This is a genomic window from Azospirillum sp. TSH20, from assembly GCF_003115935.1.
GTDB lineage: Bacteria > Pseudomonadota > Alphaproteobacteria > Azospirillales > Azospirillaceae > Azospirillum.
Window position 1 is genome coordinate 1 of the sequence record NZ_LGQU01000025.1, and the last position, 57,671, is coordinate 57,671.

At 68.6% G+C, this 57,671-nt stretch carries 40 protein-coding genes (1 of these 40 running past the window's edge); 26 read left to right on the forward strand and 14 right to left on the reverse strand.

Annotated elements, in window-relative coordinates:
- Positions 1-51: 51 nt before the first annotated feature.
- Genes TSH20_RS07990 through uxuA form a run of 3 tightly spaced genes read left to right on the forward strand, consistent with a single transcriptional unit; the run spans position 52 to position 3,069 of the window.
- The gene (locus TSH20_RS07990) at positions 52-555 is read left to right on the forward strand and encodes a TRAP transporter small permease subunit (protein WP_109074232.1); all 504 of its coding nucleotides are present in this window, start codon (positions 52-54) and stop codon (positions 553-555) included.
- Positions 555-1,829 (forward strand): TRAP transporter large permease, encoded by a 1,275-nt coding sequence (locus tag TSH20_RS07995; protein WP_109074233.1) that lies wholly within the window; start codon positions 555-557, stop codon positions 1,827-1,829. The genes TSH20_RS07990 and TSH20_RS07995 overlap by 1 nt, the downstream gene beginning before the upstream one ends.
- Positions 1,830-1,872: 43 nt before the next feature.
- A complete protein-coding gene (uxuA, locus tag TSH20_RS08000) occupies positions 1,873-3,069 on the forward strand; it encodes a mannonate dehydratase (protein ID WP_109074234.1) in 1,197 nt (398 codons plus the stop codon).
- A 16-nt stretch (positions 3,070-3,085) separates the two neighbouring features.
- Here the strand turns inward: uxuA and TSH20_RS08005 are convergent, their stop codons facing one another.
- Entirely contained in the window at positions 3,086-4,603 is a 1,518-nt protein-coding gene (locus TSH20_RS08005; RefSeq protein WP_109074235.1) for a sigma 54-interacting transcriptional regulator, read from the reverse strand.
- 224 nt (positions 4,604-4,827) lie between these two features.
- On the opposite strand from TSH20_RS08005, the gene TSH20_RS08010 reads away from it, so the two are divergent.
- The 3 genes from TSH20_RS08010 to TSH20_RS08020 all read left to right on the forward strand — a co-directional run bounded on the left by TSH20_RS08010 (position 4,828) and on the right by TSH20_RS08020 (position 8,577).
- Positions 4,828-6,678 carry a histidine kinase N-terminal 7TM domain-containing protein gene (locus tag TSH20_RS08010; RefSeq protein WP_109074236.1) on the forward strand — a complete coding sequence of 617 codons (1,851 nt, stop codon included), beginning with the start codon at positions 4,828-4,830 and terminating at the stop codon, positions 6,676-6,678.
- A 79-nt stretch (positions 6,679-6,757) separates the two neighbouring features.
- A complete protein-coding gene (locus tag TSH20_RS08015) occupies positions 6,758-7,297 on the forward strand; it encodes a TRAP transporter small permease (protein ID WP_109074237.1) in 540 nt (179 codons plus the stop codon).
- Entirely contained in the window at positions 7,294-8,577 is a 1,284-nt protein-coding gene (locus TSH20_RS08020; RefSeq protein ID WP_109074238.1) for a TRAP transporter large permease, read from the forward strand. The genes TSH20_RS08015 and TSH20_RS08020 overlap by 4 nt, the downstream gene beginning before the upstream one ends.
- On the opposite strand, the gene TSH20_RS08025 is transcribed toward TSH20_RS08020, so the two are convergent.
- Positions 8,574-8,840 carry a hypothetical protein gene (locus tag TSH20_RS08025; protein ID WP_109074239.1) on the reverse strand — a complete coding sequence of 89 codons (267 nt, stop codon included), beginning with the start codon at positions 8,838-8,840 and terminating at the stop codon, positions 8,574-8,576. The genes TSH20_RS08020 and TSH20_RS08025 overlap by 4 nt on opposite strands.
- Entirely contained in the window at positions 8,837-10,462 is a 1,626-nt protein-coding gene (gene norR / locus TSH20_RS08030) for a nitric oxide reductase transcriptional regulator NorR (protein ID WP_109074240.1), read from the reverse strand. The genes TSH20_RS08025 and norR overlap by 4 nt, the downstream gene beginning before the upstream one ends.
- Before the next feature lie 134 nt (positions 10,463-10,596).
- Here norR and hmpA point away from each other — a divergent pair, with 134 nt between their 5' ends.
- The 4 genes from hmpA (at position 10,597) to TSH20_RS08050 (ending at position 16,247) form a co-directional block, all read left to right on the forward strand.
- Positions 10,597-11,772, forward strand: coding sequence for an NO-inducible flavohemoprotein (gene hmpA, locus TSH20_RS08035; protein ID WP_109074241.1), 1,176 nt, complete (start codon positions 10,597-10,599; stop codon positions 11,770-11,772).
- Between the two features lie 489 nt (positions 11,773-12,261).
- Positions 12,262-14,439 (forward strand): methyl-accepting chemotaxis protein, encoded by a 2,178-nt coding sequence (locus tag TSH20_RS08040; RefSeq protein ID WP_247871424.1) that lies wholly within the window; start codon positions 12,262-12,264, stop codon positions 14,437-14,439.
- A 228-nt stretch (positions 14,440-14,667) separates the two neighbouring features.
- The gene (locus tag TSH20_RS08045; RefSeq protein WP_109074242.1) at positions 14,668-15,594 is read left to right on the forward strand and encodes an SIS domain-containing protein; all 927 of its coding nucleotides are present in this window, start codon (positions 14,668-14,670) and stop codon (positions 15,592-15,594) included.
- Positions 15,594-16,247, forward strand: a complete 654-nt coding sequence (locus TSH20_RS08050; RefSeq protein ID WP_109074243.1) for a bifunctional 4-hydroxy-2-oxoglutarate aldolase/2-dehydro-3-deoxy-phosphogluconate aldolase — start codon at positions 15,594-15,596, stop codon at positions 16,245-16,247. Before TSH20_RS08045 ends, TSH20_RS08050 begins: the two co-directional genes overlap by 1 nt.
- Positions 16,248-16,283: 36 nt before the next feature.
- Here TSH20_RS08050 and TSH20_RS08055 read toward each other — a convergent pair whose 3' ends face one another.
- Entirely contained in the window at positions 16,284-19,781 is a 3,498-nt protein-coding gene (locus TSH20_RS08055; protein ID WP_109074244.1) for a PAS domain-containing hybrid sensor histidine kinase/response regulator, read from the reverse strand.
- An 87-nt stretch (positions 19,782-19,868) separates the two neighbouring features.
- Here TSH20_RS08055 and TSH20_RS08060 point away from each other — a divergent pair, with 87 nt between their 5' ends.
- Positions 19,869-20,951 (forward strand): transporter substrate-binding domain-containing protein, encoded by a 1,083-nt coding sequence (locus tag TSH20_RS08060; protein ID WP_109074245.1) that lies wholly within the window; start codon positions 19,869-19,871, stop codon positions 20,949-20,951.
- A gap of 226 nt (positions 20,952-21,177) precedes the next feature.
- The gene (locus tag TSH20_RS08065; protein WP_109074246.1) at positions 21,178-22,893 is read left to right on the forward strand and encodes an MFS transporter; all 1,716 of its coding nucleotides are present in this window, start codon (positions 21,178-21,180) and stop codon (positions 22,891-22,893) included.
- A gap of 103 nt (positions 22,894-22,996) precedes the next feature.
- Here the strand turns inward: TSH20_RS08065 and TSH20_RS08070 are convergent, their stop codons facing one another.
- Positions 22,997-24,172 carry a hypothetical protein gene (locus TSH20_RS08070; protein ID WP_109074247.1) on the reverse strand — a complete coding sequence of 392 codons (1,176 nt, stop codon included), beginning with the start codon at positions 24,170-24,172 and terminating at the stop codon, positions 22,997-22,999.
- Positions 24,173-24,427: 255 nt separating this feature from the next.
- Between TSH20_RS08070 and TSH20_RS08075 the strand changes: the two genes are divergently transcribed.
- Positions 24,428-27,925, forward strand: coding sequence for a NahK/ErcS family hybrid sensor histidine kinase/response regulator (locus TSH20_RS08075; RefSeq protein ID WP_109074248.1), 3,498 nt, complete (start codon positions 24,428-24,430; stop codon positions 27,923-27,925).
- Between the two features lie 120 nt (positions 27,926-28,045).
- Here TSH20_RS08075 and TSH20_RS08080 read toward each other — a convergent pair whose 3' ends face one another.
- The 3 genes from TSH20_RS08080 to gltA all read right to left on the reverse strand — a co-directional run bounded on the left by TSH20_RS08080 (position 28,046) and on the right by gltA (position 31,216).
- The gene (locus TSH20_RS08080) at positions 28,046-28,696 is read right to left on the reverse strand and encodes a response regulator transcription factor (protein WP_109074249.1); all 651 of its coding nucleotides are present in this window, start codon (positions 28,694-28,696) and stop codon (positions 28,046-28,048) included.
- A gap of 128 nt (positions 28,697-28,824) precedes the next feature.
- Entirely contained in the window at positions 28,825-29,838 is a 1,014-nt protein-coding gene (locus TSH20_RS08085; protein ID WP_109074250.1) for a hypothetical protein, read from the reverse strand.
- A gap of 46 nt (positions 29,839-29,884) precedes the next feature.
- Positions 29,885-31,216, reverse strand: a complete 1,332-nt coding sequence (gene gltA / locus TSH20_RS08090) for a citrate synthase (RefSeq protein WP_109074251.1) — start codon at positions 31,214-31,216, stop codon at positions 29,885-29,887.
- A gap of 231 nt (positions 31,217-31,447) precedes the next feature.
- On the opposite strand from gltA, the gene TSH20_RS08095 reads away from it, so the two are divergent.
- Positions 31,448-31,696: a hypothetical protein gene (locus TSH20_RS08095; protein WP_109074252.1), complete on the forward strand. Its 249-nt coding sequence runs from the start codon at positions 31,448-31,450 to the stop codon at positions 31,694-31,696.
- A gap of 27 nt (positions 31,697-31,723) precedes the next feature.
- Here the strand turns inward: TSH20_RS08095 and TSH20_RS08100 are convergent, their stop codons facing one another.
- From TSH20_RS08100 to TSH20_RS08110, 3 genes are all read right to left on the reverse strand, one after another.
- Complete coding sequence (locus TSH20_RS08100) at positions 31,724-35,494, reverse strand: response regulator (RefSeq protein ID WP_247871423.1); 3,771 nt, start codon at positions 35,492-35,494, stop codon at positions 31,724-31,726.
- Positions 35,491-36,927: a sigma-54 dependent transcriptional regulator gene (locus TSH20_RS08105; RefSeq protein WP_109074254.1), complete on the reverse strand. Its 1,437-nt coding sequence runs from the start codon at positions 36,925-36,927 to the stop codon at positions 35,491-35,493. The genes TSH20_RS08100 and TSH20_RS08105 overlap by 4 nt, the downstream gene beginning before the upstream one ends.
- A 151-nt stretch (positions 36,928-37,078) precedes the next feature.
- A complete protein-coding gene (locus tag TSH20_RS08110; protein WP_109074255.1) occupies positions 37,079-37,849 on the reverse strand; it encodes an FCD domain-containing protein in 771 nt (256 codons plus the stop codon).
- A gap of 480 nt (positions 37,850-38,329) precedes the next feature.
- On the opposite strand from TSH20_RS08110, the gene TSH20_RS08115 reads away from it, so the two are divergent.
- From TSH20_RS08115 to TSH20_RS08140, 6 genes are all read left to right on the forward strand, one after another.
- On the forward strand, positions 38,330-40,006 hold the full coding sequence (locus tag TSH20_RS08115) for an L-lactate permease (protein WP_109074256.1): 1,677 nt from the start codon (positions 38,330-38,332) through the stop codon (positions 40,004-40,006).
- Positions 40,007-40,055: 49 nt separating this feature from the next.
- Positions 40,056-42,926 (forward strand): FAD-binding and (Fe-S)-binding domain-containing protein, encoded by a 2,871-nt coding sequence (locus tag TSH20_RS08120; protein ID WP_109074257.1) that lies wholly within the window; start codon positions 40,056-40,058, stop codon positions 42,924-42,926.
- Between the two features lie 148 nt (positions 42,927-43,074).
- On the forward strand, positions 43,075-43,833 hold the full coding sequence (locus TSH20_RS08125; protein ID WP_109074258.1) for a (Fe-S)-binding protein: 759 nt from the start codon (positions 43,075-43,077) through the stop codon (positions 43,831-43,833).
- On the forward strand, positions 43,823-45,247 hold the full coding sequence (locus TSH20_RS08130) for a LutB/LldF family L-lactate oxidation iron-sulfur protein (protein ID WP_109074259.1): 1,425 nt from the start codon (positions 43,823-43,825) through the stop codon (positions 45,245-45,247). Before TSH20_RS08125 ends, TSH20_RS08130 begins: the two co-directional genes overlap by 11 nt.
- Positions 45,240-46,028, forward strand: coding sequence for a lactate utilization protein (locus TSH20_RS08135; protein WP_109074260.1), 789 nt, complete (start codon positions 45,240-45,242; stop codon positions 46,026-46,028). The genes TSH20_RS08130 and TSH20_RS08135 overlap by 8 nt, the downstream gene beginning before the upstream one ends.
- The gene (locus TSH20_RS08140; RefSeq protein WP_109074261.1) at positions 46,025-46,282 is read left to right on the forward strand and encodes a hypothetical protein; all 258 of its coding nucleotides are present in this window, start codon (positions 46,025-46,027) and stop codon (positions 46,280-46,282) included. The genes TSH20_RS08135 and TSH20_RS08140 overlap by 4 nt, the downstream gene beginning before the upstream one ends.
- On the opposite strand, the gene TSH20_RS08145 is transcribed toward TSH20_RS08140, so the two are convergent.
- A complete protein-coding gene (locus tag TSH20_RS08145; RefSeq protein WP_109074262.1) occupies positions 46,225-47,526 on the reverse strand; it encodes a D-amino acid dehydrogenase in 1,302 nt (433 codons plus the stop codon). The genes TSH20_RS08140 and TSH20_RS08145 overlap by 58 nt on opposite strands.
- A gap of 265 nt (positions 47,527-47,791) precedes the next feature.
- On the opposite strand from TSH20_RS08145, the gene TSH20_RS08150 reads away from it, so the two are divergent.
- Positions 47,792-49,321, forward strand: a complete 1,530-nt coding sequence (locus tag TSH20_RS08150) for a sigma-54-dependent transcriptional regulator (RefSeq protein ID WP_109074263.1) — start codon at positions 47,792-47,794, stop codon at positions 49,319-49,321.
- 21 nt (positions 49,322-49,342) lie between these two features.
- Here TSH20_RS08150 and TSH20_RS08155 read toward each other — a convergent pair whose 3' ends face one another.
- Positions 49,343-50,155 carry a zinc-ribbon domain-containing protein gene (locus tag TSH20_RS08155; RefSeq protein WP_109074264.1) on the reverse strand — a complete coding sequence of 271 codons (813 nt, stop codon included), beginning with the start codon at positions 50,153-50,155 and terminating at the stop codon, positions 49,343-49,345.
- Between the two features lie 134 nt (positions 50,156-50,289).
- The gene (locus TSH20_RS08160; RefSeq protein WP_109074265.1) at positions 50,290-51,939 is read right to left on the reverse strand and encodes an electron transfer flavoprotein-ubiquinone oxidoreductase; all 1,650 of its coding nucleotides are present in this window, start codon (positions 51,937-51,939) and stop codon (positions 50,290-50,292) included.
- Between the two features lie 151 nt (positions 51,940-52,090).
- On the opposite strand from TSH20_RS08160, the gene TSH20_RS08165 reads away from it, so the two are divergent.
- The 5 genes from TSH20_RS08165 to TSH20_RS08185 form a co-directional block, all read left to right on the forward strand.
- Complete coding sequence (locus TSH20_RS08165; protein WP_109074266.1) at positions 52,091-52,984, forward strand: uracil-DNA glycosylase; 894 nt, start codon at positions 52,091-52,093, stop codon at positions 52,982-52,984.
- A 414-nt stretch (positions 52,985-53,398) separates the two neighbouring features.
- On the forward strand, positions 53,399-55,381 hold the full coding sequence (locus tag TSH20_RS08170) for a lytic transglycosylase domain-containing protein (RefSeq protein WP_247871712.1): 1,983 nt from the start codon (positions 53,399-53,401) through the stop codon (positions 55,379-55,381).
- 54 nt (positions 55,382-55,435) lie between these two features.
- Positions 55,436-55,972 (forward strand): molybdenum cofactor biosynthesis protein B, encoded by a 537-nt coding sequence (gene moaB, locus TSH20_RS08175; RefSeq protein WP_109074268.1) that lies wholly within the window; start codon positions 55,436-55,438, stop codon positions 55,970-55,972.
- An 11-nt stretch (positions 55,973-55,983) separates the two neighbouring features.
- Positions 55,984-57,000: an aminoglycoside phosphotransferase family protein gene (locus TSH20_RS08180; protein WP_109074269.1), complete on the forward strand. Its 1,017-nt coding sequence runs from the start codon at positions 55,984-55,986 to the stop codon at positions 56,998-57,000.
- A gap of 92 nt (positions 57,001-57,092) precedes the next feature.
- Positions 57,093-57,671 carry the beginning of a tetratricopeptide repeat protein gene (locus TSH20_RS08185; protein ID WP_109074270.1) on the forward strand. 1,140 nt of this gene lie beyond the right edge of the window, so 579 of the gene's 1,719 nt are visible here — the first part of the coding sequence; the start codon lies at positions 57,093-57,095; the stop codon falls past the right edge of the window.

The window sequence follows — 57,671 nt, forward strand, 5'->3', positions numbered from 1 at the left end:
GAGGGGGATACGGAGTTGTGTCCCCCTCCCCCAACCGCAAGAGCCCTTCCAATGCGCAACGCCTTTGCCGCCGCGGTGTCGGCCGTCTCCGCCCTTTGCCGCTGGGGAACCCTGGCGGCCATCGGCGTCCTCATCGTTGTCGTGACCATCCAGGTGCTGGGCCGCATTCCCGGTTTCCCCTCGCCGCCCTGGACGGAGGAGGTGGCCCGCTTCGCGCTGGTCCATCTCGTCGCCTTCTCCTGCGGGCTGGCGCTGCTGCGCGGCGAGCTGGTGAACGTCGACATGTTCATCCTGCTGCTGCCCAAGCCCCTGCAGACGGCGGTCGCACGGCTGGTCGATCTGGCGATCCTGGTCTTTGCCATCGCCATCATCCCCGGCGCCTGGGATTACGTCGTCGGCAGCATTGGTGAGCGGGCGCGCTCCATCAACGTGCCGATGATCTGGGTCTATGTGGTGACGCTGATCATCCCGGTGTCGCTCGCCTTCTTCTCGATCGCCCGGCTGGCCGGGCTCGGGCGCGATTCCGCGCCGCCCAGCCATGGGGAAACCGTCTGATGGTCACCGCACTGTTCGTCACCTTCGCCGTCCTGCTGATCCTGGGCGCGCCGGTGGGCATCGCGCTGGGCGGCGCGTCGGCGGTCTATCTGGTCGGCAGCGACATCGACCTCGCCGTTGTTCCGCAATTCATGTATGCGGGCATGGACAGCTTCGTCCTGCTCTGCATCCCCGGCTTCGTGCTGGCCGGCAACCTGATGAACGGCGGCGGCATCACCGACCAGATCGTGCTGTTCAGCAACCGGCTGGTCGGCCATATCCGCGGCGGCCTCGGGCTTGCCAACGTGACGGGGTCGATGGTGTTCGCCGGCATCTCCGGCACCGCGGTGGCGGAGACCGCCTCCATCGGCGCGGTGATGATCCCGGCGATGCGCAAGTCCGGCTATGACGCGCCCTTCGCCGCCGCGGTGACCGCCGCCGCCTCCACCGTCGGGCCGATCATCCCGCCCAGCGTGCCGATGATCATCGTCGGCACCCTGACCGGCCTGTCGGTCGGCAAGATGTTCATGGCCGGCGCCGTCCCGGGCCTGCTGCTGGGCGTCGGCATGATGCTGACGGTCTGGATCCTGGCGCGGGTGCGCAATTATCCCCGGGAGCCTTGGCAGGGCTTCGGCGCGCTGCTGCGTGCCAGCCGAGGCGCCTTCTGGGCGCTGCTGATGACGGCGATCATCCTGTTCGGCATCGTCGGCGGCTATTTCACCCCGACCGAGGCCTCCATCGTCGCGGCGCTCTACGCCTTCGTCATCGGGCTGTTCGTCTACAAGGGCTTCAAGCTGCGCCAGCTGCCCGGCATCCTGCTGGAAAGCGCCATCGGGGCGGGCGGGCTGATCCTGCTGGTGGGGCTTGCCAACGTCTTCGGCTGGATCCTGACCAGCGAGCAGATCCCGCAGGCCATCGCCGCCTCGATGCTGGCGCTGACCACCAACAAGTATCTGATCATCCTGCTGATCAACATCCTGCTGCTGATCGTCGGCACCTTCATGGAAACGATCGCGGCGCTGATCATCCTGTTCCCGCCGCTGCTGGCGGTGGCAACGCAGGTCGGCATCGACCCGATCCATTTCGCCACCTTCGCCGTGCTGAACCTGATGATCGGCCTGACCACCCCGCCGGTCGGCGTCTGCCTGTTCGTCGCAGCGAACATCGCGAAGATCTCGCTGGGCGCGATCACCAAGGCGATCTGGCCCTTCCTGCTCTGCAACATCGTGATCCTGTTCCTGGTCTCCTACATCCCGGCCCTGTCGCTGTGGCTGCCGAGCCTGCTTTTCCGCTGACACCCAAATCCAAAGCCCCTCTCTTTCCAAGGAGTTCGAAGCCATGGAACAATCCTGGCGCTGGTTCGGCCCCGAAGACGCCATCAAGCTGAACCACATCCGCCAAGCCGGCGCCACCGGCGTGGTCACCGCCCTGCACCACATCCCCTACGGCGTCGTCTGGTCGGTCGAGGAAATCCAGAAACGCAAGGCGATGATCGAGTCCGACAAGGAACTCGGCCTCAGCTGGACCGTCACCGAAAGCCTGCCGGTGCACGAGGCGATCAAGATCGGCGAAGGCGACCTGACGGAGCTGTTCGACAATTACCGCCAGTCGATGCGCAACCTCGCCGCCTGCGGCGTGACCACCATCTGCTACAACTTCATGCCGGTTCTGGATTGGACGCGGACGGAGCTGGCGGCGGCGCTGCCGGGCGGCGGCACCTCGCTGCGCTTCAACGCCCATGAGCATGCCGCCTTCGACGTCTACATGCTGGAACGTCCGGGCGCCGAGGAGGACCATTCGCCGGAGGTCCTCGCCAAGGCCAAGGAGTGGTTCGACCGCTCTTCCGAAAGCGACCGGGCGAAGCTGCTGTCGAACATCATGGCCGGCTTGCCGGGCGCCTATGACCGCTACGACATCCCCGGCCTGCGCAAGATGATCGCGCGCTTCAACGGCATGTCCGCCGACGGCCTGCGCGAGACGCTGGCCCGCTTCCTGCGCGAGGTGATCCCGACGGCGGAGGAGGTCGGCATCCGCATGGCGATCCATCCCGACGACCCGCCCCGCCCGCTGTTCGGCCTGCCCCGCATCGTCAGCACCGAGGACGACCTCGCCCACCTGATCAATGCGGTGAAGTCGCCGAACAACGGCCTGACCTTCTGCACCGGCTCGCTCGGCGCGGGCCAGACCAACAACGTGCCGGCGATGGCCAAGCGCTTCGCCGAGGACATCCACTTCGTCCACCTGCGCAACGTCGCCAAGGAGCCGGACGGCTCCTTCGAGGAAGCCGACCATCTCGGCGGCGACGTGGATATGGTTTCGGTCGTCACCACCCTGCTGGAGGAGCAGAAGCGCCGCCAGGACGCCGGCAACGACAACTGGCGCCTGCCCTTCCGTCCCGACCATGGCCATGAGCTGCTGGACGATGTGGGCAAACCGACCCACCCCGGCTATCCGATGATCGGCCGTCTGCGTGGTCTGGCGGAAATCCGCGGCGTGATGACCGCCGTCGCGGCGGTGAAGCAGCTGCCGATGTGACGAGAACGCGCCGGCCTCACCCGCCGGCGCGCATCCCCAGCCGGGCGAGCTTCTTGTAGAAGGCGGCGCGGGAGATGCCGAGCGCCCGTGCCGCCTCCGTCGCCCGGCCGCCGCTGGCCGCGAGCGCACGGCCGAGTAGCCCGCGCTCGAACTCGTCGAAAGCCTCGTCATAGCCCGGCAGGGGTTGTGGTTCCACATGGACCAGCGACGACGCCGGTGTCGGACGCGTCACCTCTGCCGGTTCTGCATCCGCCAAATCCGGCAATGCCTCGGCGAGGTCGGCGGCGGTCAGGCGGCGGTTGTCGGTCAGCAGGCAGGTGCGCTCCAGCACATTGCGCAGCTCGCGCACATTGCCGGGCCAGCGGTGGCGGCTCAGCGCCTCGACCGCTTCCGGGGTCAGGCCGCGCAGGGGAAGGCCGCTGCGGGCGGCGATCTCCTGCAGGATGGATTCTGCGATGGCCTCCAGCCCGCCGCCCATCTCCGCCAGGGCCGGCAGTCGGATCGGCAGCACGTTCAGCCGGTAATAGAGGTCGGAGCGGAAACGGCCGTCGCGGATCCGCTGCTCCAGATCGACATTCGTCGCCGCGATCACCCGCACATCGACCTTCACCGGACGGTCGGAGCCCAGCGGTTCGATCTCCTGCTCCTGCAGGGCCCGCAGCAGCTTGGCCTGCAGCCCAAGCGGCATGTCGCCGATCTCGTCCAGGAACAGGGTGCCGCCATCGGCGGTCTTGAAGCGGCCTTCCCGGCCCCGGCGGTCCATCCCGGTATAGGCGCCGGGCACCGCGCCGAAGAACTCCGCCTCCAGCAGCGTTTCCGGGATCGCCGCGACGTTGACGCCGACGAAGGACCGGCCGCTACGCGCCGACAGGCCATGGATGGCCTGGGCGATCAGCTCCTTGCCGGTGCCGGTCTCGCCCAGCAGAAGGATCGGCGCGTCGCTGCGGGCGGCGAGGCGGGCCTTGCGCTTGACCTCCAGGCAGACCGGGCTGTCGCCGACATAGCTTTGCAGCGTGTAGCGCGGCTGCCGCCCCTCGTCGAGCCGGCGCCGGGTCGCCGCCAGTTCGGCCTCCAGCCGCGACAGCTCGGCCAGCAGAGGTTTCAGGCGGTGCAGGCTGTCATAGAGGACGAAGCCGACGGCGCCGATCACCGTGCCCGCGTCGTCGGTCAGCGGAAAGCGCGTCACCACCAGCCGCTGGGTGCCGAACAGCATCAGGTCGAGCAGGATCGGCTGGCCGGTCGCCAGAACCTGACGCATCTGCGAATGGGGGATGATCTCCTCCACCTCGCGGCCGATGGCCTCGGCGGGGTCGGAGATGCCGAGCATGCGGGCGTATTTCTCGTTGATCCACACCACCCGCGCGTCGCGGTCGACCGCCACCGTGCCCTCGGACTGGGTTTCCAGCGCCTCGAACAGCGACGGGATGGCGCGGCTGCGCAGCAACGCGGCATTCCCGGCAAAGGCATCGCCTTCAAGGGGAACCGCCGCCCTGTCCGCTCCGCCCCGCCGTCCGCCGTCCGCTCGTTCCGTCACCCTGGCCGCTCCTCATGATCGTCGCATCCAGGTGTTATCGGGACCGCGCCCGGATTCCGCAATGCTAGAGCGACCCTCGGGGCAAGGCCGATCACAGTGCCGCAGGCTCTTGCAGAGTTGCGGCCGGCCGGTCCATGCTGCGGTGCCGTAGCGCTTTCCCGCTCCATTGCGGAGCGGCCGCGCCACTCCTCCGGAGCCATCTTGCCCGTTCCGTCCGTTCCGCCATGCTGACCCTGCCGGCCCTTCTCCTGCTTGCCGCGGTGCTGGCGACCTTGTGGACGGCATGGCGCAGCTGGGCTCTGCCCCCCTTTCCTGGACGCTTCAACTTCGTGGCGATGCAGCTGTCCGCCTGCTGGTGGACGACGGCTGCCGCCATCGAAACCATCGTCCCGGCCCCGGCGGACAAGCTGTTCTGGGCCGAAATGGCGTGGTTCGGCATCGTCTGCACCCCCAGCTTCTGGGCACTGTTCCTGTGGTCCTACACGCAGGAGGAATTGGCGGCGCGCTGGCGGCTGGTGCCGGTCGTGGTGGGCGCGCTGACCTGGGCGGCGGCGCTGACCAACGACGCCCATCGGCTGATCTACACGGCGGTCCAACCGATCAGCGACGCGCCGGGCGCCGCGCTGGACTACAGCCACGGCCTGTTGTTCTTCGTCGTCACCATCTATCTCTATGCCTTCATGGTGATGAGCATCGTCGTCACCGCCAGCGGCATCCACCGGGCCACGCCGGCCTACCGCACCCATTACCTGGGCTTCCTGGTGGCGATGGCGGTGCCGTGGGTGGCGAATGTCGGCTACGTCACCGGCAACCTGACGCTGTTCGACTTCGACCCCACTCCCTTCAGCTTCCTGCTGATGGGCGCGGTGTTCTACTGGCTGATCACCCGGCGGCGCCTGTTCGTCCTGCTGCCGGTCGCCCGCGACGCCCTGCTGGACGCCGTACCCGACCCCGTTCTGGTTCTCGATGCCGACGGCACGGTGGTGGAGGCGAACCCGGCGGCCCTGGCGCTGGTGCCCGACGGCACGCCGCTCGGCCGCCGGCTGGCCGACCTCCCCGGCCTGTCGGCGCTGTCGCCGCGGGACATCACCCTTCCGGCGCCGCTGACGCTGGAGAGTGACGGCACAGTGCGCAGCTTCGAGGCGACCCGCGTCCCGCTCACCTCCGGCAGCGCCGGCGGGCGTGCTGCGGCGCGCGAGGTCGGCTGCCTGCTGATGCTGCGCGACGTCACCCATCGCCGCCGGGCCGAAATGCGGCTGGAGGACATGGTGCGGCGCCTCGACCTCGCCCGGCTGGAGGCGGAGGAGCGGCTGGTGGCGGAGCAGGAGGCCAAGCGGGCGCTGAACGGCTTCCTGTCGATGGCGGCCCACGAGTTCAAGACGCCGCTCGCCATCATCGACGGCGCGGCCCAGCTTCTGCTGATGGACGCGGAGGTGAAGGCCCCCGGCATGCTGCCGCGGCTGGAGAAGATCCGCCGTGCGGTACGCCGGCAGGTCAACATCCTGGATACCTGCCTTGCCGACGACCGACTGAGCGACCCGGCTTTCGCGTTGCGCCGCGATCCGCTGGAACTGCCGGCTTTGCTGCGCGCTGCCGCTTCGGCCCAGGGCGACGCCGCCCCCGGCCGGCGGATTGAGCTGGAGCTGGACGGTTGTCCGGCCCGGATGACCGGCGACGGCCCGATGCTGGAGCTGTGCGTCCACAACTTGCTGAACAACGCGCTGAAATACTCGCCTCCCGGCACGCCGGTCCGGCTGCGCGCCTGGAGCGAGGACGGGGGCGAGGAAGGGCCGGACGGGCAATCGCAACTGGCGTTGTCGGTGGCCGACCAGGGCATCGGCATCCCGGACAGCGAACGGGAGCGGGTGTTCGACCGGTTCTTCCGCGCCTCCAACACCGGAACGGCGGCGGGCAGCGGTGTCGGGCTGAACATGGTCCGCCGCATCGCGGCGCTGCATGGTGGAACGGTGACGGTCGACAGCCGATTGGGCGGGGGCAGCGTCTTCACGCTACGGATCCCGCTCGGTGAAGACGCGCTCTGCGAAGACGGGATGGCCGGCATGTCGGCGGATTAATCCGTCGGAGAGATCGTTTCTTGCATTGATTGACAGGTGAAGGGAATAATCCCGCTCCCTCCATCTGGACCCTGGCAATATGAGCGATCACGACCCCACCGTCGTCCGGCCGGTGCCGAAACCCCGCGTCCCTCTGGGCATCGAAGAGGTGCTGGTCGCCATCACCATGGCGGTGGTGGCGCTGATCACCTTCGCCAACGTCGTGGTGCGCTACCTCACCGACGTCTCCTTCGCCTTCACCGAGGAATATTCGATCGCGCTGATGGTGATCCTGACCTTCCTCGGCGCCTCGGCCGCGGTTGTGAAGGACCGGCACATCCGCATCACCTTCGTCACCGACAAGCTGTCGCCGGCCAACCGCCGTCGGGCGGAACAGTTCGCCATGGCCTGCGTCGCGCTGATGTACGGGCTGCTGGTGGTTTACGGCACCTGGACGACCTGGGACGATTACCGGTTCGAGGTGACCTCGCCGGCGCTGGGGCTGCCGCAGTGGATCTACACGATCTGGCTGCCGGTGCTGTCGCTGGTGGTGCTGGCCCGCACCATCGGCCGCATGATCCGCATCCACCGCGGCACCGAACCGCTGGAAACCGGACATATCCCGGAGGGCGAACCGTGATCACCAGCCTGCTCTTCGGGTCCTTCCTGATCATGATGCTGGCGGGCGTGCCGATTGCCGCCGCCCTTGGCCTGGCCGGCACCGCCGCCATCGCCTTTGCCCATCTCGGCGTCCTTTCGGTCCCGACCAGCGTCTATACCGGCATCGCCAAATATCCGCTGCTGACCATCCCGATGTTCGTGCTGGCCGGCACCATCTTCGACCGGTCGGGCGTGGCGCAGAAGCTGGTGCGCTTCGCCACCGCCATCGTCGGCCAGGGCAAGGGTGCGCTGGCGATCATCGCGGTGGTGGTGGCGATGATGATGGGTGGCATCTCCGGTTCCGGCCCCGCCATCGCCGCGGCGGTCTGCGGCGTGATGGCGCCCAGCATGATCCGCGCCGGCTATCCCCGCCCCTACATCGCCAGCGTCATCGCCGCGGCGGCGGCCACCGACATCCTGATCCCGCCGTCGGTCGCCCTCATCATCTACAGCGTCCTGGTGCCGGCCGCCCCGACCACCTCGATGTTCGCCGCCGGCATCATTCCCGGCACGCTGGCCGGCCTCGCCCTCATCATCCCGGTCTTCTGGCTGGCGCGGAAACACAATCTCGGCGCCAAGCTGTCGCACGAGCCGCGCCCGCCCTTCTGGCGCAGCCTGTGGGACGCATCGCTCGGCCTGTTCGCCAAGGTCATCATCCTGGGCGGCCTGCGTCTCGGCATCTTCACCCCGACCGAGGCGGCGGTGATCGCGGTGGCCTACGGCCTGCTGCTCGGCATGGTGGTCTACCGCACCATCCGCCTCCGCGACCTCTATTCCATGCTGGTGGAGGCGGCGGAGATCTCCGCCATCATCCTGACGGTGATCGCGCTGGCCAGCGTGTTCGGCTGGGCGCTGAGCACCCTGTCGGTGATCGACCCCATCGCCGACGCCATCATCCACTCCGGCCTTGGCGAATATGGCGTGATGGCGCTGCTGGTGGTGATGCTAACCATCATCGGCACCTTCCTGGACGGCATCTCGATCTTCATCATCCTGCTGCCTCTGCTGATCCCCATCGCCACCGCCTACAAATGGGACCTGACCTGGTTCGGCGTCATCCTGACCCTGATGATCGCCGTCGGCCAGTTCACCCCGCCGATGGCCGTCAACCTGATGGTGGCCTGCCGCATGACCGGCTGTTCGATGGAAAGCACCCTACGCTGGGTGATGTGGCCGCTGGTCACCATGCTGCTGGTGGTGGTCGCGGTGATCATCTGGCCGGATCTGGCGCTGTGGATGCCGCGGCAGATGGGATTCTAGAGGAAGCGTTCGATGTCGCGGCTGGTCAGATGCAGGCTGGCCGCGGCACCGTAGCCGCGCCCTGATATCTTGCCGGCCGCCGCGGCCTCGAACGCGGTGCGGTGGGCGGCGGCGTAGGCGAGGCAGTCCTCCGGCGTCGGGGCTCGCCGGCCGAGCAGGGCGCGGAAGGCCAGACGGTGGACGGCGCACCAGCCGCCGTGACCGGCCGGGCGGAAGACCAGCGCGTCGATGTCCGCGCGCCAGGACAGCCCCTCCCCGCTCATTCCCGCAATCCCAGCCGCCGGGCGAGGCGGAACAGGTTGCTGCGGTCAAGGCCGAGCGACCGCGCCGTCTGCGCCCAGTTGCCGTCGTGGCGGGCCAGATGCTCGCGGATCATCCGGCGTTCGAGATCCTCCACCGCGTCGCGCAACGGCAGTTCAGGCAGGTCCGGCGGTTCCGGCAGGCGGGAGCGCTGCGCCGGCATCGCCGCCGTCACGGCACTCCCCTCCTCCTGCCCCGGATCGGCCAAGCCCAAATCCTCCAAGCCCAAATCCACCGGGGTCAGGGTCAGCACGCCGCCGTCCGGCGGACGGGCGACGCGGGCGCGGATGGCGCCTCGGCCGATGGCGTGCTCCAGCTCGCGCACGTTGCCGGGCCAGGGGTAGGCCAGCATGCGCCGCTCCGCCGCCGCCGACAGACGAAGGTTGCGCAAGCCCAGCCGCGCCCGGTTGCGTTCCAGGAACAGGCCGGCCAGCCGCAGGATGTCGGTGCCGCGGTCGCGCAGCGGCGGCACCCGCAACGGATAGACGCTGAGCCGGTGATAGACGTCGGCCCGGAAGCGGCCTTCCCGCACCTCTGCCGCGAGGTCGCGGTTGGTGGCGGCGATCACCCGGACGTCGACGGTGATGTGGCGGTCGGAGCCGACGCGTTGGATCTCGCCGTTCTGCAGCGCCCGCAGCATCTTGGCCTGCACCGCCAGCGGCAGTTCGCCGACCTCGTCCAGGAACAGGGTGCCGCCGTCGGCCAGTTCGAACTTGCCGCGCCGGTCGGCCACCGCACCGGAGAAGGCGCCGCGCACATGGCCGAACAGCTCGCTTTCCACCAGCGCGTCCGGCAGGGCCGCGCAATTGACGTGGACCAGCGGCCCGGCGGCGCGGGGGGAGTGGGCGTGCAGCCGGCGGGCCACCAGTTCCTTCCCCACCCCGGTCTCGCCCAGCACCAGCACGACGAGGTCGCTGGCCGCCACGGTATCGACCTCCGTCAGCAGAGCGGCCATCGCCGGGCTGCTGCCGACGGGGTCGAAATCGAGCCCCTGCGGCGGATCGTCGAGGATGCGCAGGGGCGTTCCGCCATCCGCTGCCACGGCTGCGTCCTGTGCCGCCCGCCGCTCCACCGCGGTCGCGAGGTCTGCAGTCAATTTCGCCCAGGCGGCAATCGCCCCGTCCCAGCCGTCGAAACGCCCTTCGTTCAGCGCGTCCAGCGTCAGCACGCCCCAGGGCCGCCCGTCGACGCTCAGCGGCGCTCCGACGCAGTCATGCACATGCAACCGCTCGCGCAGGTCGGGGATCAGCCCGTCATAGGGGTCGGGCAACTCGCAGCCGGCGGGGAAGCGCAGCGGCCCGTCCTCCGCCTCGGCAATCGCCTGCAGGCGGGGATGCTCGCCCAGTTCGAAACGCCGGCCGAGCGTGTCGGGACTGAGCCCGCGCGTGGCCAGCGGAACCAGCAGCCCCTCCTCCCCCGGCCGGCTGTCGTGACGCAGCAGCGCACAGGCATCGCAGGGCAGATGGCGCGCCATCAGGTCGAGCAGCAGCGGCCACAGTTGCGCCGGATCGTCCATCGCCAGCAAAAGCGCCCCTGCCTCGGCGAGCGGCAGCACCGTTGTCGAAATGACCACATCGTTGTTCATTCGACATCATAGCGTCCGCGGTCGCTTTGACAACGCTCCCCTCTGTGCAGTGCGGAATCGCTGGCTGCGTCGCTTTGGCACAGGGTTTGCCATCCGGTTGCGACAACGTGACGCGTAAAAGGATTGCCCTCTTCATGCTGACGCCTGCACAGATCGCCGTCATCAAGGCCACGGCTCCCGCCGTCGCCGCCAATGCCAACGAGATCACCGGCACCTTCTATCCGCTGATGTTCGAGCGCTTCCCCGAGGTGCGCGCCGTCTTCAACCAGAGCCACCAGCGCAGCAGCGCCCAGCCGGAAGCGCTGGCCAACGCCATCATCGCCTACGCCTCCAACATCGACCGGCTGGAGGTTCTGGGCCCGGCGGTGGAGGCCATCGTGCAGAAGCACGTTTCGCTCAACATCACCCCCGACCAGTACAAGATCGTCGGCACCTGCCTGATGGAAGCCATCGGCAAGGTGCTGGGCGATGCGGTGACGGCCGAGGTCGCCGACGCTTGGGGCGCGGCCTACTGGCAACTGGCCGACCTGCTGATCGCGGCGGAGGAAAAGGAATATGCCCGCAAGGCGGCGCTGACCGGCGGCTGGCGCGGCGCCCGGCGCTTCCGCATCGTGGAGAAGACGCCGGAAAGCGCCGTCATCACCTCCTTCCGGCTGGCGCCGGTCGATGGCGGGCGGGTGATGGATTTCCATCCCGGCCAGTATCTCGGCCTGCGCCTGACCGTCGCCGGCGACACCGTCCACCGCAACTACAGCCTCTCGGCCTCGCCGAACGGCCGCGACTACCGCATCTCGGTGAAGCGCGAGCCGCAGGGTCTGGTGTCCGGCTTCCTGCATGACCGCGTGCAGGTCGGTGACGAGATCGACGTCTATCCGCCGGCCGGCGAGTTCGTGCTGCGCGAGGGCGCCGGCCCGCTGCTGCTGATCACCGGTGGCGTCGGCCAGACCCCCGCCCTGCCGCTGGCCGAACAGGCGCTGGCCGCCGGCCGCAAGGTCATCTACGTGCATGCCGCGCTCAACGGCTCGGTCCACGCCTTCCGCCAGCAGATCGACGAGCTGGCCGCCATGAACGAGGCGCTGAAGCCGGTCTATTGCTATGCGGAGCCGCAGCCGGGCGACCAGCCGCACTTGGTCGGCCTGCTCGACCAGCAGCGTTTGGCCAACCTGCTGCCGAAGGAGCCGGGCGTGGCCGCCTATGTCGTCGGCCCGAAGCCCTTCATGGCCGCGGTGGTCAAGGCGCTGACCGCGCTGGGCCTCCCGGAGTCGGCCATCATCCACGAGTTCTTCGGCCCGCGGGAAGCACTCGCCTGACGCGGCACCCGAACAAGGTTGCCTCCAAACCTCGCAAGCCGGCCTTTCCCCAAAGGCCGGCGTTTTTTCGGCCGATGTCCGTCCGCCTGACGCCTTTGCGTCCGGCGGCTGCGAGTAAATCTGTTATATCACTTAAATCAGATGTGATTTGCCGCGGCATAGGCCACCCTTCCGACTTGCCCCCGGCAGAGTGTGCTCCTTCTCGGTGAAATCCTCATGCGACGCAGCCGGCCATCCATTGCGATGCGGCATGATCCGCAACGCAATGCGGAAGAATCGTGGATTCTCCTTATTTCTTTCTTAGCGATTTTGGCGCTTTCCTAGTCACGGAACGGTCAAATTATTTGCAACTGTTCCTTTCCCGTGACCTCGCCGATGGCCGTACCGGGGAGGGGACGGAGGAAACGGTGATGCGGCGAGAGCCGGAACGGCCGGCCGCAGTGACGTGTGGAGCGCTGGTGCCCGAGAGCATCAAGGGGGGAGGACGGTATGTCGAACGATAGCCGGAGCATGATGCTCCAAGGCGCGCCCGCGAAAGGCGCCGCCTGGTATTCCGGGCTGCGCGCCAAGCTGATGATCGCCATCGGCGTGGTGTTGTCCGGCACGCTGGTCGCCGCCGCCGTGGCGCTGACCGGCTATGCGAATGTGCGCACCACCATCGACGCCATCGTCGGCGAAGCGGTGCCGGCGATGACCGAGGGCATGGCGGTGGCGCAGCAGGCCGAACGGCTGGTGGCGCTGGCACCGGCCCTGACCTCCGCCGACGCCGCCGCCGCGCGGGAAGCGGTGTCCGCCCGCATTGCGGAGGCGAAAGAGGAATTCAACACGCGCCTGTCCCGGCTGCGCGCCACCGGCTCCGCCGGGGATCAGCTCGCCGCCATCGAGCAGGCATCGCAGGGGCTGCTCAACAACCTCGTGCAGCTCGACCAGGCGGCGGCCGAACGGGTGGCGCTCGCCGCCGAACGCACGGCGATGCTGCCGAAGGTGATGGCCGCCGAGGCGGAAATCCAGAAATTCGCCGCCCCGTGGACCTCCGTCCTCAACAATGACGAGGAACAGGCCCGCTCGACACTGGCGGAGCCGGATGCCGATGCTGCCGCGATGCGCGAAGCGGCGGCCACCCTGTCCAAGATCACGACTCAGAAGAAGCCGCTGATTGCCGTCACGAACGAGGCGGCCAACATCCGCAACATGCTGATGGAAGCGGCGACGACCAACGACGACCAGCGGCTGGCGATCATCGAGACGCGGGTCGGCGTGTCGCTCGCCGGCCTGTCCAACGGTGCCCGGGGGCTGCCGGAGCGGCTGGCCGCCGTCGCCTCGAAGCAGGCGGACCTTCTGAAGGATTATTCGATCGGCGAGACCTCGCTGGTCACCCTCCGGCAGAAGGAACTGGCGATCCAGGGCTATTTCGTCCAGCTGCTGGAGAGCAACCACGCCCTGACCACCACCCTGTCCAAGGGGATCGCCACCCTGGTCGAGGGCCAGAAGCACAACATCGCCGAGGCCAGCGGCGCCACCACCCGCATGCTGGACAACAGCCAGCTGACGCAGATCGCCGTCGCCGTCGCCAGCATCCTGGTGTCGATTCTGGTCGTCTGGCTCTATATCGGCCGCATCGTCATCCGTCGGATGATGGCTCTCAAAGCCGGCATGGGCCGGATCGCCGCCGGCGACCTGGACGCCGAGATCGCGCTGCACGGCCATGACGAGATCGCGGAGATGGGGGCGGCGCTGCTCGTCTTCCGCGACACCGCGCGCGAGGTGGAAACAACCCGCGCCGCCGCCGAGGCCGAACGCCAGCGGGCCGCCGGAGAACGCCGCCAGACCATGCTGTCGCTGGCCGACCAGTTCGAGAACGGCGTGAAGACTGTGGTGGAGACGGTATCCGCCGCCGCCACCCAGATGCATCAGACCGCCGCCGGCATGGTGGCGACCGCCGACAACACCTCCCGTCAGGCGGGCAGCGCCGCCGAGGCGGCGGAGACCGCGTCGGTCAACGTCGACGGCGCCGCGTCGGCCGCGCATGAGCTGTCGCAGTCGATCAGCGAGATCGCCCGGCAGGTAACCGAATCGGCGACCATCGCCGCCAAGGCGGCAAACGAGGCCGACCGCACCGACAGCACCATGCGCGAACTGAACGAGGCCGCCAGCCGCATCGGCGCCGTGCTCGACCTGATCTCCGACATCGCCGGCCAGACCAACCTGCTGGCGCTGAACGCCACCATCGAGGCGGCGCGGGCGGGAGAGGCCGGCAAGGGCTTCGCCGTGGTGGCGCAGGAGGTCAAGCAGTTGGCCAGCCAGACGGCGAAGGCCACCGACCAGATCGCCGGCCAGATCGGCGCCATGCAGCAGGCGACCGGCGAGGCGGTGAACGCCATCCGCAGCATCGGCCTGACCATCGGCCGCCTGAACGACATCGCCGCCAGCATCGCCGCAGCGGTGGAGGAGCAGGGCGCCGCCACCTCGGAGATTGCCCGCAATGTCCAGCAGGCGGCGGGCGGCACCGCCCAGGCCTCGCAGAACATCGGTCAGGTCCGCACCGCCGCCGGCCAGACCGGCCAGTCGGCGCAGGAGGTCCTGTCGGTCGCCCAAGAGGTCTCGACCCAGACCGGCCATCTCCAACAACAGATCGACCGCTTCCTCAGTCAGGTGCGGTCGGCCTGACCTGACCCACCCGAAAAGCCCCTCTCCCGACGGAGAGGGGCTTTTCATTTGTCTCCCCAATTTGTTCCCTGGGACCACCACCCCGCATTGGGCCACCCCTTCAACGGGCGCCCGGAAAGTAGAGGGGGTGCGCGGACGAAATGTAGTGTTGCTTCACAGGCGGGTCGACAAAGCGGCGTATCTGTAGTAAAACTACATTCGTTTCTCGGCAGCCACGCTGGCCCCCCCATGCTGGACACCATCGCCTCGTCCCTCGACAGCCTGCGCCGCGCGGAAGCTGCGGTGGCCCGCACCGTTCTGGCCGATCCGGAGGCCGCGGTCCGCGACAGCCTGGCGCAGCTGGCCGGCAAGGCCGGGGTCAGCGAACCGTCGGTCCTGCGCTTCTGCCGCTCCGCCGGCTTCGGCGGTTTTCAGGAATTCAAGATCTCGTTGGCCCAGCATCTGGCGGCCTCCGCCGTGCGGGAGGAGGTCGGCGACCGCCCGACCCCGCTGGTGCGCGACCTCACCCCCGGTGACAGCGTCGCCAGTGCGGCGGAAAAGGTGCTGAACCGCTCCATTGACGCGCTGGTCCGCCTGCGCGGCCGGCTCGACAGCATGGCGCTGGAAAAGGCGGCCGGGGTGCTGGCGCGGGCGCGGCGGGTGCAGATCGTCGGCGTCGGCGCGTCGGGCGCGGTGGCGCTGGACGCCCATCACAAGCTGTTCCGCCTGCTGCCGCAGGTAACCGCCAGCACCGACGCCCATCTGCAGGCGATGGCGGCGGCGACACTCGGCCCCGGCGATGCCCTGCTGGCGATTTCAAAGACCGGCACCAGCGACGAGATCTTCGACGTCGCCGCCATCGCCCGCGACGGCGGGGCGACGGTGATCGCCATCACCGCGTCCGCGACGCCGCTGGCCGAACGTGCCGACATCCGCCTGACCGTCGACGTCGACGAGGACACCGCCGTCCACACCCCGATGGCCTCGCGGCTGGCGCAACTGGCGCTGATCGACGTGCTGACCGTCGCGGTCGGCTTGCAGGCCCCGCCGGGTCTCGACCGCCGTCTGGCCCGCATCAAGGCGGTTCTGGCCGGGCACCACCGCGTGCCGGAGCGGCCGGCTTCCCTTTCAAACCCCTCATCCCCAATCATCCAGAAGAAATCCGAGGAATCCTGATGTCCACCACCCAGAGCCCTGTCGAAATCCTGGACCAGCTCGTCGCCTATGGCGTCGTTCCGGTCATCCGCAACAGCTCCGCCGATCTGGCGCGCACCGCCGTCACCTGGCTGCGCGAGGCCGGTTACGGCACCTTCGAGATCACCATGACCACCCCCGGCGCCGTCGGCCTGATCGAGGAGCTGTCGGCCGAGGGCGGCGCCCTGATCGGCGCCGGCACCGTCCTGACCCCCGGCGCCGTCGCCGACGTGGTGAAGGCCGGCGCCAAGTACGTGGTCTCGCCCTGCGTCGTGCCGAAGGTGGCCGCCGCCTGCCGCGACCATGGCGTGGCCTGCCTGATGGGCGCCCTGACCCCGACCGAGGTGCATGCCGCGATTTCCGCGGGCGCCGACGCCATCAAGATCTTCCCGGCCTCCACCGTCGGCCCGGCGCACATCAAGGCGCTGAAGTCGGTCTTCCCCGGCGTCCGCTTCGTCCCCACCGGCGGCATCGACGCCACCACCGTGGCGTCCTATGTCGCGGCAGGCGTGGCCTGCGTCGGCGCCGGCGGCAAGCTGGTCGACGAAACCCTGGTCAAGAAGGGCGACCGCGAGGGCATCCTCGCCGCCGGCCGCCAGCTGATGGAAGCCTATCGCGCCGCCAAGGGGGCGTGAGCAAGTCGGCATGAGGCGGGAAGCAAAACTCCCGCCTCAAACCCCCTCCAGCACACCCCGCACCGCATCCATCGCCGCGAGGCCACGGCTGAACGCCGACTCCGCGGTGGCGGCCAACTCTTGCGCCTCAGCGCGGCGGCCTTCGCGCATGCCGTCCTCCACCGCGCGCATCAGGCCGACGAAGCCGGTCAGGCCGAAATGGCTGGCGGCGCCGGCAAGCCGGTGGGCGATGTCCTCGATCTCCTCGTCAGAGCTGTCGACGGCGGTCAGGCGGGGCAGCCCGTCCTGCGCCGATTCCAGCAGCAGACCGCGGATGGTGGTGAAGCGCGCCGGACCGAGCGAACGGATATAGCGCTCCAGAATCTCCTCGTTCACGTCGTCCTCCACCACCGGCGGACGAGCGGACGGCTCGACCGGCACCGATCCGGCACCCGTCTCCTCGTCCCCGTCGGACCGCGCCGCAACGGCGTTCGACAGCAGGTGCATCAGGCGTTCCGGGAAGATCGGCTTCTCGATCACCGCATCGATGCCGGAGGCGATATAGCGGGCGCGGTCGGCGGCGAAGACGTTGGCGGTCACCGCCACGATCGGCACCGCCGCGCGGTCGCCGTCCTCAAGCGCGCGGATGCGGCGCGCCACCTCCGGCCCGTCGATGTCGGGCAGGCGGATGTCCAGCAGGATGGCATCGAAACGCCGCCGCGTCGCCAACTCCAGCGCCTTTTCCCCCGTCTCCGCGACGGTGATGCGGTGGCCGGCGTCGGACAGCAGGCCCAGCGCCACCTCGCGGTTGATCGCGTCGTCCTCCACCAGCAGCAGGGCCAGCGAGCGCACCCGGCTGATCGGCAGAAGCCGGCCGGGCCGGGCGGGAAGCGCCGGCTCGATCACCCGCTGCAACGGGATGGTGACGGTGAAGACGCTGCCCAGCCCCTCCGCGCTGTCGACGCGGATGCTGCCCTGCATGGCGTCCAGCAGGTGGCGGACGATGGCCAGCCCCAACCCGCTGCCGCCGAAACGCCGGGCAATGGTGGGATCGGCCTGCTCCAGCTTTTCGAAGATGGCGGCGCGGCGGTCCGCCGGGATGCCGATGCCGGTGTCGCGCACGGCCAGACGCAGCATCTCTCCGGAGCCGGAACGTTCCGGAGCCGGTTCGATGTCGACGCGCAGGTCCACCCCGCCGCGTTCGGTGAACTTCACCGCGTTGCCGACGAGGTTCACCAGAATCTGACGCAGCCGCTGGCGGTCGACCACCACCAGCTCCGGCACCTCCGGCGCGATGTCGAGGTCGAGGTCGATCCCCTTCTCGTTCGCCAGTCCTTCCACTGTCGCAACGACTTCCTCCAGCACCGGCAGCAGGGCGCAGGGAGCGGGGTCGAGGTCCAGCTTGCCGTCCTCGATCTTGCGCAGATCGAGGATGTCGTTGACCTGATCGAGCAGCCCGTGACCGCAGCGCATGATCGACATGGCATAGCGCCGCTCCCCGGCATGCAGCTGGCCGGTCAGCAACAGCCGGCACAGGCCGAGGATGCCGTTCAGCGGCGTGCGCATCTCGTGGCTGACGGTGGCGAGGAATTCGGTCTTGGCGGCGTCGGCGCGCTCCGCCCGTTCCTTGGCCTGCCGCAGCTCCTCACGAGCCCGGCGCGACGCGGTGATGTCGTTGGCGACGCAGATGATGCGGCAGCGTCCGTCGCCAGACCATTCAAAGGGATGGCGCTGCAGGGCGAAGACCGCGTTCTCGCCATGGCGGGGAAGCACCAGCTCCTCCACCCCCAGCGAGCGCATCGAACCGGGATCGCCGCCGGCAAGCGCCCGGCCGGTTTCCGGCCCCAGCACCTCGGCCAGGGTGCGGTTCTCGATGTCGGCGCGGCGGGTGCCGAAACAATCCTCCGCCGCCCGGTTCCACAGGACGACGCGGCCGCTGTCGCCGTCCAGCACGTAGAGAACGCTCGGCACATTGTCGATCACCGCATCCAGGAAGGCCTGTGTCCGGCGCAACAGCTCCTCCGCCTCGCGGCGGCGGGTGATGTCGACGACTGAACTGAGCAGCACCTCCTCGCCCTGGAATTCGAAGGCGATGCCAGACAGCAGGCCCCACAACCGGCGACCGGACTGGGTCACCAGCTCCGTCTCCACATCGAGCGCGATGCCGCTGGTGAAGACGTCGCGGACGAACTCGTCGCGCACCTGCGGGACGTACCAGACACTGGCGGCGGGGCGGCCGAGCAACTCGCCGGCCTCGTCCACTTCGAACAGGTCGGCGGCGCGGCGGTTGACGAATCGGATCTGGCCGTCGGTGCGGCCGGAGATCACCAGCGGGACGGGTGCCGCCTCCAGCACAGTGCGCAGCCACTGCTCGTTGCGGCGGAGCGCCGCGCTCTTGTCCTCCGTCTCCTGGATGTAGAAGCGCAACGCGCGGGCAAGCTGGCCGATCTCGTCGGCGCCGGTCACCGGCACCTCGGCCCGGCCGCCGCCGGTGCGATCGCGGATCGCCTCGCTGACCGCCCACAGCCGGGCCAGCACCTTGCGCCGCACATACAGAACCGACAGCACCATCCCCAGCACGACCACGCCGACCGAGGCGAAGAACAGGCGGGTGTAGGTGGTGGAGACCTCGATCACCTGCTGGCGGCTTTCCTCCGCCGCCTTGGTCTGTTCGACGAAGATGCCGGTGTTCAGCCCGGTGTTGACCAGCGACACCTGATTGGCGCGGTCGACCAGCCCGTTCAGCATCTCCGACGCCTGCAATTCTGCCTGCCGCTGGCGGAAGACGGAGCGGTCGCCTTCCACCACCGACCGCATGCCCTCGGCCAGCCGGGCAAGCCGGTCCGACACGTCCCCCGCCGGAACCGACCCGTCCAGCGCCGCCAGTTGCGCGGCGGCGCTGTCGGCCAGCCGGGCAAGCGCGAAGCTGTTCTCCGCCTGATGGACCGAGGCGATCAGGAACAGCAGTCGCTCCGCCATCGCCAGCCAGCGCTGCACGCCGGCATCCTCCACCCCGCGCAGCGCCGGTTCGGCCAGGGCGTCGGCCATCCGCCGCACGTCGCGGGTGCGGTCGGCCAGGGCGCGGCGGGCGGCGATGCGGGCGGCGACGCCGCGGTCGATGGCGTCACGCAGCCGCAGAATCTCGTCGCGCTGCAGCTTCAGCCCGGCGATCCGTTGGGCCTGCCGGCCGTCTGCCGAATCCAACTCGGCCAGCAGCCGATCATAGCCGTCCAGCTGGTCGGCCAGCCCCTGCTTGATCGTTTCGCGTCCGAAATTCTCTTCCGACAGAGCCAATTGTTCCAGGGTCCGCATGATCCGCTGGTGCTGACGCTCCAGCTTGGCGGAGGCGACGACGGCCGGGAACTGCTCCGACGTGACCTTGGTGATGCCGGCATGCAGCCCGTCGAAGGCGATGTAGGCGCCCAGCCCGATCAGGAAGGCGACCAGCCCGTTGAAGGCGAGCGCGCCGAACAGCCGCGCCCCGACGCCGATCCTGACCATCCCGGCCTTGCCCGGTTCAGAACCGCCAGACCCCGACCCGCTGCCGTCCGCCATTCCTGTCCCTGCTCATCCGGTCCCGCATCGTTTGCGCGAGAACGATCGCAGCGTATCATAGCCCATCCGTGGGATAAGGGGAGAAGGATGGGGTCGAAGCCTGTTGCCGTCGCGTTCGGCCTGCTGCTGGCGCTGCAGTTCTTTACTGGAGCCGGCACCGGAGCCACCGCGGCACAGCCGGAACCCGCCGCCGCACGCAACGGCGACCGGCCGGTGCTGGCGGAAATCGAGCGGCGTGGGGTTGTGCGCTGCGGGGTGTCCTTCAATCCCGGTTTCGCCGCCAACGACGACGGTGGCCGTCCGGTGGGCTTCATGGTCGATCTGTGCCGGGCGCTGGCGGCTGCGGTGCTGGGCAAGGCCGACGCCATCGAGGTCCGCCGGCTGTCGAAGCTGCAGGAGTTCGCCGCGGTCGCCACCGGCGAGGTCGACGTCTCCTTCGCCCAGACCTCCTGGACGCTGACGCGGGATGCGACCTATGCCGTCGATTTCGGGCCGCCGATCTTCTACGACGTGCAGGGGATCGCCGCGTGGCGGCTGCCCGACGGCCGGTCGGCGCTGGACGGTGAACTGACGGTCTGCGTTCCGGCCGGGACCACCACCCAGGCCGAACTGGAGTCCCTGATCGCCGGCGGCAAGCGACTCTGGAAGCTGCGCAGCTTCCCCGGCTGGCCCGACACGCTGGAGGCCTTCCTCAGCCGCGACTGCGCGGCGGTCAGCGCAGACCGGGCATTGCTGACCACGGCGCTGCATATGTTGGACGCGCCGCAGGACGCGCTGGAAATCGCCGACACCCCCGTGGCTTCTTCCGTTGCCGCCCGCGAGCCGCTGGCGCCGCTGACGCCGAACAGCGACCGCATGTGGATGGCGGCGGTGCGTTGGGTCATGTTCGCGCTGTTCCTGACCGACGATGCCGGCGTCACCGGCGCCAACGCCAATTTCCAGCGCATCACCGGCAGCAGCGAGATGCGGCGCCTGCTGTCCGGCATGCCGGAAGTGGCGGCCAAGGCGGGCCTGCGTCCGGACTGGGCCTATCAGGCGGTGGTGCAGGTCGGGAATTACGGCGAGATCTTCGACCGCAATCTCGGCAGCCGGTCCCCCTTCAAGCTGGACCGCGGCGTGAATCGGCCCTGGACGCAGGGCGGGCTGCTCTATGCCCCGGTTTTCCAGTAAGGGCTGTGCCGGCAAACGGCCGAATTCGCACAATAGAACAGTGTAACCCAATACCGTGCCCCGTTGCCCCCCGACCATGGTCGGGGGTGACGCCGATAGTTTGTATACGCAACTATCTGCACAACGACCAAGAAGCGGGCTCGGTCATTCAACGGCATGACCACGATGTGCCGCTCACAAAAAACCAACCACAGTCCTGGCTTATTCACTTGGGAGGGTGAAAACCATGGCCTATGCGGCTTCGACGGCTGATGCCGTCCGACCGATGACGGGCGAGGAGAAGAAAGTCATCTTCGCGTCCTCGCTCGGGACGGTTTTCGAGTGGTACGACTTCTATCTCTATGGATCGCTCAGCGCGGTCATCGCCGCGCAGTTCTTTTCGGGCGTGAACCCGACCGCGGCCTTCATCTTCGCCCTGATGGCGTTCGCCGCCGGCTTTGCGGTCCGGCCCTTCGGTGCCCTGGTCTTCGGCCGTCTCGGCGACATGATCGGCCGCAAATACACCTTCCTTGTCACCATCCTCATCATGGGCCTGTCGACCTTCATCGTCGGCATCCTGCCCAACTATGCCTCGATCGGCATCGCCGCGCCGATCATCCTGATCGGGCTGCGCCTGCTGCAGGGTCTGGCTCTCGGCGGCGAATATGGCGGTGCCGCCACCTATGTCGCCGAACATGCGCCGCATGGCCGCCGCGGCAACTACACCTCTTGGATCCAGACCACTGCGACGCTCGGCCTGTTCCTGTCGCTGCTGGTCATCCTGGGCTGCCGCGTCTCGATGTCGCCGGAGGATTTCAACGCCTGGGGCTGGCGCATCCCGTTCCTGATCTCCATCGTGCTGCTCGGCATCTCGGTGTGGATCCGGCTGATGCTGAACGAATCGCCCGCCTTCAAGAAGATGAAGGAGGAGGGCAAGCATTCGACCGCGCCGCTGACCGAATCCTTCGGCCGGTGGAAGAACCTGAAGATCGTGCTGCTCGCCCTGTTCGGCCTCGTCGCCGGTCAGGCGGTGGTCTGGTACACCGGCCAGTTCTATGCCCTGTTCTTCCTGACCCAGACGCTGAAGGTCGATGCCCAGGCGGCCAACCTGATGATCGCGGCGGCGTTGCTGATCGGCACGCCCTTCTTCGTGATCTTCGGTTCGCTGGCCGACAGGATCGGCCGCAAGCCGATCATCATGGCAGGACTGCTGCTGGCCTGCCTGACCTATTTCCCGCTGTTCAAGGGCATCACCCACTACGCCAACCCGGCGCTTGAGGAAGCCATCGCCACGGCACCGGTCGTCGTCGTCGCCGATCCGAACGAATGCTCGTTCCAGTTCAACCCGGTCGGCACCAGCCAGTTCACCAGTTCCTGCGACATCGCCAAGAGCGCCCTGGTGAAGCGCGGCATCCCCTACACCAACGAAGCGGGGCCGGCCGGTACCGTCGCCTCGATCAAGGTCGGCAGCACGGTCATCCCCGGCTATTCCGCCCTGCCGCAGGCCAACACCACCGTGTCGCTGAGCCACGGTCCGGCCACCGCCGCCACCCCGGCCGACGCCAAGGCGGCGGGCGCCGCCTTCGACAAGGGGCTGGGCGACGCGCTGAAGGCGGCCAACTACCCGCCGAAGGCCGACCCGGCCCGCATCGACACGGTGATGGTCATCGCCCTGCTGACGGTGCTGGTCATCTATGTGACCATGGTTTACGGCCCGATCGCCGCCATGCTGGTGGAGATGTTCCCGACCCGCATCCGCTACACCTCGATGTCGCTGCCCTACCACATCGGCAACGGCTGGTTCGGTGGCTTCCTGCCAACCACCTCCTTCGCCATCGTGGCGGCCACCGGCGACATCTATTCCGGCCTGTGGTACCCGATCGTCATCGCCGCCGCGACCCTGGTGATCGGCCTGCTGTTCGTCCGCGAGACCAAGGACGTGGACATCTACCAGCACGATTGACGCTACCGGCCTTCGCCTGAACCGGCGATGGTCCCGCAAAGGAAATGGGCGGAGGGGATTTCCCTCCGCCCATTTTCCGTCCGGGTTCCGTCTGGCGCGTCCGTCAGGCAATCGACAGCGCCGCGTGCGGCTGCGTGGCGTCGGCCGCGGCAAAGGCGGTGCCGGTGGCCAGCGGCGAGGCGTCGCGGCCTTCCTGGTAGCCGAACTGGACGTAATGGTTGGTCGCGGCCTGCAGATCTGTGCCGAAGGCGGCCTGCAGATCCGGATAGCGCGCCAGATAGGACGAGGCGTCGAACTCCAGGTTCCGGCCCTCGTTGCGGCCGAACTGGGCATAATGGAGCGCCGCCGCGGTCGTGTCCGTGCCGAAGGCGGCGATCAGGTCCGGGTTGGCGGCAAGATAGCTCATGGAATCGAAATCGGTCTGGCGGCCTTCCAGCCGCCCCATTTCGATATAGTGACGGGTCGCCGCGCTGGTGTCGGTGCCGAAGGCGGCAAAGATGTCCGGATTGTCGGCGAGATATCCCGCGGCATTGAAGGTCAGGGTGCGCCCCTCGCTCCAGCCGAAGGACCGGTAATGGTCGAAGGCGGCATCGGAGTCCGTGCCGTAGGCCGCGGCAAGGTCGGTGTTGGCGGCGAGATAGGACAGGCCGTCGAACACCGGGGCGGTGGCGCCGGCAACCGTCTGGTCGGCGTACTGGATGAACTCGACATTGGTCAGCCGGTCATAGCCGTTGGCGTCGATCACGTAGATCTCGCCATCGTGCTTGACGGCGCCGCTGTCGGCCCGCGAGGAGTGGCGGACCACCGTGTCGATGCCGTCGCTGCCGTCGATGATATTCACGCCCTTGCCGCCATCCAGCAGGTCGTCGCCCCGGCCGCCGTTGATGGTGTCGTCGCCGGCATAGCCGCGCATCGTATCGTTGAAGTCCGACCCGGTCAGGCTGTCGTTGCCGCTCAGCAGGGCATCGCGGATCGCCTCCGCGTCGGTACCGGCCGCAGCCCAACCCAGTGCGGTCGCGACCGGCAGGTTCAACTGCGACACCGACAGGTCGGGAACGCCGTTCGTGGCGTTGGTGACGCTGGCGATGGTGCCCCCGGTCAGGGTCTGCGTGGCCGCGTCATAGGTGAAATTGCCGCGGAAGTCGGTGGACCGGCCGTCCGGATAGCTGATGACGAGCTGGCTGGGCGTGGCCACGGTGACCGTGCCGCCCCGGATACCCGTCACCCCGAGTTCATCGGTGTTGATGCTGGTCTGGGAACCGGCGCTGACCGCTACCATTCGGACTCTCCTTAGCCTTGCGTGTTCGACCAAAGGCTTTGCAGCCCGGCAGGAAGAACAACGGCGGGTCGGAAGAGTGCCACGCTCACCGGAGGTGCGGTCGGGCGGCCACCTTTGCCCCCGTCCAAGGCCGGTATCCGCCTTATGCGTGCGGCCGAAGGTGGGTGGCGAATGCGGGCGCGGCGCACATGCGCGCCTTGTGATAAGCTGTCTCCCGCAGGGAGTGAAAATCAAAAACGGGATGCGCAAAGCCCCATGGAAAGCTGGTTCATCCTGGCCGCATCGCTGGCCTATCTGTTGTCGCTGTTCGCCATCGCGTGGTACGGCGACCGCACCGGCAATCATGGCAGCGACCGGCGCACGCCCTGGCTCTATGCGCTGAGCTTCGGCGTCTATTGCACCTCCTGGACCTTCTACGGCGCGGTCGGGCGGGCGGCGACGGGGGGATTTTATTTCCTGCCGATCTATGTCGGGCCGATCCTGATGATCGGGCTGGGCTGGCCGATTCTGGCCCGCATCGTCCGGGTGGCGAAGTCGGAGAACGTCGTCTCCATTTCCGACTTCCTGTCCGCCCGCTACGGCAAGAGCCGCAGTCTGGCGGCGCTGGTCACCATCGCCGCCGTGATCGGGCTTCTGCCCTACATCGCCCTGCAGTTGAAGGCGATCAGCGTCAGCTTCGAAATCCTGGCCGGAGCATCGCTGGGCACCGATCTCAGCCAGATGCCGGGCGGGACCGCGCTGATGGCGGCGCTGTTGATGGCGGCCTTCGCCATCCTGTTCGGCGTACGCAGCGTGTCGGCCAACGAACATCACCGCGGGCTGATGATGGCCATCGCCGCCGAATCGGTGGTGAAACTGGCCGCGGCGCTGGGGGTGGGCGGCGCCATCGCCTTTTCCGTCTTCGGCGACCCCGCCACCTTCATCGACGCCGCCGTCCGCCATCCCGGATTCCTCGAACTGATCAGGCTGGACAGCATCGGCACCGACTGGTGGGTGGCCTGCCTGCTGTCCGGGCTGGCGATCCTGTGCCTGCCGCGCCAGTTCCACGTCGCGGTGGTGGAGAACACCCATGCCGGCGACGTGCGGTCGTCGGCCAAGCTGTTCCCCGCCTATCTGGTCGCCATCAACCTGTTCGTCCTGCCGGTGGCGCTGGCCGGGCTGATGCTGCTTCCCGACGGCACGACCAACGCCGACACCTTCATGGTGTCCATCCCGCTGAGCCAGGGCCGGCCGTGGCTGGCGCTGGCGGCCTTCATCGGCGGGCTTTCCGCCGCCACCAGCATGATCCTGGTGGAGATGGTGGCGCTCAGCACCATGATCTGCAACGACATCGCCGTTCCGCTGCTGATGGCGCTGCGCCCCGACGACCGGCGGCTGCGCGACGATCCGGCGGGGATCCTGCTGCTGGTGCGGCGGTCGGCGGTGATCGTGCTGGTTCTGCTGTCCTATGGCTGCTACCGGCTGATCGGCCCCGCCTTTCCGCTGGCGACCATCGGCATGATGAGCTTCACCGCGGTGGCGCAGTTCGCCCCCGCCCTGTTGGGCGGCCTGATCTGGAGCCGGGCCAGCCGCAGCGGCGCCTTCGCCGGCATCTGCGCAGGCTTCCTGGGCTGGGCCTACACCATGCTGTTGCCGTCCTTCGCCGATGCCGGCTGGCTGGCCTCCAGCGCGCTGCGTGAGGGTCCGTTCGGCCTGACCGGCCTCAGCCCGGTGGCGCTGGCCGGCATCGCCGGCATCGACCCGCTGACCAACGCCGCCCTGTGGAGCCTGGGCCCGAACATCCTGCTGTTCGTCGTGGTGTCGCTGCTGACCCGTCCGTCGACGCTGGAGCGCCAGCAGGCCGCCCGTTTCATGAGCCTGCGCCGCGCCTCCGACGGCGAACCGCACGGGCCGCGCGGCGCCACGCTGGCCGACCTGCACGATCTGGCGGTACGCTATGTCGGGCAGCCGCGCGCCGACGCCGCCTTCCGCCGGTTCACCGGGGTGGCCGAGGGCGATCTGCGCACCGCGTTGCTGACACGCACCGACGGGGAGGCGATCCAGCTGACCGAACGGCTCTTGGCCGGTGCGGTCGGTTCGGCGTCGGCCCGCGTGGTGGTGGCCGGGCTGCTGTCGGACCGCCGGCTGTCGCGCACCGACGCGCGGTCGATCATCGACGAGGCGTCGCGCGCCATCCTGAAGCAGCACGAGCTATTGCGCGCCACGGTCGAGAACGTGCCCCAAGGCATCGCGGTGTTCGACGAGGACTGGCGCGTCGCCACCTGGAACAACCAGTTCCTGGTCCTGCTGGATCTTCCGGACGGCTTCGTCCAGGTCGGCACCTCGCTGCAGGACATCGTCGGGCTGATCGCGCGGCGCGGCGAATATGGCCGCAATGGCGAAATCGAGACCCTGCTGGAGCGGCGTTCCGACCCGCGCCGCCGCAACAGGCCCGACGTCTATGAACGGGTGCGGCCCGACGGGACGGTGCTGGAGATCGCCACCAACCCGATGCCCAGTTCAAAGCCACGGGGCGGCGGCTTCGTCGCCGTCTACACCGACGTCACGGAGCGCCACCGCGCCGCCGCTGCCCTGCGCGAAGCCAACGAGTCGCTGGAACGCCGCATCGAGGAGCGCACACACGCCCTGTCGGAAGCCAAGGCGGAGGCCGAGCGCGCCAACCGTGGCAAGACCCGCTTCCTGGCCGCCGCCAGCCACGATCTGCTGCAGCCTCTGCACGCCGCCCGGCTGTTCCTGTCGGCCCTGTCGGAACGCAACGGCGACAGCGCCATCCGCCAGATCGACGCCTCGCTGCGGTCGGTGGAGCAGATCCTGGGCGATTTGCTGGACGTTTCAAAGATCGACAGCGGCGTGGTGAAGCCGAACCCGGTGCCGATGCGCATCGAGGAACTGCTGAAGCCGCTGGGCGAGGAGTTCACCGTGCTGGCCAGCCGCCACGGGCTGGGGCTGCGCGTGGTCGACTGTTCGGCCACGGTGCGCAGCGACCCGACGCTGCTGCGACGCATCCTGCAGAATTACCTCGCCAACGCTGTGCGCTACACCCGCACGGGCCGCATCCTGCTGGGCTGCCGCAGGCGGGGACATTTCCTGTCGATCGAGGTGTGGGACACCGGGCCAGGCATCCCCGAACACAAGGTGCCGGAAATCTTCATGGAGTTCCGGCAGTTGGACAATGAAGGCGACGACCGCGGCAAGGGGTTGGGACTCGGCCTCGCCATCGTCGAGCGTCTGGCCGGCATCCTCGGCCATACGGTCCAGGTGCGCTCAAAGGTTGGGCGGGGTAGCGCCTTCTCCGTGCTGGTGCCGCTGACCGACGAGCCGGTCGCCGCCCGCGCCGTGGTGGTTCGTCCACGCGGCCGCGACCTGCGCGGCGTGCTGGTGCTCTGCCTGGAAAACGAGCCAGCCATCGCCCGCGCCACCGAGGATCTGCTGTCCAGCTGGTCCTGCCGCGTCGTCACCGCGGCCGCCCCCGACCTTGCCCTGGAGAAGCTGGAGGGCCGCACGCCCGACGTGATCCTGACCGACTACCACCTCGACCGCAGCCTGACCGGCGTGGAGGCCCTGCGGACATTGCGCGCCCGGCTGGGCAGCGACATCCCCGCGGCGGTCGTCACCGCCGACCGCGACGCCACCGTGCGGGAGGACATCGAAGCCGCGGGCTGCCGGCTGCTCTACAAGCCGGTGCGTCCGGGTGCGCTAAGGGCGCTGCTGGGGCAGTTGCTGGCGGAGGGGCAGCGGATGGCGAGCGATTGACGCACTGTGCTCCCTCCCCAACCCTCCCCCTCTTCGAGGGAGATGGTGCCTTGTGCAAAGCGGCGGCAGTCCTCTCTCCCGCGTTAGCGGGGGAGGGATGGGGAGGGGGCGATGCCTGCCTCACTCCACCGGCGGCGGCGGTGCCGCGGACAGCGCCAGCTGGCTCGCCAGCACCGCGGCCTGCGTTCTAGTCAGTACGCCCAGCTTGCGCAGGATCGTGGTGACATGGGCCTTCACCGTCGTCTCGGCGACGTTCATCTCGTAGGCGATCTGCTTGTTCAGTTTGCCTTCGGCGATGCCGGCGAGGACGCGGAGTTGCTGGGGGGTCAGGGTGGCGGCGCGTTGGGCGGGGTCGGGGGCATCGGTTTCGGGGCCGCCATTGATCTCCGGCAACCAAAGCTCGCCGTCGAGCACGGCATGGATCGCCTCGACGATCTGGGTGTTCGGAGCCGATTTCGGGACGAATCCGGAGGCGCCATAGTCGATGGAGCGTTGGATCGTCACCGGATCCTCCGACGCCGACACCACGATCACCGGAATCGCCGGATGTTCGGAGCGCAGCATCATCAGCCCGATCAGTCCGCTCATCCCCGGCATGTGCAGGTCCAGCAGGATGATGTCCGGCGGCTCCCCGGTATCGAGAAGCGGCTTGATATGGTCGAACCGCGACGCTTCCAAAATCACGGCGCCGGGAATCGCCTGACCGATGGTCTGGGTCAATGCAGTGCGCATCAGCGGGTGGTCGTCGGCGATCAGGATGCGGTGCGACATCGGCCTTCTTGAAACTTTCCGGCTATGGACAGTCCGGGTTTAAAACCGTTCCACCAGTATCCGCTTGCAGCCGCCTGTTGACAACTGCGCCCAATGCCGCGCGTCGAAGTTTCCGATGGATTTTACCCTTATCCGTCCGCGGATGGGATGGCACCGGCGCTGGTGCGTTCGTGGATGGCTTGGCGGCGGAAGCGGTACAACTCGGCGGGCCGGCCGCCGGTCTGGCTTTCATACTGGCCGGTGGGCTCGACGAAGCCGCCGGAGATCATCAGGCGGCGGAAATTCTGCTTGTGCACCCGCTCGCCGGACAGCGCCTCCACCACCAGCTGCAGTTGATGCAGGGTGAAGGTCGGCGGCAGCAGTTCGAAGACGATGGGGCGATAGCGCAGCTTGCCGCGCAGTCGCTCCAGCGCGGTCGCCAGGATGCGCCGGCCGTCGCGCGCCATCGGCCGGCCGAGCGCCCGCGGCATCGGCCCACTGGCCCGCACCGACGGGTCGACCCGTGCGGCGAGGTCACGGTCGCGGAAGGCCTCCACCACCAGCCCGGCCTCGTAGAGCAGTTCGAAGCGCTCCAGCACGCGCTCCATGTCCCAGTCGGCACCGTCCAAACCGAAGGCCATTTGGGCACGCTCGGCCCTTCGCAGTCGGGTGCCCTCGTCAGGCGCCGAGGCGATCCAGCCGCCGAGCGCCGGTGCGATCACGGCGTCCAGCAGCGGCGGGCGCTGGTCGCGCCAATCCTCCCACGGGAAATGATCGTAGAGGTCGCGCCATTCGGCCGAGGCCTCGCCGCCCAGCGGGCCGTCGCGGACCAGCGCCAGATAGCCGACCACGACGGAGCGCGGACCGCCGAACAGCTCGTGCGGATCGCGGTAGCGGTCACCGAAGGTATAGAGCTGCTCGACATAGCGCAGCGCCAGCCCCGACAGTCCCTCCGCCACCGCGCGCACGCCGTCCTGCAGGGTGCGGAAGCGGTCGGGCTCGAAGGGCGCGCCGGGCAGCGCGTCACGATGCGGCAACGGCTCGTCGCCGCGCCGGTGGTCTTCCGGCACGGAAAAGCCGCTGCGCACTGTCACGACACGCGGCGTCCCGCCGGTCACCGCAACGATGGCGACCGACAGGCCGAGTTGGAGAGGCTGGGTCACAGGGTGCCCCTCTCCTTTTGGAGAGGGGACGCCGTAATTCGACCGATCAACGCTTGTCCAGCGGGACGAAGGGACGGGCGGCGTAGCCGGTGAAGAGCTGGCGGGGGCGGCCGATCTTCTGGGCCGGGTCCTCGATCATCTCCTTCCACTGGCTGATCCAGCCGACGGTGCGGGCCACGGCGAACAGCACGGTGAACATGCTGGTCGGGAAGCCCATCGCCTTCAGGATGATGCCCGAGTAGAAGTCGACGTTCGGATAAAGCTTCTTCTCGACGAAATACTCGTCCGACAGGGCGATCTTCTCCAGCTCCATCGCGATGGACAGATGCGGTTCGTCCTGAATGCCAAGCCGGTCGAGAACCTGATAGCAGGTCTCGCGCATGATCTTGGCGCGCGGGTCGTAGTTCTTGTAGACCCGGTGGCCGAAGCCCATCAGGCGGAAGCTGTCGTTCTTGTCCTTGGCGCGGCGGACGAACTCGGGGATACGCTCGACCGAGCCGATCTCCTCCAGCATCTTCAGCACGGCCTCGTTGGCGCCGCCATGGGCCGGACCCCACAGCGCCGCGATGCCCGACGCGATGCAGGCGAACGGGTTGGCGTGCGACGAACCGGCGAGACGGACGGTGGAGGTCGAGGCGTTCTGCTCGTGATCGGCATGCAGGATGAAGATCTTCTCCATCGCCTCCGACAGGACCGGATCGACCTTCCATTCCTCGCACGGCGTGCCGAAGGTCATGTAGAGGAAGTTTTCCGCGAAGGACAGGTCGTTGCGCGGATACATGAAGGGCTCGCCGACCGTGTACTTGTAGGCCATGGCGGCCATGGTCGGCATCTTGGCGATCAGGCGGTGCGCGGCGATCTTGCGCTGCACCGGATCGAAGATGTCGGTGGAGTCGTGATAGAAGGCCGACAGGGCGCCGACGACGCCGCACATGATCGCCATCGGGTGGGCGTCACGGCGGAAGCCGCTGTAGAACTTGGCGAGCTGTTCATGCACCATCGTGTGATAGGTGATGGTGCGCTCGAAATCGGCCTTCTGCTGCGGGTTGGGCAGTTCGCCGTTCAGCAGCAGGTGGCAGACCTCCAGGAAGTCGCAATTCTCGGCCAGATCCGCGATGGCATAGCCGCGGTGCAGCAGGACGCCCTGGTCGCCGTCGATGTAGGTGATGGCCGAATCGCAGGCGGCGGTGGAGGTGAAGCCCGGATCGTAGGTGAAATAGCCGGTCTCGGCGTAGAGCTTGCGGATGTCGATCACGTTGGGACCGGTCGACCCGCTGAGCACCGGCAGCTTCAAGGTCTTGCCGGTGGCATCGTCTGTCAGCGTGACGGTGCCGACCTGGTTCACATCGCCGTGCGGCGTGTGCTTGCTCGATTCCATGACCTTCTCACACTCCTTGCTGGCCGGCCGGGCGGCGGCTCGCGGCCTCCGCTGCCGGACCTTGGTGGTTGGCCCGTCTTCGGCGCGCATGGGCGGCGCGCTTGTATCGCGCGCTCGTTCGCCCCTTGCGGCGCCGCGCCGTCTTCTCCCGGTCTGACGCAAGGATCGGCCGGGAGCGGAACCCCCACCCTTCCTGGTCGTTGACTCCTCCAGAAGATAGCAGAGGACATCATGACCGACACGCCTCAAACACGCACCCCCTCCGAAGGAATGGCCCAGCCGCGGAAATCCGGCGCAGACACGCCCGGCGCCAACACCCACGACCAGACCCCGGCTGGCGAACGTTCCCCACGGGAGGACATGACCAAGACGCCGGGCGACGGAACGCTGCAGGACGCCACGCCGGCCGGCCTGTCGTCGAAAGAGCTGCGGGAGCGGGCGGAGGATGCCGACGGCTCGACCCAGCCGGGCACCGGCTGACCGCTATCCGGAAGGCCGGCGGGAGACTCAGGCCGCCGGCCGCTGCACGCCGGTGCGCTCGCACAAGGAGCGCTCCAGCCGGGCGGACTCGTGCAGCAGCACCGGCAGGAGTTGGCCCGCCTGATCCCTGTCGCCATTGCGGCAGAGGACTTCCATGCGCCAGGCGTGGTGCATGACCGTCATCCCGCCGAAGCTGCCGGCGAGGCTGGACAGGTCGTGCGCCTCCCCCGCCAGCGCCCGCAGGTCGGCGGTGCCGGCCAGAACGGACTCCGCCATCGCGGACAGCCGTTCAAGCCGGCGCGACACGTCGTCGAGGAAGCTGTCGACGATCAACGCCAGATTGTCGGCACCCACCGTCTCCACCAGATCGGCCAGCACCGCCTCGTCCAGCGCGTCGCCGCTCCCGTCACCGCCGCTCCCGTCACCCGGATCGGCCGGGACACCGGCGGACCCGGCCCGGGTTTCCGACGCTCCGATCCAGCAGTCCAGCGCGGCCAGCAGGCCGGTGCGGCTGATCGGCTTGGTCAGGTAATCGCTCATACCCGCGCGCAGGCACAGTTCGCGCGTGCCCGGCATGGCGTCGGCGGTCAGGGCGATGATCGGCAGGCTGGCCAGGGCGCCGCCGCGCGCCCGGATCGCCTGCGCCGCCTCCAGCCCGTCCATCCCCGGCATCTGGACGTCCATCAGCACCAGATCGAGGCCACCGCGGCAGGCCGCCGCGACCGCCTGCTCCCCGTCCTCCGCAATCTCGACCGTATAGCCCAGCTTGCGCAGCAGGGTGGTGGCGAACAGCTGGTTGGTGCGGTTGTCCTCCGCCAGCAGGATGCGGCCGCGGCGCGGCGCCTCCTCCGCCCCGGCGTCCTTGGCCGGAGCGGCAGCCGCGGCAGCGGCGGGGGTTGCCGCAGCCAGCAGTCCGGTCAGGCAGCCGGCCAGCGAACTCTGGCGCAGCGGCCGGTTCAGCGTGGCGTGGGCTAGCCCCTGGGGCACGCCGTCGGTGCGCGCGGCCGGCCCAAGCGTGACGATCAGAACGCGCCGCGTCACCGCCAGCGCCGGATCGCCGGCAACCGCCGCCAGCAGCGCGTCGCCGCCCATGCCGGGCATGGTCTGATCGGCGAGCACCACGTCGAAGGGCCGGCCGCCGGCCACCGCACGCCGCAACGCCTCCAGCGCGTCGGGTCCGTTTTCCACCGTGACAGGCATGGCGCCCAGGCTGTCGAGCATCGACGCCAGCACCCGGCGATTCACCGCCAGATCGTCCACCACCAGCGCGCGGCGCCCGGCCAGCGGCCGTTCGGCCGGCGGCAGGGCCTCGTCCGACAGGGCCAGCGGCAGGTCGACCAGGAAACGGCTGCCGGAACCCGGGCTGCTCTCCACCGCGATGCTGCCGCCCATCAGTTCCGACAACTGGCGGCAGATCGCCAGCCCCAGGCCGGTGCCGCCGAACTTGCGGGTGATCGACCCGTCGACCTGCTGGAACTTGTTGAACAGGGTTGGCAGCGCTTCGGCCGCGATGCCGATGCCGGTGTCGGTCACGGTGATGCGCAGCACCAGATGGGAGTCGGTGGCGTCCAGCGCCTCCAACTCCACCGCAACCGACCCTTCGTCGGTGAATTTCACCGCGTTGCCGACCAGATTGACCAGAATCTGCCGGATGCGCGTCGGATCGCCCAGCAGCGTGCGGCGCAGCAGCGGGTCGATGTAGAAGCCGATCTCGATCCCCTTCTCGTGCGCGCGCGGGGTCAGCAGTTCCACCACCCCTTCCACCAGATCGGCGGCGTCGAAAGGCAGCGTCTCGATGGTGACGCGGCCGGCCTCCAGCTTGGAGATGTCGAGGATGTCGTTGATGATGGTCAGCAACGCGTTGGACGAACTGCGGATGGCCTGGGCGAACTGGTGCTGCTCGGGGGTCAGGGCGGTGTCGAACAGCAGCTCCGTCATGCCCATGATGCCGTTCATCGGCGTGCGGATCTCGTGGCTCATCGCCGCCAGGAATTCCGACTTCGCCTGCGTCGCCGCCTCGGCGCGGGCGCGCAGGGCGTCGGCCTCCTCGCGGGCGGCGTCGAGCCCTTCGGCCAGCGCGCACATGTCGGCGGCCTGGCGCTGCAATTCCGCTTCGAAGCGCTTGCGCTCGGTGATGTCGGTGCGGGTGCAGACCAGCGAACCGTTGCTGGTCCGGTTCTCCGCCACCACGATCCAGCGGCCGTCGGGCAACTCCCGCTCGAACGGCGCGCCGGGGTTGCGGTGCTGGGCCAGCTCGGCCCGGATCCAGGCTTCGTCGCTCGGGCCATCCGGATTGCCCGCGAACTCGCCATTGGCGATGGCGGCGCGCAGGATGTCCTCGAACGGACGGCCGGCGGTCAGCAGCGGCGCCGTCAGCGGATGGGCTTCGCGGTAGCGCTCGTTGCACAGGATCAGCCGGTCGTCGGCGTCGAAATAGGCCAGCCCCTCCGGCACCGCCTCGATCGCGTCGTCCAGCGTCTGCTTGGCGAGCCGCAGCTCCTCTTCCGTCAGCTTTTCGCGCGTGATGTCGGTATGGGCGCCGACCATGCGCACGACTCGGCCATTGGCATCGCGGATGTGGATGGCGCGGCTGAGGATGTAGACGGTGTGGCCCTGCTTGTGGCGGAAGCGCTGAACCGCCTCGAATTTCGGGATCAGCCCGGCATTGTAGGCGCGGACCATCTCCAACGCGGCGATCCGGTCCTCCTCGAAGATCAGGCCAGCCCACATGTCCAGGCTGTTTTCCAGCTCGCCGTCGCGATAGCCGAGTTGCTCCTTCCAGGTGGGGGAGAACCAGATCCCGCCGCCTTCCAGGTTCCAGTCCCAGATGCCGTCCCGCGTCGCCTGGACGGTCAGGTCCAGAAGCTCGCGGTTCGACCGCAGTTCCGCCTCTTCCCGCTTGGAGTCGGTGATGTCCTGCACGACTCCAAGCAGGCCGACCGGCCGACCGTCGGCCCCGCATTCGGCCATGCCGCGGATGAAGACATGGCGCAGCGACCCGTCCGGCCGGATGACCCGCGCCTCGACCGAGAACCCTTCGCCGGTCGTCCGCGCTCGCTCGACCAGACCGGCGAGATGCGACCGGTCGTCAGGATGGTAGCAGGCGCGCGACAGCTCGACCGTCGGCTGCTCCTGCTGCGGCGGCAGGCCCATGATGCGGTAGACCTCATCCGACCAGCGGCGGGCATCGGTGACGAAATCGATGTACCAGTGGCCGAACTGGCCGATCTCCTCGGCGAGGTTCAGCAGGCGCGAACGGTCGCGCAACTCCGCTTCCGCCCGCTCGCGCCGGGCCACCTCGCGGCGAAGCGTCATCTCGTCCACCACCAGCCGGGCGAGCTGCGCCAGGGTCTCCGCCTCGCGGTCGTCGAAGCCGGCGCGGGGCACGTCGTCGATGACGCAGAGCGTTCCCAGCTTCTGCCCATCCGCCACCAGCGACGCGCCGGCATAGAAGCGGATGTTCGGCGCTCCGGTGACCAGCGGATTGCCGGCGAAGCGCGGGTCCTTGGTCGCGTCCGGCACAACCAGCACGCCATCGTCCAGGATGGCGTGGGCGCAGAAGGCCAGATCGCGGTGGGTCTCCGTCGCCTCCAGCCCGACCCGGCTCTTGAACCATTGGCGCTCGCGGTCGATCAGCGAGACCAGCGCGATGCGCGTGCCGAAGAAATGCCCGGCCAGCCGGGTGATGTTGTCGAAGCCCGATTCCGGCGCGGTGTCGAGGATGCAGTAGGAGTCCAGAACGCTCTGCCGCCGGCTCTCGTCAGGCGGCAGAGCGGCCGGCACCGCCCCCGCGCTCAAGCGGCACTCTCCCCGGCGCCGCGGGCGTCGGCGACGCGCCACTGCTGAAGCTTTCGGTAGATGGTGGACGGGCTGATCTCCAGCATCAGGGCGGCGCGCGGCACATCGTCGCCGGTCAGCCGCAACGCCTTCTGGATCATGTCCTTCTCGACCCGCCACAGCGGCTGCACGGCGCCATCCTCCTCCGGCGCATCGGCGGCCGGCGAACCGCAGGCGGCGCACGGGGAGGCGCCGGCGTCTGGACTGCTGATTGCCGGACCGCCCATCGGCGGCAGCATGTCCAGCGTGACCCGCGGCCCGTCATTCAGCACCACGACGTTGCGGACGACATTCTGCAATTGCCGCACGTTGCCCGGCCAGTCATGGGCGCGCAGCCGCGCCTCCACCTCCGGGGCGAAGGCCGACAGCGACTTGCCCTCCTCCCGCGCATAGTCGATCAGGAAGGAGCGGGCGATCTCGATCACGTCGTCGCCGCGGTCACGCAACGGCGGCAGGGCCAGCGGGATGACGTGCAGACGGTAATAGAGATCCTCGCGGAAACGGCCGGCCTGCACCTCGGCCAGCGGATCACGGTTGGTGGCGGCGACGAAGCGCACGTCCACCCGCTCCTCCCGCCCGCTGCCGACCGGGCTGACCGTGCCGGTCTGGACGAAACGCAGAAGCTTGCTCTGCAGGTCGAACGGCATCTCGCAGATCTCGTCCAGGAACAGCGTGCCGCCGTCGGCGAGCAGCGCCGCCCCCGGCCGGTCGCCCGCCGCCCCGGTGAAGGCGCCCTTCACATGGCCGAAGATCTCCGATTCCAGCAGATCCTTCGGGATGGCGGCACAGTTCAGCGCGACGAAGGCGCCGTCGCGCCGCGGACTGGCGCGGTGGATGGCCTGGGCAGCGACCTCCTTGCCGGTCCCGCTCTCCCCGGTGATGAAGACGTTGGCGCGGCTGGCGGCCACGCTTTCGATGGTCCGGTAGACCGCCTGCATTTCCGGCGAGCTGCCGATGAAGCCATGGAAGCGCCCGCGGTCCAGATCCTTGCGGTATCCCTCCACCATCCGCGCCAGCGTCCGCCGTTCCAGCGCGTTGCGCAGGGTCAGGTTCAGCCGGTCGGCGTTGAAGGGCTTCACGATGAAGTCGAAGGCGCCGAGCTTCATCGCCTCCACCGCCAGATCGATGGAGCCGTGGGCGGTGATGATGACCACAGAAACGCTGGGATCGCGGGCATGCAGCGCCTGCAGAACCTCCAGCCCATCCATGTCCGGCAGCTTCAGGTCCAGGATCACCGCATCGGGCGGCGATGCCGCCGCCGCGTCCAGCGCCTCCCCCCCGCGGGTGCAATGCACGACCTCATGGGCGTCCGCGCGCAGGAACTCGATGTAGAGCTTGGCGAGCGGGACCGTATCCTCGATCAGCAGGATGCGGCGCTTCTTGGGAGAGGACACGGGGCGGCACTCTGACGGTCGGTGAATGGGCGTCGATCAGGCAAGATTGCCCGCGCAGTGTAACCCGGCCAAGGCTCTGCCGCCAGTCGGGCTGAGCCTACCTGCATATGACTTTTGACGGAGAACGCCGGCAGGAGGCGCCCCACCCCCTTCAAGCTCCGCTGTCGATCAGGTCGGTGCGTCCGATCCGCCGCAACGAGACCTGGACACGGGCGTTGTGCTCGCGGATCTCGCGCAGGGTCTGCAGCGTGAATTCCACATGGGCCTCGGCCGCCGCACTGGCCGCCGCCGCGTCGCCGGCCAGAACCGCATTGGCGATGGCGAGATGCTGTTGCAGCAGCAGCTCACGCACGCCCGGCCGGGAGTAGAGGTCGGTGCGGTTGTAGAACACGTCGTTGCGCAGCAGGTCGGACAGCGTCCGCATGATGTGCAGCATGACGACGTTGTGCGCCGCCTCGTAGATCGCCAGATGCAGGTCGGCGTCCGAGTCCGCCTCCTCCGAGCTGTCGTCCTTGCCATGGGCGGTCTGCATGCGGGCGACGATGCTGCGGATGCTGTCGCGGTCGAGGTCGGTCGCCCGCTGGGCCGCCAACCCGGCCGCCGCCACTTCGATGGAGCGGCGGAACTCCAGATAGTCGAAGGACGCGTCCGGCTTGTTGCGCATCAGCGTCATCAGCGGATCGGCGATCTGCGCCAGGAAGGTGGCGACATGGGTGCCGCTGCGCCCGGTGACCAGCAGGCCGCGCTCCTCCAGCTTGGCGATGGCGTCGCGCAGCGACGGGCGCGACACGTCCAGCTTCACCGCCAGTTCGCGTTCAGCCAGCAGCTTCTCGCCGGGGCGCAATGCGCCTTCCAGGATCAACCGCTCCAGATGCTCGGCAATGGCATCGGCCAGCTTGGCCGGTTTGATCGTCCCCTGCATTGGGTAGGCGGCCTCTCCCTGCACGTCTTGATCCTCTTCAATACCGATGGACGGAACAGGCGTCCAGAGCAGTGGCTGGCCGGCAACGTCGCACCCCCCTACCAAAGTGGGCCGCTTGGCAAACGATTCAGCCGTTGCACAGTCTGGTAAAATATTTTATCCAAGTTCCACCGTATGGATAAGAGATGTCCACCGCTTCCCGAATGGCAAGGGGTCTTCCCCAAGCTTAACCGGGGCGGAAGGTGCATCCACACGTACCGGGACAGGACGGACCAGGCCCCACAAGGGCGCATCCGCACCGCGAGCATCGGGGCCGCAAGACCCCGGCGGCGGTGAACGCCTCCGCTTTGCCGAACGTCCGGCCTTCCACCCGCTCCTCCCGTCAGGATGCGGGCAGGCCGGGTGCAGCCAAATGCGGCCAGCCTTCTCCCGGGACACCGTTCGGACCGACATCACTCCCCGAGAAGGAGACCCCCGAGGATGACCTGGTCGCAAGTCTACGACCCTATGAACAACATCTGGCTGTCGACGCTGTTCGCGTCGCTGCCGGTCCTGGTGATGCTGGGCGGTCTCGGCATCTTCCACATGAAGGCGCACCGCGCGGCCCTGCTGGGCCTGGCGACCGCGCTGGCGGTGGCCGTCGCCGTGTTCGGCATGCCGGTGGCGATGGCAGGAAAGACCGCGCTGATGGGTGCGGCTTACGGCCTGCTGCCGATCGGCTGGATCGTCGTCAACATCATCTTCCTCTATCACCTGACCGAGCAGCGCGGGCAGTTCAAGATCCTGCAGGAAAGCATCACCGGCATCACCAATGACCGCCGGCTCCAGCTTCTGCTGATCGCCTTCTGCTTCGGCGCCTTCTTCGAGGGAGCGGCCGGCTTCGGCACGCCGGTCGCCGTGACCGGCGCCATGCTGATCGGGCTGGGCTTCACCCCGCTGGCGGCGTCCGGCCTGTCGCTGATCGCCAACACCGCCCCGGTCGCCTATGGCGCACTCGGCACGCCGGTGCTGGCGCTGGCGGCCGTCACCGGCCTGCCACTGCTGGACCTGTCGGCGATGATCGGCCGGCAGCTGCCCTTCTTCTCCGTCCTGGTGCCGTTCTGGCTGATCGTCGCCTTCGCCGGCTGGCGCGGCATGATCCAGATCTGGCCGGCCATCCTGGTCGCCGGCGTATCCTTCGCCGTCCCGCAGTTTGTGGTGTCGAACTATCACGGCCCCTGGCTGGTGGACGTCGCCGCCGCCATCGTCTCGCTGGTCTCGCTCACCCTGTTCCTGAAGGTCTGGCACCCGAAAACCATCTGGCACACCGCCGGCGGAGCGTCCGCGCTCACGCAGGGTGTCGGCGCCGCCGTGGTCGAGGGCGAGGCGCGCCGCAGCCACGGCTACAGCGCCGCCGAGGTCCGCCGCGCCTGGATGCCCTGGGCGATCCTCAGCATCCTGGTCTTCCTGTGGGGCATCCCGGAGGTCAAGACCTTCCTCGACGGCGTATCGATCTTCAAGTTCCCGATCGACGGCCTGCACAACATGGTGATGCGCGTTCCGCCGGTGGTGGCCAAGCCCCATCCGGAGGCCGCCGTCTACGTCCTGAACTGGCTGTCGGCGACCGGCACCGGCATCTTCATCGCCGCCGTCATCTCCGGCTTCCTGATGGGCTATTCGCCGGTCGAGATGGTGAAGACCTACGGCCGCACCCTCTACGCCATCCGCAACTCGCTGCTGACGATCTCGGCGATGCTGGCGCTGGGCTACACCACCCGCTATTCGGGTCTGGACACCACGCTGGGCCTCGCCTTCGCCAACTCCGGCTTCCTCTACCCGTTCTTCGGCACCTTCCTGGGCTGGCTGGGCGTGGCGCTGACCGGGTCGGACACGGCGTCCAATGTGCTGTTCGGCAGCCTGCAGAAGGTGTCGTCGGAGCAGTTGGGCCTGCCGCCGGTGCTGATGGCCGCCGCCAACAGCTCGGGTGGCGTGATGGGCAAGATGATCGACGCCCAGAGCATCGTCGTCGCCGCCGTCGCCACCAAGTGGCATGGGCATGAGGGCAAGATCCTGCGCTTCGTCATCTGGCACTCGCTGGCGCTGACGGCGCTGGTCGGCCTGCTGATCATGGCCCAGGCCTATCTGTGGCCCTTCACCCAGATGGTGATCGGCCGCTGAGGCCGGTTCCTCCCGCCACCTCCACCACCACCAGCAGGAAGCGCTGCCGATGCCGTCCCTCCCCCTGGCCGCCCCCTACGACCGCGTGCTGGCCGAGCTTCTGGCCGTCATTCCCGAAGCCCGGCTGGTGACAGACCCGCTGCGCACGCTGGCCTACGGCACCGACGCCAGCTTCTACCGGCTGATCCCGAAGATCGTCGCGCTGGTGGAGACGGAGGAGGAGGTGGTGCGGTTGCTACGCATCACCCGCGGCCACACGGTGCCGGTGACCTTCCGCGCTGCCGGCACCAGCCTGTCGGGGCAGGCGGTCAGCGACAGCGTGCTGGTGGTGCTGGGGGACGGCTGGCGTGGCTGCAGCATCGGTCCGGGGGCGGCCACCGTCACCCTGCAGCCCGGCGTGATCGGGGCGGAGGCGAACCGGCGGCTGGCCCCGCTGGGGCGCAAGATCGGTCCCGATCCGGCCTCCATCGCCACCGCCAAGATCGGCGGCATCGCCGCCAACAACGCCAGCGGCATGTGCTGCGGCACCGCGCAGAACAGCTACCGCACGCTGGAGTCGATGCGTCTGGTTCTGGCTGATGGCACGGTGCTGGACACCGCCGATCCGGCCAGCCGCAGCCGCTTCCGCGACAGCCATGGCGCACTGCTCGGCCGGCTGGCCGATCTCGGCGCCCGCACCCGCGCGGACGAGGCGCTGGCCGGCCGCATCCGCGACAAGTTCCGCATCAAGAACACCACCGGCTACAGCCTGAACGCGCTGGTGGACTATGAAGACCCGGTCGACATCCTCCAGCACCTGATGATCGGGTCGGAGGGGACGCTGGGCTTCATCTCCGCCATCACGCTGCGCACCGTGCCGGAGCATCCGCACAAGGCCAGCGCCCTGCTGTTCTTCCCCGACATCGGCGAGGCCTGCCACGCGGTGTCCCTGCTGAAAGCGGCACCGGTCGATGCGGCGGAGCTGATGGACCGCGCCTCCCTCCGCTCGATCCAGGACAAGCCGGGCATGCCGCCGCAGATCCGCGGCTTCGGCCCCGAGGTGGCGGCGGTTCTGGTGGAGACCCGCGCCGAGAGCGCAGCGGCGCTGGAGGCCAATGTGGCGGAGATCGCCAGAGTTCTGGCCGACTGCGTCACCATCGGCGACACCGGCTTCACCACCGACGCCAAGGCCTGCGAAGGCTTCTGGAAGATCCGCAAGGGCCTGTTCCCGGCGGTCGGCGCCATCCGCCAGACCGGCACCACCGTCATCATCGAGGACGTCGCCTTCCCCCTGCCCCGGCTGGCCGAAGCGACTCGCGAGCTGCAGGAACTGTTCGTCCGCCACGGCTATCACGAGGCGATCATCTTCGGCCACGCGCTGGAAGGAAACCTGCACTTCGTCTTCACCCAGGCCTTCGACACCCAGGAAGAGATCGACCGCTACCGCCGCTTCATGGATGATGTCGCCGTGCTGGTGGTTACCCGCTATGACGGTTCGCTGAAGGCGGAGCACGGCACCGGCCGCAACATGGCCCCCTTCGTCGAGATGGAATGGGGTCCGCAGGCCTATGGGCTGATGAAGGAGATCAAGGGGCTGTTCGACCCCGATGGGCTGCTGAACCCCGGCGTCATCCTGAACGGCGACCCGCAGGCCCATCTGAAGAACCTGAAGCCGCTTCCCCCCGCCGACCCGCTGGTCGACACCTGCATCGAGTGTGGGTTCTGCGAGCCGACCTGCCCCTCCCACCGCTTCACCCTGTCACCGCGCCAGCGCATCGTCGGCCGGCGCGAGATGGCACGGCTGGCGGCGGCCGGCAACGATGCCGGACGTCTGGCCGAGATCAGTGCCGCCTATGAGTATCAGGGCATCGACACCTGCGCGGCTTGCGGCCTGTGCGCCACCGCCTGTCCGGTGGGAATCGAGACCGGGCTTCTGATCAAATCCATGCGCGGCGAGCGGCGCGGCAGCATGGCCCGCAAGGCGGGGACGCTGGTCGCCGACCACATGGAAGGCACGCTGCGCCTCGCCCGCACCGGCCTGCGTCTGGCCGACCTCGCCCGCCGCACCATCGGCCATGGCGCCACTCAGGCGGCAGCCCGTGTGCTGACCGGCGGCAACCTGCCGGTTCTGCCCCGCAACATGCCCACATCCGCGACCTTCTCGCCGAAGGCGGACATTCTCACCAGCGAAGACCTGCCGACCGTGGTCTACGCCCCCAGCTGCGTCAGCCGGACCATGGGACCCGCGGCGACCGATCCGCAGCAGCGCCCGCTTCCACAGGTGGTGGAGTCGGTGATGCGCAAGGCCGGCTTCCGCATCCTCTATCCGGAGGCGGCGGATGGCCAGTGCTGCGGCATGCCGCTGGAGAGCAAGGGGCTGATCGAAGCCGCCGACGCCAAGGCCGACGCCATGCTGGCGGCCCTGTCGAAGGCGAGCCGAGGCGGCCGGTATCCGGTGGTGATGGACACCAGCCCCTGCGCCCTGCGCCTGAAGAAGCGCCTGACCGATGCCGGCCTGCGCATCCTCGACGTGGCGGAGTTCCTCAGCGAGTTCGCCCTGCCGCGCCTGGACATCGCCAGGACGGCGGAGCCGGTGATGCTGCACCTGACCTGCTCCACCCGCCGCATGGGGCTGGACGGCGCCCTGACCACGGTGGCGAAAGCCTGCGCCGAGACGGTGGTGATCCCGCCCGACGTTGGCTGCTGCGGCTTCGCCGGCGACAAGGGCTTCACCACGCCGGAACTGAACGCCCACGCGCTGCGCCACCTGCCGGCATCGGTGCCGGAAGGCTGCGCGTCGGGCTATTCCACCAGCCGCACTTGCGAGATCGGCCTGTCCGACAAAGCTGGCGTCCCCTACCGGTCGATCGCCTATCTGGTCGACGCCTGCGCGACGGCGAAGGTGGAGGAGACGGCTCGGGTGGCGGAGGTGGCTTTCTGAGAGGGGCACTTGCCCCCACCCTAACCCTCCCCCGCTGGGCGGGGGAGGGGACTGCCGCTGAACACCGAACAAAGCTCCTGTCCCCCTCCCCCGCCCAGCGGGGGAGGGTCGGGGTGGGGGCAATAATTATGACGGTGAGGAAACGTTCATGGATCATCAGCCCCCCACCCCCAAACCCACCCGCGTCTATTACTTCGGCACTTGCCTCGTCGACCTGTTCTTCCCGGACGCCGGGATGGCGGGGATCGAGCTGCTGCAGTTGCAGGGCCTGACCGTCGTCTTCCCACAAGGCCAGAGCTGCTGCGGCCAGCCGGCCTACAACTCCGGCTATCGCGCCGACGCCTTGAAGGTCGCCCGCGCCCAGTTGGACCTGTTCCCCGGCGACGATCCCATCGTCGTGCCGTCGGGCTCCTGCGCCGGCATGATGAAGAAGCACTGGCCCGACCTGTTCCGCGGCGAACCGGACGAGGCCAAGGCGGTGCAGGTGGCGTCCCGCGTGTGGGAGCTGACCCAGTTCCTGGTCCATGTGCTGGACGTCCAACTCACCGACCAGGGAGAGCCGGTGCGCGTCACCTGGCATGCCTCCTGCCATGCCCAGCGCGAGATGGGCGTGGTGGAGGAGCCGAAGGCGCTTCTGCGCCAGCTCGCCAATGTCGAGCTGGTGGAGCTGAAGCGGGAGAAGGAATGCTGCGGCTTCGGCGGCACCTTCGCCGTACGCCATCCGGAGATCTCCGCCGCGATGGTCGGCGACAAGGTGGCGGACATCGAGGGCACCGGCGCCGCCCGCGTGGTGTCGGGCGATTGCGGGTGCCTGCTGAACATCACCGGCGCGCTGGAGGCCGGCGCCAAGGCCGCGCGCGGCCAGCACATCGCCCAGTTCCTGAAGGAGCGCATCCATGGACGGTAATGCACCGGATTTCGCCGCCGCCTCGCGCGCGGCGCTGGCCGACCCGCAGCTGCGCGGCAATTTCCGCCGCGCCATGGACGGGCTGATGACCAAGCGCGCTGCCCAGTTCTCTGACACGGGCGAATGGCATGGCGTGCGGGCGCTTGCCGCCTCGGTCCGGCTGCGCGCCCTGTCGAAACTGCCGGAACTGCTGGAGAAGCTGGAGGAGAACTGCACCCGCAACGGCATCACCGTCCATTGGGCCGCCACGACGGACGAGGCCAATGCCATCGCGCTCGACATCCTGCACAAGGCCAACGCCAAGCTGGTGGTCAAGGGCAAGTCGATGGTGACGGAGGAGATGCACCTGAATGCCGTGCTGGAAAAGGACGGCATCGAGGTTCTGGAGAGCGACCTCGGCGAATACATCGTGCAGCTGGACGGCACCATGCCGTCGCACATCATCATGCCGGCGATCCACCTTAACACGAAGCAGATCGCCCATCTGTTCAAGCGCAAGATCAAGGATGCCGAAAGCCGGGAGGACGCGGCCTATCTGACCGACCTCGCCCGCCGGGTGCTGCGCGCCAAGTTCCAGGCCGCCGACGTCGGCATGTCCGGCGTCAACGCCGCGGTGGCGGAGACCGGCACCCTCTGCCTGATCGAAAATGAGGGCAACGGCCGCATGTGCACCACGGTGCCGCCGGTCCACATCGCCTTCATGGGTCTGGAGAAGGTGGTCGAAAAGCTGGAGGACGTGCCGCCGGTCATCAGCCTGCTGCCGCGCTCCGCCACCGGCCAGCCGATCACCACCTATGTCAACATGATCTCCGGCCCGCGCAAGGACGGCGAGAAGGACGGCCCGCGCGAGGTGCATCTGGTCATCCTCGACAATGGCCGCTCCAGCATCTACGCCGACCCGGAACTGCGCGACACCCTGCGCTGCATCCGCTGCGGCGCCTGCATGAACCATTGCCCGGTCTACACCCAGGTCGGCGGCCATGCCTATGAGGCGCCCTATCCCGGCCCGATCGGCAAGATCCTGGTGCCGCAGATCGAGGGGTTGGCCAAGCGCGGCGCCATGCCCCACGCCTGCACCATGTGCAACGCCTGCGTCGAGATTTGCCCGGTGAAGATCCCCATCGTCGAGATCATGGGGCGTCTGCGGGTCGAGGCGGTGAAACCCGGCGGGGCGGTGAAGGACGGCGGCGCCAAGGCCAGCCGTGCGGAATCGATGGTGTGGAGCGGCTGGGCGGCGATGAACGCCTCCCCAACTGCCTACCGCATCGCCACGCTGGCAATGAGCAAACTCGGCAACGCGGCGCCGTCGTCGCTGCCCATGCTGAAGGAGTGGACGAGCGTCCGCACCAAGCCGCGCTTCGCCGGCCGCACCCTGCACGACCTCGCCCGCGCCAAGGGGATTCCCGATGTCTGACGCCCGCAACTCGATCCTGACGAAGCTTCGCACCACGCGCGACGCCCATCCGCTGACGCCGCCCCCGTCGGACTTCGCGTCGATTGAGGCGAAGCACTGGGCACCTGAGGAGCGCCTGCCCCGCATCCGCCGCCTGATGGAGGCGGTGCATACGGAGTTCCTCGACGCGACGGAGGCCGACTGGCCGGTGGTGCTGCGGGAATTCCTGGCGCGGGAGGGGGTGGGGTCGCTGCTCTACGCTCCGGCAACGGAGGCGGGGAAGCGGCTGGTCGAGGGGTGGAAGGCTGAATCCCCCTCTCCCCCCCGGGGAGAGGGTCGGGGTGAGGGGGAAGCATCGCATGATTCTCCCGAAGGTCCCGCCACGAATCCCCCTCACCCTAACCCTCTCCCCGGGGGGGAGAGGGGATCTGCGCCGGGTCCGGTTCTCATCCCCTACGACCGCCCTTTCGAAGACATCAAGCCCCAGTTGTTCGAGTCCATCGAGGCCGGCCTGACCACCACCCGCGGTGCGATCGCCGAAACCGGCAGCCTGATCCTGTGGCCGTCGGCGGACGAACCGCGCACGCTCTCGCTGGTCCCGCACATCCACGTCGCAATCCTGCGCACCGACGCCCTTTACGACACCTTCCTGCAGGCCATACGCGAACAGGGATGGGCGCGGGACATGCCGACCAACGCGCTGCTGGTGTCCGGTCCCAGCAAGACCGCCGACATCGAGCAGACGCTGGCCTACGGCGTCCACGGCCCGAAGCGGCTGGTCGTTCTGGTGGTTCATCCATGACCACCCGCTCAACCAACGAGCCGGCGACCCGGCTCTACGAGGCGATCCTGCATCTCAGGCGCCTCGGTCACCGGGTGGAGAAATGCGAAGGGCGGCGTGGGCGACATCGGCTGGATGGAGCCGAGATCACCGACGCCGCCCTTCTTGAGCTGGCGATGACCCGCGTCCGCCGGGCGGCGCGGGTGTCGTATTCAGGTCAGGCCGGGCGGACAGTGGCCGGGCGGGACACCGCCACCGACGGCTTGCGGCCGTAGCGCTCGACGCTCAGCCCGTCCATGTCGATCTCGGTCCGGCGGCCGCTGACCACGTCGGCCAGCACGCGGGCGGAGCCGGCGGACATCGTCCAGCCCAGCGTGCCGTGGCCGGTGTTGAGATACAGGTTGCGGATGTGGGTCGGCCCCAGGATCGGCGTGCCGTCCGGCGTGTTCGGGCGCAGACCGGTCCAGAACTCCGCCTTCGACAGGTCGCCGCCGTTGGGGAACAGGTCGCTGACCACATGGTCCAACGGCCCGCGGCGGCTTTCGCGCAGGGTCAGGTCGAAGCCGGACAGCTCCGCCGTGCCGCCGACGCGGATGCGGTCGCCCAGGCGGGTGACGGCGATCTTGTGCGTCTCGTCCATCACCGTCGATTCCGGCGCGTGGGCGGCGTCGGTGATCGGCAAGGTCAACGAATAACCCTTTACCGGATAGACCGGCAGGTCGATGCCCAGCGGCTTCACCAGCTTGGGCGAATAGCTGCCCATGGCGACGATGTAGCTGTCGGCGGTCAGCGTGCCCTGGTCGGTCAGCACGCCGGTGATCTTGCGCCCGTCGCTCTCCAGGCCGCGGATGGAGACGCCGTAACGGAACTCCACCCCGCGCTTGGCGGCATAGGCGGCCAGCTTGTTGGTGAACTGGAAGCAGTCGCCGGTCTCGTCGCCCGGCAGGTGCAGCGCGCCGACCAGCTTGTCCTTCACATGGGCCAGAGCCGGCTCGACCGAAGTCAGGCCGTCGCGGTCGAACAGGCTGTAGGGAACGCCATAGCGCTCCAGCACCGCCATGTCGTAGCCGGCGGCGTCCATCTGCTTCTGGGTGCGGAAGACCTGCAGAGTGCCCTGGGTGCGCTCGTCATAGGTGATGCCGGTTTCGGCGCGCAGAGCCTTCAGGCAGTCGCGGCTGTATTCGGCGACGCGCACCATGCGGCTCTTGTTCAGCTGGTAGCTCGCCTCGTTGGCGTTGGCCAGCAGCTTCAGGCACCAGGACCACATCGCCGGATCCAGCTTCGGCCGGATCACCAGCGGCGAATGCTTCATCATCATCCACTTGGCGGCCTTCAGCATCAGCCCCGGCGCCGCCCAGGGAGCGGAATAGCCCGGCGACACCTCGCCCGCGTTGGCGTAGCTGGTCTCCAGCGCCGGACCGGCCTGACGGTCGATGACGGTCACCTCATGCCCGGCGCGCGCCAGATAATAGGCGGTGGTGACACCGATGACGCCGCTGCCCAGAACGATCACGCGCATGAGACTGGCTCCCAAGGGGATGGATGACTTCGCTTGGGGGAGTGGATCGCAAACTGTGTGCCAGAGGCAAAAATGGCGGATTTGCTGTGGTGCGGGGGGAATGGCGGGGATTGGGGTGTATTCAGATGTTTACAGGGGGAGGGTATTTCGGAGACGGATCGTTGAAGATCAGGAGTTTGGAGGGGTGTAAAGATTTTGATACGGCGTAACGGATTGTGTACAGTGATGGCTTCGAACCCTCCACTCCAGAATTCTCACCACCCTCATGCGCATCGAAGTCACCTTCACCGACCGTGTCGGCATCGCCCATGAGATCCTCGCTGTGCTGGCGCTGCGCCGCCTCAACGTCGTCGGCGTCGAGGTCGACCCGCCGCTGATCCATATCGACGCGCCCGGCCTGGACCCGGCGGCGCTGCCGGCCCTGTCCGACGCGCTGCGCACCATCGCCGGGGTGCGATCGGTGGCAGCCATCGACATGCTGCCGGGCACACGGCGGCGGCTGCATCTGGATGCGCTGCTCGCCGCCCTGCCCGACCCGGTGCTGGCGGTGGACCGTACCGGGCGTGTCGTAGTGGCGAGCACCGCCGCGGCCCAGGTCGCGGGATTGCCGGAGTCGCGCCTCGCCGGGCTTGATATTGGCGAACTCTTCGGCGAGCCGGGGTTGACGCGCGAACTGACCACCGGCGGCTTCCGGATGTCGGGCCGCGAGGTGACGCTGAACGGCCAGCCCTTCCTGCTGGAGGTGACGCCCATCGTCGATGTCGAGGCGGCGGGCGCCGTCATCACCCTGTTCACCCCGTCACGTCTGGGCGAGCGGCTCGACGCCATCCAGAATTTCGATGAGGGCGGCTTCGACCGCATCCTCGGCGAATCGCCGCCGGTCAGGGCGCTGAAGGCGCGGGCCGCGCGGGTCGCCGCGATGGAGGCGCCACTGTTGATCCTGGGCGAGACCGGCACCGGCAAGGAGCTGATCGCCCATGCCTGCCACCGCGCCAGCCCGCGCCGCGACAAGCCCTTCCTGGCGCTGAACTGCGCCGCCGTGCCGGAGAATCTGGCGGAAAGCGAGCTGTTCGGCTATGCCCCCGGCTCCTTCACCGGGGCGCAGCGCGGCGGCAAGCCCGGCCTGCTGGAACTGGCCCATGGCGGCACCGTCTTCCTGGACGAGATCGGCGAGATGTCGGCCTATCTCCAGGCAAAGCTGCTGCGCTTCCTCAACGACGGCAGCTTCCGCCGGGTGGGCGGCGAGCGCGAGCAGAAGGTGGATGTCCGCGTCATCAGCGCCACCCACCGCTCGCTGGAGGCGATGGTCGCCGACCACAGCTTCCGCGAGGATCTGTTCTACCGCCTGAACGTGCTGTCGCTGAGCGTCCCGCCGTTGCGCGAGCGCGGCCACGACATCCTGCTGCTGGCCCGCCATTTCATCGCACGTGCCGCGGCGCAGGCCCGCCGGCCGCCCGGTCGTTTGACTCCGGCTGCTGCGGCGGCGCTGCTCGCCAACCGCTGGCCCGGCAATGTGCGCCAGTTGGAGAACGTCATCTTCCGCGCCATGACCATGAGCGACGGCGGCGCGCTGGACGCCGCAGACCTGGAGTTGGCCGGCGCCGGCATGCAGTCGGCCGGGGTGCCGGCGGAAGAGGCGGACAGCTGGGAGGATGCGGTGGAGGGATTCGAACGGACGCTGCTGCGCCGGCTCTATCCGCGCTTCCCGTCCAGCCGGAAGCTGGCCGCAAGGCTGAACACCTCGCACACGATGATCGCCAACAAGCTGCGGAAATACGGCATTCCGGAGCGGTGATGCCGCCGGATTCGGGACGGGTCAGTGGCCGCTGGAATGTCCGGATGCCTTGGCCGGAGCGGCATGGCTGTCCGCCGCCGGCTTGGCGTGACCGGCTGCCTTCTCCGGAGCCTTCTCGGCCGGCTTTTCGGCGGCTGGAGGCTCCATTCCCGGGGGCGGGCCGCCGAAGGTGATGGTCACCTCGGTCACCGGGCCGGGATCGGGCTGGCTGTGGTGGAAGTTCGCCGATGCGCCGGGGCCCAGGGTCTCGGCCGACGGCTCGATGGTCCAGCTCTGCAGCAGCTTGTGTTCGGGACCGAAGGTGATGACGCGCAACGGCGGCAGGGTGCGCTCGACCTCGGTGCCGTTGGCGACCTCGCCGTCGAGCAGCAGAACGGCGGTTCCGCCCTCGATCTTCTGTTCGGAACGGATGTTGCGCAACTCCAGCCCGAAGCCCGGCGGCTCGGCCGGCATGCCGAGGGTGTCATAGAGCAATGCTGCGGGCGGCCAGCTGCGGACGATGGCGTCACGGCCGAAATAGGCGCCGGCAGCGGCCCCGGCGACCAGCAATCCCAGCAGGGCGAAGCCGATCACCGTGCTGCGCGCCGGCTTGGCGCGCGGGGCCTTGGGCGGCTTGACCTTGGTCTTCGCTACAGCCTTGGTGGCGAGCTTGGTAGAAGTGGCTGGCCGGATTTCAGTCAGCGCATCGGGAACCACCTCATCGGGTTCCGGCCGGTCGGGCATCTGCCACCAGGTGTGGCCGCAGCGGGCGCAGCGAACCTTCCGGCCGTCCTGGCCGAGCGACTCGTCGGACAGGGTGTAGCGCGTCGAGCAGGTCGGACAGGAAACGATCATCGCGCCGTCGCAGAAAGGTTACCCCCTGCCTTATAGATAGGAGTGGCCCCCGGCGCAACCGGCACCCGACTGTCGGCCTTGCCCCCTCCCCAACCCTCCCCCGCTCACGCGGGAGAGGGAGAGGCAAAAGCTCCTTACATGCCGCCCGGATAGTTCGGTCCCCCGCCGCCTTCCGGCACGACCCAGTTGATGTTCTGGGTGGGGTCCTTGATGTCGCAGGTCTTGCAGTGGACGCAGTTCTGCGCGTTGATCTGCAGGCGCGGGTCGCTGCCGTCGTCGTTGCGGACGATCTCGTACACGCCGGCCGGGCAATAGCGCTGCTCCGGCGCGTCGTAGAGCGCCAGGTTGACGCTGATCGGGACCGACTTGTCCTTCAGCGTCAGGTGCGGCGGCTGGTCTTCCTCATGGTTGGTGTTGGAGAGGTAGACCGAGGACAGGCGGTCGAAGCTGACCTTGCCGTCCGGCTTGGGGTAGGCGATCTTCGGCGCCTCGCTGGCCTTCACCAGGGTGGTGTGGTCGGCATGGTGCTTCAGCGTCCAGGGCGACTTGCCCTTCAGCGCCGTCTCGTAGGCGGCATTGGCCAGACCGGCCCACAAGCCCTTCTGGAAGCCGGGGCGAATGTTGCGCACCGCATACAGCTCCGGCCAGACCCAGGACTGCTTCAGCCGCTCCGGATAGGCGATGACCTCCGGGCCATTGTCGTTGCCGCCGGTCAGGTGGTCGAACACCGCCTCGGCCGCGACCATGCCCGACTTCATTGCGGTGTGGTTGCCCTTGATCTTCGGCACGTTCAGGAAGCCGGCGCCGTCGCCGATGAGGAGGCCGCCGGGGAAGGTCAGCTTCGGGATCGACTGGAAGCCGCCCTCCGACAAAGCGCGGGCGCCATAGGCCAGACGCCGGCCGCCTTCGAAGGTCGGGCGGATCGCCGGGTGGGTCTTGTAGCGCTGGAACTCCTCGAACGGGCTCATGTGCGGGTTCCAGTAGTCGAGGCCGACGACGAAGCCGACCGACACCAGATTCCCTTCCATGTGATACAGCCAAGACCCGCCATAGGTCTTGGGGTCCATCGGCCAGCCGATGGTGTGGACGATCAGGCCCGGCTTCGACTGCGACGGGTCGACCTCCCACAGTTCCTTGATGCCGATGCCGTAGGTCTGCGGCTGGCAATCGCGACGCAGGTCGAACTTCTCGAACAGGGTCTTGGTCAGCGAGCCGCGGCAGCCCTCGGCGAAGATGGTCTGCTTGGCGTGCAGCTCCATGCCGGGCGTGTAGTTGCCGGTCTTCTCGCCATCCTTGCCGATGCCCATGTCGCCGGTGGCGACGCCCTTCACCGCACCCTTGTCGTCATACAGCACCTCGGCGGCGGCGAAGCCGGGGTAGATCTCCACCCCCAGCTCCTCGGCCTGGGTCGCCATCCAGCGGGCCAGATTGCCCAGGCTGATGATGTAGTTGCCGTGGTTGTTCATCTGCGGCGGGGCGAAAGGCGACTTGTAGGCCTTCGTTTCCGTCAGGAAGAGGAAATGATCCTCTTGGGCCTTGGTGGTGAGGGGAGCGCCCTTTTCCTTCCAGTCCGGGATCAGTTCGTCCAGCGCATGCGGTTCGAAGACGGCACCGGACAGCAGGTGGGCGCCCACCTCCGACCCCTTCTCGATCACGCAGACGCTAAGCTCCTGGCCGCTTTCGACCGCGCGCTGCCGCAGACGGATCGCCGCACTCAGGCCCGACGGGCCGGCGCCGACGATCAGAACATCGTATTCCATGACCTCGCGCGGTTCGCGTTCCATCACCACACTCCCCCACCGTCTTGTTTTGGTACTGTTTCCCTCGGGACGCCCTATGGTGTTTTGCGGGCGCGTGCTTGTAGCACGGTTTGCGCCGCACCCAAATTGGGTATCTGGACATGTAAGACCACACGATCTGTGGTAAGGTCAAACGATGATTGACGTATGCGACATCCTAGACGCGCTGCGCTGGCATGCCGACATCGGCTGCGACGAGGCCATCGGTGACGAGCCGACCGACTGGGCCACCCTCACCGCCCGGCCGGCGGCGCGGGCGTTGCCTTCGGGCGCACCCGCGGCCGGCATGGCACCCGATGCCGCCATGGCGCGCGCCCCCGCACCGACTCGGGCACCCGCCCCTGCGCCCCCCGCCTCCGCACGTCCGGCCGCCCTCTTCGCCTCCCCCGACCAGCCGCTGGGCGCCAGCGAGGCCGGCATCCAGGCCCGTGCCAGGGCCGGAGAGGCGCAGACGCTGGAGGCGCTGGAAGCGGCCCTGCGCAGCTTCGACGGCTGTCCGCTGAAAGCCACCGCGATGAACACCGTCTTCGCCGACGGCAACCCGCAGGCGCCGGTCATGCTGATCGGCGAGGCGCCGGGCGAGGACGAGGACCGGCAGGGCAAGCCCTTCGTCGGGGTCAGCGGCAAGCTGCTGGACCGCATGCTGGCCCAGATCGGGCTGGACCGCGGCAAGGTCTACATCGCCAACATCCTGCCCTGGCGCCCGCCCGGCAACCGCAGCCCGACCCAGGCGGAAATCGCCGCCTGCCTGCCCTTTCTAGAACGACATGTCGAACTGGTGCGGCCGAAGCTGCTGGTGGCGCTGGGCGGGGTGTCGGCCAAGACCCTGCTGAACCGGGCGGAAGGGATCACCCGCCTGCGCGGGCAGTGGAAGACCTATGAAGTCGCGGGAACAGCGGTTCCGCTGATGCCGATGCTCCATCCGGCGTACCTCTTGCGCAATCCTATCGCAAAGCGGGAAGCGTGGCGGGACATGCTTGCGTTGCAGCAAAGGATCGGCGAAGAAGGCATCAAGTATTCCCAAGACTAAAAGCGATGTGGCAGCGCCGGCTAAATCGTTCGTATGACTGCGGTCGCCGCGCAGCACAAATGCCATCAACCCATGCCGAAAGGCACCTTCCCAACGGGCTAGAGCCTTTTTTCCAGGCTTGTTAAGCCGTTGTAACATCTGCCGAATACCAGCCATGACACATTCCGTGCGAATCCGTTGCTTGCGGTTCGCGCGGTCGTGGGGTATCCCGGAGCCATGCTCCGGATATTTTGCAGTGCAGCATACCGGGCCGCGAGCGCGGCCCCGCTGCGGCGGAACCTTCTGGGGGTGCTGGGTCTCACGGTGGCTTTCACCCTGGGACCCGACGGCGCGGTCGGGTTCCGGCCCGCTTGCGCCGCCCTCATCATCCACGCGCCGGACGGTCACGCCGTCGTCCCGCCCGGCGGGGATTCCGTGCCTGACCCCGACAGCTCCGTTTTCGGCGAATCGCTTGGCGATCCGGCCGCGGGGCTCCCCGAAATTGCAGCCCCCGAGCCCGCCGACGGCACCCCCTTGGCGGCCCCCACGGTGAATGAGGCCCCCGACCCTGCCGGCGTCCCGCTTCTGCTCGCGACCGATGCCGATGCCCGCGCCGTCCAGCTGGACGAGGAGGATGCCGCCCGTTACCGCCGCATCTTCGCGGCGCAGGAGCGGGCGGACTGGGACGCCGCCGATGCCGAGATGGCGAAGCTGAAGGACCGCCGTCTGGTCGGTTACGTCCTGCGCCAGCGCTATCTCCACCCCGACCGGCGCGCCAGCTACGAGGAACTCGCCCGCTGGATGCAGGATTACGGCGACCTCGCCGGGGCGGAGCGGGTCCACAGCCTGGCCCAGAAGCGCCAGCCCGCCGGCCAGCGTGCGCCGAAGCCGCCGCGGGGCGAGGAGCGCGTGCGCCTCGTAGGATCGCTGGAACGGCTGGGCGGCCTGCGCACCGTCGCCAGCAACGAAGATGACGATGACGACAGCGTCACCGTCGCTCCGCGCAGCCGCACCGTTTCCCGCGCCCGCAGCGACCGCGCGGCGGTGGCCCGGGTGGAGGAATTGCTGCGCTCCGGCCGCACCGCCGCCGCCCTGAGCCTGCTGGGCCAGGACGAGTTCGGCGGCAAGCTCGACACTGTGCAGTATGACGCCGCCCGCGCCCGCATCGCGGCATCCCTCTTCTATTCCGGCGAGACGGCGCAGGCGCTGACTCTCGCCTCGGCCAGCGCCGCGCGGTCGGGCGACATGCTGCCGGAAGCGCACTGGATCGCCGGGCTCGCCGCTTGGCGGCTGAAGCAGACCGACCGCGCCGCCCGCCACTTCGAAGGCATGGCCGCGGCCGGCCCCCGTTCCCCCTGGAAGGCCGCGGCGGCCGACTATTGGGCGGCCCGGGCGCTGGCCCGCAAACCGGGCAAGGAGAAGGAGGCGGCCGAGCATCTGGCCGCGGCCGCCCGCTACCCGCACACCTTCTATGGGCTGATCGCGCTGCGCACCATGGACGGGCTGGAAAAGGTGCACTGGCAGGCGCCGGAACTGACCGGACGCCAGTTGGCGGCGATGGCGGCCAAGCCGGCAGGATCCCGCGCCATCGCCCTGCTCCAGGCCGGTCAGCGCGAGTTGGCGGGAATGGAGCTGCAACGCATCGATCCGCAGGGCGACCAGCTGGTCGAACAGGCGATGGTGGCGCTGACCGACCGCGCCGGCGTCGCCTCGCTGTCCCTGCGGCTGGGCAACGCGGTGGCGGGGCCGGACGGCGCGCCTTATGCCGCGGCGCTCTACCCGCTGCCGCACTGGAAGCCGCGCGACGGCTTCGCGCTGGACCGCGCGCTGGTCTTCGCGGTGATGCGTCAGGAATCGCGCTTCGACCCGCGTCTGGTCAGCTCCGCCGGGGCGACCGGGCTGATGCAGATCCTGCCCAGCACCGCCCAGCATGTGCGTGAACGCAACGCCGACATCGGCAGCGACGACGCCAGCCGCGACGCGCTGTTCGATCCGTCCCGCAACATGGAGCTGGGCCAGCGCTACCTGTCGGAACTGCTGGGCATGCCGGAAATCGACGGCAACCTGTTCCTGGCCGCCGCCGCCTACAACGCCGGCCCGGGCAATCTGGCGCGCTGGCGGCGCGACCTGAGCGACATCACCGACCCGCTGCTGTTCATCGAAAGCCTTTCCTTCGGCGAGACACGCGACTATGTGGAGAAGGTGATGGCGAACTTCTGGATCTACCGGCTGCGGCTGGGCCAGGAGACCGCGTCGCTCACCGCCGTCGCCGATGGGAAATGGCCGACCTACACCGCGGTGGAGGCCCGCCCGACCGAGGTGGCGACCCGTCCGGACTCGCTGCCCGCGGTGAAGCCGGCGACCCCCGTCGCGGTGGAAACGGTGGCGGAGCGGGGAGAGGCCAGCCCGACACCCTGACCGCCGGCGCCCCCTTGTCGGGCTCCGGCCCGACATGAGGACACGCCTGCCGCCATGCCGAAGATCGACGAGAACCGCCCCTTCATTCCCGTGAACATCGCCGTGGTGACGGTGTCCGACACCCGCAGCGCCGCCGACGACCGTTCCGGCGATGCGCTGGCGGAGCGGATCGCCGGCGCCGGGCACAAGGTCGCCGCCCGGACCATCGTCAAGGACGACATCGCGGCGATTCGCGCGCAGGTCCAGGCCTATATCGCCGATCCGCAGATCGACGTGGTGCTGACCACCGGCGGCACAGGCGTCACCGGCCGCGATGTGACGCCGGAAGCGGTTGAGGCGCTCTATGAAAAGGCGATCCCCGGCTTCGGCGAGCTGTTCCGCTATCTCAGCTATGCCAAGGTCGGCACCTCCACCATCCAGAGCCGGGCGACCGGCGGCGTCGCCAACGGCACCTACATCTTCGCCCTGCCCGGCTCGCCCAGCGCCTGCCGCGATGCCTGGGACGACATCCTGGTCTGGCAGCTCGACAACCGCCACCGTCCCTGCAACCTCGTGGAGCTGATGCCCCGCCTGCGCGAGCATATGGCGTGAGCGGAGTTGGCATGAGCGGATTGGCCGGCTTTTCGCTGACGGCCCTGCACGCCGCGCTGACCAGGCTTCCGCGCCTTGCCGACCTGCCCGCCGACGCGCTGGAGCCTATGCCGCTGAAGGGCGTCGCCCACGACCATGTGCGACTGCGCGGCCGGCGGCTGGTCGCCCGCATCCCGCGCTGGAGCCAGCTCGGCCTCGACGCCTGGACGGCGCTGGAGCGGCAGGCCACCGCCTTCCAGCGGGCCGAGCCGTCGGGCCACACCCCGCGCTTCGCCGGCCTGCTGCCGCCGGGAGAGGGGCTGCCGCTCGGCGCCCTGGTGGTGGGCGAGGTGGAGGGACGCACCCCCACCCTGCCCGACGACATGCCGGCCATTGCCCGCGCGCTGGCGGCATTGCACCGCATGGCGCCGCCGGATTTCTTTGAGCCGCTTCCCGCCCCGCCCGATCCGGTCGCCGCCTTGCTGGCCCAGGTCGAACGACAGGCGGAATGGTTCGACCGCGCCAATCTGTCCACCGAGGCGCGCGCGCTGATCGCGGAGGAGCTTGGCGCCGCCCGCGCCGGCGACCTTGCCCCGCCGCGAGAAACCCCGATGCCGCTGACCGCGGTGGGGGTGGACGTGCATCCCGGCAATTTCCTGATCGACACCCACGGCAAGGCGTGGTTCACCGACCTGGAAAAGCTGCAATACGGCCACCCGGCCAGCGATCTCGCCCATGCCAGCCTCTACACCTCGACCAAATGGGATCCGGAGGTGAATGCGGAACTGGCCCCGGCCGATGTCGACGCCTTCATCGAAGCCTGGGCCATCGCGGTTCCGGGCGACCTCGCCGACGAGGTGCGGCCCTGGCTGAAGCCGCTGCGCCGTCTGACATGGCTGCGCACCCTGTCCTGGATGGCCCGCTGGTCGGTGGAGGGCGCCACCCTTTCGCCCGGCATGCCGGAACATCTCCGTGCCCACATGGACGCCCACGCCACCGACATCCTGCGCCCGGAGCGGATCGAACAGGTGCGGCGGGAGTGGCGGTAGCGGTTGCGAAAAGGGGACTCGCACGAAAGTCTCTTGCCCGCGCCCTGCCGAAAATGATGGGATAGCGACTCGGAAAACGAGGTGACGAGAGCATGACGAGTGTGCGACGCCGGTTGCAGCCGATCTCCCTGGCCGTTCTGATGGCCGGGACCACCTTGGTGCCGGCCTTTGCCGCCGGGCCGGGGGCAGGCCCGGCTGCGGATGACGGCACCGGTTCCGCCACCGGCAGCTATCTGGCCGGCCGCTACGCCCAGCACCAGGATGATTGGACGGCGGCGGCGCGCTTCACCGCACAGGCTCTGGACGCCGATCCGGACGACCCCGCCCTGCTGCGCCGCACCTTCCTGCTGCGGTTGGGCGAGGGCCGGATAGACACGGCGATCGGCTACGCCAGCCGGCTGCTTGATGAAAAAGGCGAGCCGCAGATGGCGCTGACCCTGCTGGCCGCCGACGCGCTGGCCAAGGGCAAGCTGGACGAAGCCGACGGCTATGCCGCCCGCCTGCCGACCGACGGACTCGGTCGCTTCCTGACGCCGCTGACCCGCGCCTGGCTGGCAACGGCCCGCGGCAAGACGGACGAGGCGCTGACGGCGTTGCAGCCGCTGTCCGGCGTGCAGGGCTTCGAAGCGCTCTACAACCTGCATGCCGGGCTGATCCTCGATCTTGCCGGT

Excerpts from the sequence above, each read along its gene's own strand:
- TSH20_RS07990 (WP_109074232.1), top strand. The coding sequence starts at position 52 with ATGCGCAACGCCTTTGCCGCCGCGGTGTCGGCCGTCTCCGCCCTTTGC.
- TSH20_RS07995 (WP_109074233.1), top strand. The coding sequence starts at position 555 with ATGGTCACCGCACTGTTCGTCACCTTCGCCGTCCTGCTGATCCTGGGC.
- uxuA (WP_109074234.1), top strand. The coding sequence starts at position 1,873 with ATGGAACAATCCTGGCGCTGGTTCGGCCCCGAAGACGCCATCAAGCTG.
- TSH20_RS08010 (WP_109074236.1), top strand. The coding sequence starts at position 4,828 with ATGCTGACCCTGCCGGCCCTTCTCCTGCTTGCCGCGGTGCTGGCGACC.
- TSH20_RS08015 (WP_109074237.1), top strand. The coding sequence starts at position 6,758 with ATGAGCGATCACGACCCCACCGTCGTCCGGCCGGTGCCGAAACCCCGC.
- TSH20_RS08025 (WP_109074239.1), bottom strand. The coding sequence starts at position 8,840 with ATGAGCGGGGAGGGGCTGTCCTGGCGCGCGGACATCGACGCGCTGGTC.
- norR (WP_109074240.1), bottom strand. The coding sequence starts at position 10,462 with ATGAACAACGATGTGGTCATTTCGACAACGGTGCTGCCGCTCGCCGAG.
- hmpA (WP_109074241.1), top strand. The coding sequence starts at position 10,597 with ATGCTGACGCCTGCACAGATCGCCGTCATCAAGGCCACGGCTCCCGCC.
- TSH20_RS08040 (WP_247871424.1), top strand. The coding sequence starts at position 12,262 with ATGTCGAACGATAGCCGGAGCATGATGCTCCAAGGCGCGCCCGCGAAA.
- TSH20_RS08045 (WP_109074242.1), top strand. The coding sequence starts at position 14,668 with ATGCTGGACACCATCGCCTCGTCCCTCGACAGCCTGCGCCGCGCGGAA.
- TSH20_RS08050 (WP_109074243.1), top strand. The coding sequence starts at position 15,594 with ATGTCCACCACCCAGAGCCCTGTCGAAATCCTGGACCAGCTCGTCGCC.
- TSH20_RS08055 (WP_109074244.1), bottom strand. The coding sequence starts at position 19,781 with ATGGCGGACGGCAGCGGGTCGGGGTCTGGCGGTTCTGAACCGGGCAAG.
- TSH20_RS08060 (WP_109074245.1), top strand. The coding sequence starts at position 19,869 with ATGGGGTCGAAGCCTGTTGCCGTCGCGTTCGGCCTGCTGCTGGCGCTG.
- TSH20_RS08065 (WP_109074246.1), top strand. The coding sequence starts at position 21,178 with ATGGCCTATGCGGCTTCGACGGCTGATGCCGTCCGACCGATGACGGGC.
- TSH20_RS08070 (WP_109074247.1), bottom strand. The coding sequence starts at position 24,172 with ATGGTAGCGGTCAGCGCCGGTTCCCAGACCAGCATCAACACCGATGAA.
- TSH20_RS08075 (WP_109074248.1), top strand. The coding sequence starts at position 24,428 with ATGGAAAGCTGGTTCATCCTGGCCGCATCGCTGGCCTATCTGTTGTCG.
- TSH20_RS08080 (WP_109074249.1), bottom strand. The coding sequence starts at position 28,696 with ATGTCGCACCGCATCCTGATCGCCGACGACCACCCGCTGATGCGCACT.
- gltA (WP_109074251.1), bottom strand. The coding sequence starts at position 31,216 with ATGGAATCGAGCAAGCACACGCCGCACGGCGATGTGAACCAGGTCGGC.
- TSH20_RS08095 (WP_109074252.1), top strand. The coding sequence starts at position 31,448 with ATGACCGACACGCCTCAAACACGCACCCCCTCCGAAGGAATGGCCCAG.
- TSH20_RS08110 (WP_109074255.1), bottom strand. The coding sequence starts at position 37,849 with ATGCAGGGGACGATCAAACCGGCCAAGCTGGCCGATGCCATTGCCGAG.
- TSH20_RS08115 (WP_109074256.1), top strand. The coding sequence starts at position 38,330 with ATGACCTGGTCGCAAGTCTACGACCCTATGAACAACATCTGGCTGTCG.
- TSH20_RS08120 (WP_109074257.1), top strand. The coding sequence starts at position 40,056 with ATGCCGTCCCTCCCCCTGGCCGCCCCCTACGACCGCGTGCTGGCCGAG.
- TSH20_RS08125 (WP_109074258.1), top strand. The coding sequence starts at position 43,075 with ATGGATCATCAGCCCCCCACCCCCAAACCCACCCGCGTCTATTACTTC.
- TSH20_RS08130 (WP_109074259.1), top strand. The coding sequence starts at position 43,823 with ATGGACGGTAATGCACCGGATTTCGCCGCCGCCTCGCGCGCGGCGCTG.
- TSH20_RS08135 (WP_109074260.1), top strand. The coding sequence starts at position 45,240 with ATGTCTGACGCCCGCAACTCGATCCTGACGAAGCTTCGCACCACGCGC.
- TSH20_RS08140 (WP_109074261.1), top strand. The coding sequence starts at position 46,025 with ATGACCACCCGCTCAACCAACGAGCCGGCGACCCGGCTCTACGAGGCG.
- TSH20_RS08145 (WP_109074262.1), bottom strand. The coding sequence starts at position 47,526 with ATGCGCGTGATCGTTCTGGGCAGCGGCGTCATCGGTGTCACCACCGCC.
- TSH20_RS08150 (WP_109074263.1), top strand. The coding sequence starts at position 47,792 with ATGCGCATCGAAGTCACCTTCACCGACCGTGTCGGCATCGCCCATGAG.
- TSH20_RS08155 (WP_109074264.1), bottom strand. The coding sequence starts at position 50,155 with ATGATCGTTTCCTGTCCGACCTGCTCGACGCGCTACACCCTGTCCGAC.
- TSH20_RS08160 (WP_109074265.1), bottom strand. The coding sequence starts at position 51,939 with ATGGAACGCGAACCGCGCGAGGTCATGGAATACGATGTTCTGATCGTC.
- TSH20_RS08165 (WP_109074266.1), top strand. The coding sequence starts at position 52,091 with ATGATTGACGTATGCGACATCCTAGACGCGCTGCGCTGGCATGCCGAC.
- moaB (WP_109074268.1), top strand. The coding sequence starts at position 55,436 with ATGCCGAAGATCGACGAGAACCGCCCCTTCATTCCCGTGAACATCGCC.
- TSH20_RS08180 (WP_109074269.1), top strand. The coding sequence starts at position 55,984 with ATGAGCGGATTGGCCGGCTTTTCGCTGACGGCCCTGCACGCCGCGCTG.